58 protein-coding genes (2 of these 58 only partly in view) are annotated in these 57,671 nt (G+C 44.5%); 37 read left to right on the top strand and 21 right to left on the bottom strand.

All coding sequences use genetic code 11. The features are described from left to right. On the top strand, positions 1-129 hold the end of the coding sequence (gene psiE, locus SFC25_RS10425; protein ID WP_411215205.1) for a phosphate-starvation-inducible protein PsiE. Its footprint begins 309 nt before the window's first position; the window shows 129 of its 438 coding nt (coding positions 310-438); its start codon lies off the left edge, out of view; the stop codon is at positions 127-129. Positions 130-147: 18 nt separating this feature from the next. Here psiE and SFC25_RS10420 read toward each other — a convergent pair whose 3' ends face one another. Continuing rightward, positions 148-696, bottom strand: coding sequence for a hypothetical protein (locus SFC25_RS10420; RefSeq protein ID WP_411215204.1), 549 nt, complete (start codon positions 694-696; stop codon positions 148-150). Between the two features lie 113 nt (positions 697-809). Between SFC25_RS10420 and SFC25_RS10415 the strand changes: the two genes are divergently transcribed. Next, positions 810-1,412 (top strand): TetR/AcrR family transcriptional regulator, encoded by a 603-nt coding sequence (locus SFC25_RS10415; RefSeq protein ID WP_411215203.1) that lies wholly within the window; start codon positions 810-812, stop codon positions 1,410-1,412. A 268-nt stretch (positions 1,413-1,680) separates the two neighbouring features. Then, positions 1,681-3,126 carry an NADP-dependent glyceraldehyde-3-phosphate dehydrogenase gene (locus SFC25_RS10410; RefSeq protein ID WP_411215202.1) on the top strand — a complete coding sequence of 482 codons (1,446 nt, stop codon included), beginning with the start codon at positions 1,681-1,683 and terminating at the stop codon, positions 3,124-3,126. Positions 3,127-3,167: 41 nt separating this feature from the next. Here the strand turns inward: SFC25_RS10410 and ystJ are convergent, their stop codons facing one another. Beyond that, entirely contained in the window at positions 3,168-4,406 is a 1,239-nt protein-coding gene (gene ystJ / locus SFC25_RS10405; protein ID WP_411215201.1) for an NADP-dependent malic enzyme, read from the bottom strand. Positions 4,407-4,740: 334 nt separating this feature from the next. On the opposite strand from ystJ, the gene licT reads away from it, so the two are divergent. The 3 genes from licT to SFC25_RS10390 all read left to right on the top strand — a co-directional run bounded on the left by licT (position 4,741) and on the right by SFC25_RS10390 (position 9,172). Continuing rightward, complete coding sequence (gene licT, locus SFC25_RS10400) at positions 4,741-5,595, top strand: BglG family transcription antiterminator LicT (protein ID WP_411215200.1); 855 nt, start codon at positions 4,741-4,743, stop codon at positions 5,593-5,595. 186 nt (positions 5,596-5,781) lie between these two features. Next, positions 5,782-7,698 carry a beta-glucoside-specific PTS transporter subunit IIABC gene (locus SFC25_RS10395; RefSeq protein ID WP_411215199.1) on the top strand — a complete coding sequence of 639 codons (1,917 nt, stop codon included), beginning with the start codon at positions 5,782-5,784 and terminating at the stop codon, positions 7,696-7,698. A 43-nt stretch (positions 7,699-7,741) separates the two neighbouring features. Next, positions 7,742-9,172: a 6-phospho-beta-glucosidase gene (locus tag SFC25_RS10390; protein ID WP_411215198.1), complete on the top strand. Its 1,431-nt coding sequence runs from the start codon at positions 7,742-7,744 to the stop codon at positions 9,170-9,172. Positions 9,173-9,221: 49 nt separating this feature from the next. Here the strand turns inward: SFC25_RS10390 and SFC25_RS10385 are convergent, their stop codons facing one another. Further along, positions 9,222-9,965 (bottom strand): SDR family oxidoreductase, encoded by a 744-nt coding sequence (locus tag SFC25_RS10385; protein WP_411215197.1) that lies wholly within the window; start codon positions 9,963-9,965, stop codon positions 9,222-9,224. A 101-nt stretch (positions 9,966-10,066) separates the two neighbouring features. Then, entirely contained in the window at positions 10,067-10,615 is a 549-nt protein-coding gene (locus SFC25_RS10380; RefSeq protein WP_411215196.1) for a PepSY domain-containing protein, read from the bottom strand. 179 nt (positions 10,616-10,794) lie between these two features. Here SFC25_RS10380 and SFC25_RS10375 point away from each other — a divergent pair, with 179 nt between their 5' ends. Together SFC25_RS10375 and SFC25_RS10370 are read left to right on the top strand one after the other, a co-directional pair. After that, positions 10,795-12,252, top strand: coding sequence for an aldehyde dehydrogenase family protein (locus SFC25_RS10375; protein WP_411215195.1), 1,458 nt, complete (start codon positions 10,795-10,797; stop codon positions 12,250-12,252). Between the two features lie 20 nt (positions 12,253-12,272). Further along, entirely contained in the window at positions 12,273-12,917 is a 645-nt protein-coding gene (locus SFC25_RS10370; protein ID WP_411215194.1) for an SDR family oxidoreductase, read from the top strand. A 210-nt stretch (positions 12,918-13,127) separates the two neighbouring features. Here the strand turns inward: SFC25_RS10370 and SFC25_RS10365 are convergent, their stop codons facing one another. The 4 genes from SFC25_RS10365 to SFC25_RS10350 form a co-directional block, all read right to left on the bottom strand. Beyond that, complete coding sequence (locus tag SFC25_RS10365; RefSeq protein WP_411215193.1) at positions 13,128-14,111, bottom strand: LLM class flavin-dependent oxidoreductase; 984 nt, start codon at positions 14,109-14,111, stop codon at positions 13,128-13,130. 30 nt (positions 14,112-14,141) lie between these two features. Next, positions 14,142-14,888, bottom strand: coding sequence for an NADPH-dependent oxidoreductase (locus SFC25_RS10360; RefSeq protein ID WP_411215192.1), 747 nt, complete (start codon positions 14,886-14,888; stop codon positions 14,142-14,144). A 125-nt stretch (positions 14,889-15,013) separates the two neighbouring features. Then, positions 15,014-15,313, bottom strand: a complete 300-nt coding sequence (locus SFC25_RS10355) for a spore coat protein (RefSeq protein ID WP_411215191.1) — start codon at positions 15,311-15,313, stop codon at positions 15,014-15,016. Next, positions 15,306-15,509 carry a hypothetical protein gene (locus SFC25_RS10350; protein WP_095223869.1) on the bottom strand — a complete coding sequence of 68 codons (204 nt, stop codon included), beginning with the start codon at positions 15,507-15,509 and terminating at the stop codon, positions 15,306-15,308. The genes SFC25_RS10355 and SFC25_RS10350 overlap by 8 nt, the downstream gene beginning before the upstream one ends. 108 nt (positions 15,510-15,617) lie before the next feature. Between SFC25_RS10350 and SFC25_RS10345 the strand changes: the two genes are divergently transcribed. The 3 genes from SFC25_RS10345 to SFC25_RS10335 are packed head-to-tail and all read left to right on the top strand — an operon-like array spanning position 15,618 to position 17,357. Beyond that, the gene (locus SFC25_RS10345) at positions 15,618-15,848 is read left to right on the top strand and encodes a spore coat protein (protein ID WP_411215190.1); all 231 of its coding nucleotides are present in this window, start codon (positions 15,618-15,620) and stop codon (positions 15,846-15,848) included. Next, positions 15,841-16,224 (top strand): spore coat protein, encoded by a 384-nt coding sequence (locus tag SFC25_RS10340; protein ID WP_411215189.1) that lies wholly within the window; start codon positions 15,841-15,843, stop codon positions 16,222-16,224. Before SFC25_RS10345 ends, SFC25_RS10340 begins: the two co-directional genes overlap by 8 nt. Beyond that, positions 16,221-17,357, top strand: coding sequence for a zinc-dependent alcohol dehydrogenase (locus SFC25_RS10335; protein ID WP_411215188.1), 1,137 nt, complete (start codon positions 16,221-16,223; stop codon positions 17,355-17,357). Before SFC25_RS10340 ends, SFC25_RS10335 begins: the two co-directional genes overlap by 4 nt. Positions 17,358-17,381: 24 nt before the next feature. Here SFC25_RS10335 and SFC25_RS10330 read toward each other — a convergent pair whose 3' ends face one another. Further along, positions 17,382-19,109, bottom strand: coding sequence for an ABC transporter substrate-binding protein (locus SFC25_RS10330; RefSeq protein ID WP_411215187.1), 1,728 nt, complete (start codon positions 19,107-19,109; stop codon positions 17,382-17,384). Positions 19,110-19,209: 100 nt separating this feature from the next. On the opposite strand from SFC25_RS10330, the gene SFC25_RS10325 reads away from it, so the two are divergent. From SFC25_RS10325 to SFC25_RS10310, 4 genes are all read left to right on the top strand, one after another. Then, complete coding sequence (locus SFC25_RS10325) at positions 19,210-20,484, top strand: MDR family MFS transporter (protein WP_411215186.1); 1,275 nt, start codon at positions 19,210-19,212, stop codon at positions 20,482-20,484. 65 nt (positions 20,485-20,549) lie between these two features. Then, positions 20,550-21,056 (top strand): LURP-one-related/scramblase family protein, encoded by a 507-nt coding sequence (locus SFC25_RS10320; protein WP_411215185.1) that lies wholly within the window; start codon positions 20,550-20,552, stop codon positions 21,054-21,056. Between the two features lie 46 nt (positions 21,057-21,102). After that, entirely contained in the window at positions 21,103-22,017 is a 915-nt protein-coding gene (locus tag SFC25_RS10315) for a helix-turn-helix transcriptional regulator (RefSeq protein WP_411215184.1), read from the top strand. Between the two features lie 79 nt (positions 22,018-22,096). After that, the gene (locus SFC25_RS10310) at positions 22,097-22,618 is read left to right on the top strand and encodes a DinB family protein (RefSeq protein WP_411215183.1); all 522 of its coding nucleotides are present in this window, start codon (positions 22,097-22,099) and stop codon (positions 22,616-22,618) included. Positions 22,619-22,692: 74 nt separating this feature from the next. Here the strand turns inward: SFC25_RS10310 and SFC25_RS10305 are convergent, their stop codons facing one another. Both SFC25_RS10305 and SFC25_RS10300 read right to left on the bottom strand, forming a co-directional pair. Next, a complete protein-coding gene (locus SFC25_RS10305; RefSeq protein WP_411215182.1) occupies positions 22,693-24,147 on the bottom strand; it encodes an NAD(P)H-binding protein in 1,455 nt (484 codons plus the stop codon). 97 nt (positions 24,148-24,244) lie between these two features. Beyond that, a complete protein-coding gene (locus SFC25_RS10300; protein WP_411215181.1) occupies positions 24,245-26,131 on the bottom strand; it encodes an FUSC family protein in 1,887 nt (628 codons plus the stop codon). Positions 26,132-26,370: 239 nt separating this feature from the next. On the opposite strand from SFC25_RS10300, the gene SFC25_RS10295 reads away from it, so the two are divergent. Then, the gene (locus SFC25_RS10295) at positions 26,371-27,060 is read left to right on the top strand and encodes a DsbA family protein (protein ID WP_411215180.1); all 690 of its coding nucleotides are present in this window, start codon (positions 26,371-26,373) and stop codon (positions 27,058-27,060) included. After that, positions 27,060-27,464 carry a disulfide oxidoreductase gene (locus tag SFC25_RS10290; RefSeq protein WP_411215179.1) on the top strand — a complete coding sequence of 135 codons (405 nt, stop codon included), beginning with the start codon at positions 27,060-27,062 and terminating at the stop codon, positions 27,462-27,464. Before SFC25_RS10295 ends, SFC25_RS10290 begins: the two co-directional genes overlap by 1 nt. Before the next feature lie 34 nt (positions 27,465-27,498). Here SFC25_RS10290 and SFC25_RS10285 read toward each other — a convergent pair whose 3' ends face one another. From SFC25_RS10285 to SFC25_RS10275, 3 genes are all read right to left on the bottom strand, one after another. Then, positions 27,499-28,203: an LrgB family protein gene (locus SFC25_RS10285; RefSeq protein ID WP_411215178.1), complete on the bottom strand. Its 705-nt coding sequence runs from the start codon at positions 28,201-28,203 to the stop codon at positions 27,499-27,501. Beyond that, a complete protein-coding gene (locus tag SFC25_RS10280; protein ID WP_038557742.1) occupies positions 28,200-28,580 on the bottom strand; it encodes a CidA/LrgA family protein in 381 nt (126 codons plus the stop codon). The genes SFC25_RS10285 and SFC25_RS10280 overlap by 4 nt, the downstream gene beginning before the upstream one ends. Positions 28,581-28,701: 121 nt before the next feature. Next, positions 28,702-29,568, bottom strand: a complete 867-nt coding sequence (locus SFC25_RS10275; RefSeq protein ID WP_411215177.1) for a LysR family transcriptional regulator — start codon at positions 29,566-29,568, stop codon at positions 28,702-28,704. A gap of 96 nt (positions 29,569-29,664) precedes the next feature. Between SFC25_RS10275 and SFC25_RS10270 the strand changes: the two genes are divergently transcribed. Continuing rightward, on the top strand, positions 29,665-30,135 hold the full coding sequence (locus SFC25_RS10270; RefSeq protein WP_411215176.1) for a GNAT family N-acetyltransferase: 471 nt from the start codon (positions 29,665-29,667) through the stop codon (positions 30,133-30,135). Positions 30,136-30,148: 13 nt separating this feature from the next. Here the strand turns inward: SFC25_RS10270 and SFC25_RS10265 are convergent, their stop codons facing one another. Next, positions 30,149-31,258, bottom strand: coding sequence for an NAD(P)/FAD-dependent oxidoreductase (locus tag SFC25_RS10265; protein WP_411215175.1), 1,110 nt, complete (start codon positions 31,256-31,258; stop codon positions 30,149-30,151). A 131-nt stretch (positions 31,259-31,389) separates the two neighbouring features. Here SFC25_RS10265 and SFC25_RS10260 point away from each other — a divergent pair, with 131 nt between their 5' ends. The 3 genes from SFC25_RS10260 (at position 31,390) to SFC25_RS10250 (ending at position 34,505) form a co-directional block, all read left to right on the top strand. Next, the gene (locus tag SFC25_RS10260; RefSeq protein ID WP_411215174.1) at positions 31,390-32,745 is read left to right on the top strand and encodes a TrkH family potassium uptake protein; all 1,356 of its coding nucleotides are present in this window, start codon (positions 31,390-31,392) and stop codon (positions 32,743-32,745) included. Between the two features lie 90 nt (positions 32,746-32,835). Further along, positions 32,836-33,333, top strand: coding sequence for an Lrp/AsnC family transcriptional regulator (locus SFC25_RS10255; protein ID WP_411215173.1), 498 nt, complete (start codon positions 32,836-32,838; stop codon positions 33,331-33,333). Next, the gene (locus SFC25_RS10250) at positions 33,330-34,505 is read left to right on the top strand and encodes an aminotransferase (protein WP_411215172.1); all 1,176 of its coding nucleotides are present in this window, start codon (positions 33,330-33,332) and stop codon (positions 34,503-34,505) included. Before SFC25_RS10255 ends, SFC25_RS10250 begins: the two co-directional genes overlap by 4 nt. Positions 34,506-34,538: 33 nt before the next feature. Here SFC25_RS10250 and SFC25_RS10245 read toward each other — a convergent pair whose 3' ends face one another. Further along, the gene (locus SFC25_RS10245; protein ID WP_411215171.1) at positions 34,539-34,889 is read right to left on the bottom strand and encodes a DUF3846 domain-containing protein; all 351 of its coding nucleotides are present in this window, start codon (positions 34,887-34,889) and stop codon (positions 34,539-34,541) included. 60 nt (positions 34,890-34,949) lie between these two features. Beyond that, entirely contained in the window at positions 34,950-36,059 is a 1,110-nt protein-coding gene (locus tag SFC25_RS10240) for an NADH-dependent flavin oxidoreductase (RefSeq protein WP_411215170.1), read from the bottom strand. A gap of 164 nt (positions 36,060-36,223) precedes the next feature. On the opposite strand from SFC25_RS10240, the gene SFC25_RS10235 reads away from it, so the two are divergent. The 3 genes from SFC25_RS10235 (at position 36,224) to ptsG (ending at position 39,933) form a co-directional block, all read left to right on the top strand. Further along, positions 36,224-36,829, top strand: coding sequence for a hypothetical protein (locus SFC25_RS10235; protein ID WP_411215169.1), 606 nt, complete (start codon positions 36,224-36,226; stop codon positions 36,827-36,829). A 15-nt stretch (positions 36,830-36,844) separates the two neighbouring features. Continuing rightward, positions 36,845-37,687, top strand: a complete 843-nt coding sequence (glcT, locus tag SFC25_RS10230; protein WP_411215168.1) for a glucose PTS transporter transcription antiterminator GlcT — start codon at positions 36,845-36,847, stop codon at positions 37,685-37,687. 167 nt (positions 37,688-37,854) lie between these two features. Next, complete coding sequence (gene ptsG, locus SFC25_RS10225) at positions 37,855-39,933, top strand: glucose-specific PTS transporter subunit IIBC (protein ID WP_411215167.1); 2,079 nt, start codon at positions 37,855-37,857, stop codon at positions 39,931-39,933. 35 nt (positions 39,934-39,968) lie between these two features. Here ptsG and SFC25_RS10220 read toward each other — a convergent pair whose 3' ends face one another. Beyond that, positions 39,969-40,328 carry a winged helix-turn-helix transcriptional regulator gene (locus SFC25_RS10220; protein WP_095223894.1) on the bottom strand — a complete coding sequence of 120 codons (360 nt, stop codon included), beginning with the start codon at positions 40,326-40,328 and terminating at the stop codon, positions 39,969-39,971. 136 nt (positions 40,329-40,464) lie between these two features. Between SFC25_RS10220 and SFC25_RS10215 the strand changes: the two genes are divergently transcribed. Together SFC25_RS10215 and SFC25_RS10210 are read left to right on the top strand one after the other, a co-directional pair. Beyond that, entirely contained in the window at positions 40,465-41,664 is a 1,200-nt protein-coding gene (locus SFC25_RS10215; protein WP_411215166.1) for an MFS transporter, read from the top strand. Then, positions 41,642-42,469 (top strand): aldo/keto reductase, encoded by an 828-nt coding sequence (locus SFC25_RS10210; RefSeq protein ID WP_411215165.1) that lies wholly within the window; start codon positions 41,642-41,644, stop codon positions 42,467-42,469. Before SFC25_RS10215 ends, SFC25_RS10210 begins: the two co-directional genes overlap by 23 nt. Positions 42,470-42,513: 44 nt before the next feature. On the opposite strand, the gene SFC25_RS10205 is transcribed toward SFC25_RS10210, so the two are convergent. After that, a complete protein-coding gene (locus tag SFC25_RS10205; protein ID WP_411215164.1) occupies positions 42,514-45,945 on the bottom strand; it encodes a hypothetical protein in 3,432 nt (1,143 codons plus the stop codon). A gap of 156 nt (positions 45,946-46,101) precedes the next feature. Here SFC25_RS10205 and fabI point away from each other — a divergent pair, with 156 nt between their 5' ends. The 10 genes from fabI to SFC25_RS10155 all read left to right on the top strand — a co-directional run bounded on the left by fabI (position 46,102) and on the right by SFC25_RS10155 (position 55,335). Continuing rightward, a complete protein-coding gene (fabI, locus tag SFC25_RS10200) occupies positions 46,102-46,884 on the top strand; it encodes an enoyl-ACP reductase FabI (RefSeq protein ID WP_411215163.1) in 783 nt (260 codons plus the stop codon). A gap of 251 nt (positions 46,885-47,135) precedes the next feature. Next, positions 47,136-47,519 (top strand): GntR family transcriptional regulator, encoded by a 384-nt coding sequence (locus tag SFC25_RS10195; RefSeq protein WP_411215162.1) that lies wholly within the window; start codon positions 47,136-47,138, stop codon positions 47,517-47,519. Beyond that, on the top strand, positions 47,516-48,412 hold the full coding sequence (locus SFC25_RS10190; RefSeq protein WP_411215161.1) for an ABC transporter ATP-binding protein: 897 nt from the start codon (positions 47,516-47,518) through the stop codon (positions 48,410-48,412). Before SFC25_RS10195 ends, SFC25_RS10190 begins: the two co-directional genes overlap by 4 nt. Before the next feature lie 127 nt (positions 48,413-48,539). Continuing rightward, complete coding sequence (locus tag SFC25_RS10185; protein WP_411215160.1) at positions 48,540-50,327, top strand: hypothetical protein; 1,788 nt, start codon at positions 48,540-48,542, stop codon at positions 50,325-50,327. 3 nt (positions 50,328-50,330) lie between these two features. Then, positions 50,331-50,876, top strand: coding sequence for an RNA polymerase sigma factor (locus SFC25_RS10180; RefSeq protein WP_411215159.1), 546 nt, complete (start codon positions 50,331-50,333; stop codon positions 50,874-50,876). Positions 50,877-51,004: 128 nt separating this feature from the next. Next, positions 51,005-51,937 carry a nucleoside hydrolase gene (locus SFC25_RS10175; protein ID WP_411215158.1) on the top strand — a complete coding sequence of 311 codons (933 nt, stop codon included), beginning with the start codon at positions 51,005-51,007 and terminating at the stop codon, positions 51,935-51,937. A gap of 147 nt (positions 51,938-52,084) precedes the next feature. Beyond that, positions 52,085-52,930 carry an STAS domain-containing protein gene (locus tag SFC25_RS10170; protein WP_411215157.1) on the top strand — a complete coding sequence of 282 codons (846 nt, stop codon included), beginning with the start codon at positions 52,085-52,087 and terminating at the stop codon, positions 52,928-52,930. Positions 52,931-52,950: 20 nt separating this feature from the next. Beyond that, entirely contained in the window at positions 52,951-53,850 is a 900-nt protein-coding gene (locus SFC25_RS10165) for an alpha/beta fold hydrolase (RefSeq protein WP_411215156.1), read from the top strand. Next, the gene (locus SFC25_RS10160) at positions 53,847-54,656 is read left to right on the top strand and encodes a histidinol-phosphatase (RefSeq protein ID WP_411215155.1); all 810 of its coding nucleotides are present in this window, start codon (positions 53,847-53,849) and stop codon (positions 54,654-54,656) included. Before SFC25_RS10165 ends, SFC25_RS10160 begins: the two co-directional genes overlap by 4 nt. An 82-nt stretch (positions 54,657-54,738) precedes the next feature. Beyond that, positions 54,739-55,335: a hypothetical protein gene (locus SFC25_RS10155; protein ID WP_411215154.1), complete on the top strand. Its 597-nt coding sequence runs from the start codon at positions 54,739-54,741 to the stop codon at positions 55,333-55,335. Positions 55,336-55,366: 31 nt separating this feature from the next. Here the strand turns inward: SFC25_RS10155 and SFC25_RS10150 are convergent, their stop codons facing one another. Both SFC25_RS10150 and SFC25_RS10145 read right to left on the bottom strand, forming a co-directional pair. Beyond that, positions 55,367-56,194, bottom strand: a complete 828-nt coding sequence (locus tag SFC25_RS10150; RefSeq protein ID WP_411215153.1) for a methyl-accepting chemotaxis protein — start codon at positions 56,192-56,194, stop codon at positions 55,367-55,369. Positions 56,195-56,205: 11 nt separating this feature from the next. Then, positions 56,206-57,045 (bottom strand): methyl-accepting chemotaxis protein, encoded by an 840-nt coding sequence (locus tag SFC25_RS10145; protein WP_411215152.1) that lies wholly within the window; start codon positions 57,043-57,045, stop codon positions 56,206-56,208. A 167-nt stretch (positions 57,046-57,212) separates the two neighbouring features. Between SFC25_RS10145 and SFC25_RS10140 the strand changes: the two genes are divergently transcribed. Beyond that, positions 57,213-57,671 carry the 5' portion of an SDR family oxidoreductase gene (locus SFC25_RS10140; RefSeq protein ID WP_411215151.1) on the top strand. It continues 315 nt past the right edge of the window, so the window shows 459 of its 774 coding nt (coding positions 1-459); its start codon is at positions 57,213-57,215; its stop codon lies off the right edge, out of view.

Below are 57,671 nucleotides of genomic sequence, written 5' to 3'. Positions count from 1 at the left end.
CGTCTGATCGTCGTTTATCATGAGAGTGCGCTTTATACATTGTATTACTGTGGTGCGATACTGCTTCTTGTTATTTGTTATTTCATCATGAACAGAGCGAATGAAAGATCAAAGAAAGAAGACTTCTAAAAAGAGAAGCATGCCGCTTCAAGATCCGGCATGCTTCTCTTTTTTCGGGAATAGGGTATAGCTGAAGCTGATAAGAAAGTCGATGCCAAGTATGATTGACCAGATACGCAGAACATTAGCGAGTGCTTCTGTACGACCCGCATCATTGATCCAATAGATGACAGCCAGCAGCAGACCAGCGCCGATGATATAGGCAAGCAAGTGCTGCAGCCAGCCCTTTGCTTCCTTCCTGGCGTGCTCTCTTCCATAGAGTTTCTTCGGTTTTTCGCCTTGTTTTGCAATGTAATAGGCGAAGCGCTGATCAGCCCAGCGTATCATCGATTTGCCATACGCTAGACTAACACCGATATAGATGGCGGCAATGGCATGGGGAACAGTCGCTGTTGATCCGCGTGCAAGATCAAAGCCGGTAGCTATAAGTAGGATCAGGTCTATCAATGGGGTTGCTCCGAGCAGGGCCATACCGACTTTAGGGAGCTTAAGCACATAGCGGGATATCAGACCAGCAGCAATAAAAACCCAAAAACCGACTTCGCACAGAATGATTAAAACAATGATGCTGTTCATTTTTCATCTCCTTTTTATAGTACAGTTGTATTATTATGCTAGCACGGAAGTCTTTGTGATACAAGTGTATTATATAAATTGATTTCAAATGAGCTTTTTGCTACAGTAAAGCTATGCCAAAAAAAATAGATCATGAAGCAAGAAAGCAAGATATAGCCAAAGCAACGTGGAAGGTCATCATGGATGGCGGGATGGAGGCAGCCTCTGTCCGGAATATAGCCAAGGAAGCTAATCTGTCACTTGGTGCGTTGCGTCATTATTTCACGACACAGGAAGAACTGCTTCAATATGCGATGGAACTTGTGAAAACGCGCTGTGAAGCCAGGATCATGCAAGTGATTCAACAGATACTGCAGCCAAAAGAGCTTGTTACAAAAGTTTTGCTGGAGCTTATCCCAATCAATAAGGAAACAATGGCGGAGATGCAAGTGTGGTTTATGTTTACGCTGCATTTCAAATACAAGCAAGGGGACACTTTCCGTCAAACAGATGGTATCCGGGAGACTGTGCAGCGTGTGTTGATATACTTATTAGAAAGTGGATACATGAAAGAAGAGAAGGATTTGCGGAAGGAAACGGATAAATTATATGCTCTGATTGACGGATTGGCTTTTCACCGTTTTATTGATTCAGAGAATTTTTCAGGCGAGTATGCTGCAGAACTACTAACTGAATATATCGATGATCTATGCCGAGAAGAGAAGAGGAGCAATTAATGCACCTCTTTTTTTAATTAAAAAAGTGCGCATTTTTAACTAAAATTTATAGGTTTTATTTTGGCGTGGAAGTAATTTGGATAATAAAAATGACATACTAATCTCATATGTTATATACTTAGAAACCTTGATATTATGGAAAAAATTTAATTATTTTTTTTGAGCAAAATGATTCCATTATAAAAATGTTAGTAGTAGAATGAGTGTCAGAAACTTTTTTAAGTTTTTTAATTAAATAAACTAACTGTAACACGAGGAGGAAAAAGTAATGGAGTCAACATTAACAGCGCAACGTTATTACGTGAATGGCGAATGGAAAGAAAGCACCACCGGGAATGTAGTGGAAATCATGTCTCCGTACAAAGAGGGCGTCGTTGGTACTGTGCAGGCATTGTCTCAAGAAGAGGCAGCAGCAGCAATTCAATCTGCGAAGCAAGCACAAAAAGCTTGGGCAAAGGTTTCCTTGCAGGAGAAAGCGGATTTGCTCTACAAATGGGCTGATGAACTGCTTGCTATGCAGGATGAACTAGCGCAAACAATGATGCTTGAAGTCGGTAAGAGCCTGAAAGATGCTAAAAGCGAAGTGCAGCGGACATATGATTATATCCGTTATACTGCGCAAGAAGCATTGCATACCAATGGCGAAAGCATGAGAGGCGATCGTTTCCCGGGTGGTTCCAGCTCCAAGGTTGGTATCGTGGACAGGGTACCATTAGGTGTCGTTCTTGCAATTGCGCCTTTCAATTATCCAGTAAACCTATCAGCATCCAAACTGGCTCCAGCACTTATTTCCGGTAATACGGTCATCTTCAAGCCTGCAACGCAAGGCGCTTTGAGCGGTATCAAGATGATGGAGGCATTCGACCGAGCTGGCTTCCCAGCGGGCGTCGTCAATATTGTCACTGGCCGCGGTTCTGTCATCGGTGACTTCCTTGTGGAGCATAAAGATATTAGCATGGTTTCCTTCACTGGAGGAACGAAAACAGGTGAGAATCTGGCAAAAGTAGCTGGTATGAAGCCTGTCGTTCTTGAGCTTGGCGGTAAAGATCCTGGTATCGTCCGCGAAGATGCGGATCTTGATAAAGCTGTGAAGAATATCATCAGCGGAGCTTATTCTTATTCAGGCCAGCGCTGTACGGCAATCAAACGCGTACTTGTCCATGATAATGTGGCAAATGAATTGGTTGCGAAATTGCAGGCTGAAGTAGAGAAGCTGGCTGTTGGTTCTCCAGAAGACGGCAACACAGTTGTGCCATTGATTGATAGCAAATCAGCGGATGGCGTGCAAGCGCTGATCGATGATGCGTTGGAAAAAGGCGCTACACTTCTTGCAGGTAACAAACGTGAAGGCAACCTGATTCATCCGACATTGCTTGATCATGTAACCGAGGATATGGATGTTGCATGGGTAGAACCATTCGGTCCGGTATTGCCTGTCATCCGCGTTGGTTCCGATGAAGAAGCAATCGAGATTGCAAATAAATCCGAGTACGGCTTGCAGGCAAGCATCTTCACACGTGATGTGGATAAAGCCTTCTATATTGCAAACGAATTGGAAACAGGTGCTGTCCAGATCAACGGACGCACAGAGCGTGGTCCTGACCACTTCCCGTTCCTTGGAGTAAAAGGTTCAGGTATGGGAACACAAGGTATTGCAAACAGCATCCTCTCTATGACAAGAGAGAAACTGACTGTATTGAACTTGGATAAGTAAAATAAAAAAGAGGAATCCCATAGGATTCCTCTTTTTTGTGTTTAGTCTTCGTCGATGATTGTAAGCTGACGTGTTTTCTCAGCTATTTCTTCTGGATCAACAGTGATACGGTTGACGCCAGTATCCATCGCCGCTTTCGCTACTGCTTTGGCAACAGCTGGTGCAACGCGTGGATCGAATGGAGCCGGGATAACGTAGTCTTCGTTCAAGTCGCTTTCGTCGATCAATTCAGCGATCGCTCTAGCAGCTGCAATCTTCATTTCTTCGTTAATGCCAGTTGCGCGAACATCCAGGGCACCACGGAAGATACCAGGGAAAGCAAGGACGTTGTTCACCTGGTTCGGGAAGTCGGAGCGGCCTGTACCGATTACGCGGGCACCTGCTTCTTTTGCATCGTCAGGCAGGATTTCCGGATCAGGGTTTGCCATTGCGAAGATGATTGGATCCTTCGCCATTGTGCGTACATCATCTTTGGACAATAGGTTAGCCAAAGATACACCGATGAACACGTCAGCATCCTTGATCGCATCGGACAGGCTGCCTTCCTGACGGTCGCGGTTCGTGATTTTCGCTACACGGTCTTTCATTTTGTTCATGCCCTCTGGACGACCTTCGTAGATCATACCTTTGGAATCACACATGATAACGTTGTTTACGCCAAGGCTATGAAGCAATTCGATGATTGCGATACCAGCAGCGCCAGCGCCGTTCGCTACAACTTTGATGTTATCGAAGCTTTTGCCAACCAATTTCAATGCGTTCAGCAAACCAGCAACCGTTACGATTGCAGTACCGTGCTGATCATCGTGGAATACTGGAATGTCAGTTTCTGCTTTTAAACGCTCTTCGATTTCGAAGCAGCGAGGAGCGGAAATATCCTCCAAGTTCACACCGCCAAATGTTGGTGCCATTAACTTAACAGTGCGGACGATTTCGTCCACATCGTTTGTATCGAGTACGATAGGGAAGCTGTCCACACCTGCGAAGCTTTGGAATAGGACAGATTTTCCTTCCATTACCGGCAGAGATGCTTCCGGACCGATGTTTCCAAGGCCAAGTACGGCTGAGCCGTCACTGACAACCGCAACCATGTTGCCTTTCATCGTGTATTCGTAGACGTCATCCTTGTTTTGGTGGATCTCTTTACAAGGCTCCGCTACACCAGGAGAATAAGCAAGACTCAAATCCGTTGCATTACGGACAGGGATCTTCGACTTCATTGTCAATTTCCCTTTATTTTCACGGTGTATTTTCAGTGCATCTTCTCTTAGATTACTCATCCTCTTACATCCCTTCTGTATATGTAAATATCTAATAGTAGATTTCTATACCAGCTTCGATTATACCTGTCTGCTGAGGAGGAAAGCGATTAATTGGCTTGTAATTCCCATTTTATAATTAAAATAATTGATAGTTAAACTAAAGAAAGTGAAATGTGTGCTTTGCTAGTCAGATTGACAGCAAATATCCGTTATGATATTTTCTATATAAAGCGTTTACAAATGAACGAGGATTGTTACCGCATTGCGGGCAAAACCTGAATTTACACAAGCAGCCAGCTGCTATGTGTGAATTTGGGTTTTTTTGATTCTGTTAAGGAAGAGGGGGAAATCAATGAAGATAGAAAAGATCCTGAACAATAGTGTTGTGGTTACAAGGAATGATAAAAATCAGGAACTGGTCGTGATGGGAAAAGGCTTGGCTTTCAAGAAGAAGATTGGAGATCCGATAGATGTATCTCAAATTGAGAAGAAATTCATCTTGGAAAAATCAGGTGTGGCCGATAAACTTGAGACTCTTCTGCGGGATGTTTCTCCCTTTTATCTTTCTATCGCCGCCAAAATAGTGGAATATGCACGCGGTCATCTCCCGTATGACTTGGATGAATACCTTTATGTTGCATTGACTGATCATCTTAGTTTTGCCATCAGCAGAGAGAAACAAGGTATTACCCTGAAGAACCCGCTTGTTTGGGAAATACGAAAATATTATAAGCAAGAATTTAAGATTGCATGGAGAGCGCTGGACATTATCGAAGAGGATACAGGTTATCATTTAGGAGAAGATGAAGCTGCATCCATCGCGTTGCATTTGGTAAATAGTCAGCTGACAGGCGAGCACATGCTGACAGCTGTTCAAGTAACGGAAATAGTTAGCAACTTGCTGAATATTGTTACCTATCACTTGAAGGGAAATGTGGATGAGAACTCGATTAATTATGAGCGTTTCCTGACACACTTACGCTTCTTCGCTGTGCGGTTTCTGCGAAATGAAAGATTACCTGAACTGGCTGAATCATTCCTTTATGATCAAGTGCGTCTGAAGTACAAGCATGCATTTCAATGTACCGAGAGAATGGATGTTTATTTAAAAGAAAAGTATAATTCGGGGCTTACGCAGGATGAACAATTGTATCTGACTGTTCATATACACCGTCTGACAAAACAGTCATCAAAAATAAAAAGGTAAATAAATTGTAAATGTAAGCGTTGACATTTCAGGATTAAGATGATAAATTTTACTTATCAGCTGAATATCCTTCGAAGGAATGTTACCTTAATAGGGCATAACCTGATTAGCTTGGCTGCACGATTTCGTGCGCCAACCTGATCAGGTTTTTTATTTGCCAAATTCCAAATAAAAGGTGGGATTAAGATGAAGTATGAGCAACTGGCCAAAGACATCATCGAGCAAGTCGGCGGCCGCGAAAATGTCAACAGTGTTGTCCATTGTATTACTCGTTTGCGCTTCAAATTGAAGGATGAAAATAAAGCAAATACCGAAGCACTGAAGAGCATGGACGATGTCGTTACCGTTCTGAAGAGCGGCGGACAGTATCAAGTTGTCATCGGCAACCATGTACCGGATGTATATAAGGCGGTAGCGCATGTTGGTGGTTTTACTGGTAATGAGCAAGCGTCACAGGATGATAACAAGGACACGAATCCTTTCAATAAGTTTATCGATATTATTTCTAGTATATTCACGCCCGTACTCGGTGTATTAGCTGCGACGGGTATGATCAAAGGTTTCAATGCAATGTTTCTTGCCTTTGGATGGATTGAACAAGAGTCAGGAACCTATCAGATCCTTAATGCTATTGGCGATTCCTTGTTTTATTTCTTCCCGATATTCTTAGGCTATACCGCGATGAAAAAGTTCGGCGGCAGTCATTTTATCGGAATGGCTATCGGAGCAGCACTTGTTTATCCGACATTAGCAGGTCTTACAGCAGGTGATCCGTTGTACACATTATTCAGTGGTACCCTATTTGAATCACCTGTGCATATTACTTTCTTAGGGATACCGGTAATCTTGATGACGTATTCATCCTCTGTCATTCCGATTATATTGGCGACGTTCTTTGCAGCAAAAATTGAAAAAGGCTTCGCTAAGATTGTACCTGATGTCATTAAAACCTTTGTTGTACCATTTTTGACCCTGCTTGTAATTGTGCCGCTGACATTCTTGCTTATTGGTCCAATTGCCACATGGGCAGGACAGCTTATCGGTCAGGCGACACTCAGCATTTATGATCTGAGTCCAATTATTGCTGGTTTGTTCCTTGGTGCCTTCTGGCAAATCTTCGTCATCTTTGGATTGCATTGGGGACTAGTACCGATTTCAATCAATAACCTTTCTGTATACGGAGGAGACCCTGTGTTAGCACTTGTCTTTGCTGCTTCCTTCGCCCAGATTGGTGCAGTACTGGCTGTTTGGATCCGCATCAAGCAGAAAAAACTTAAAACATTAAGCATTCCTGCCTTTATCTCTGGAATTTTTGGTGTGACGGAGCCTGCGATTTACGGTATCACATTGCCGCTTAAACGCCCATTCATCATAAGCTGTATCGGTGGAGCTTTAGGCGGAGCGGTTTTAGGTATAACAAAAACAACTGGATATATGACAGGAGGACTTGGGATCTTCCAAATCCCTACATTCATCGGTCCAAATGGTTTTGATTTGGGATTCTGGGGATCATTCATCTCAATAGGAGTAGCGTTTGCGAGTGCATTCGTACTGACAATGCTATTCGGATTCACGAAGGAAAACAACAAACCTGATACAGTACAAGAGCCATCAACGCCAGTTCAAAAAGAAGAGAAACTAGCTATTGGGAATGACGTGATTGCAAGCCCATTCCAAGGTGCAATCGTTCCTTTATCTGAAATCAAGGATGAAGCATTTGCTACGGGTGCTCTCGGCAAGGGTGTGGCAATCATTCCATCTGAAGGAAAACTGTATGCCCCTGCATCTGGCGTTGTGTCGGTTTTATTCCCAACAAAACATGCCATCGGAATTACAACGGATAATGGGGCTGAAATTCTGGTCCACATCGGGATGGATACAGTTCAGTTGGACGGCCAGTTCTTTGAGGCCCAAGTAAAACAAGGAGATCGCGTAGAAAAAGGCCAGCTGCTCATAGAGTTTGATTTGGATAGTATCCAGAATGCCGGCTTTGATATTACGACACCAGTTGTTGTTACGGATGTAAAGGCATACAATTTAGTGGCAGCAACAGAGGAGAAGCAAGTGAAATGGGGAGAGCCGCTGCTTACCCTGAATATATAACATGCTTGATCAGTAGATAGAAAGAGAGAGGGGAGTAGAGTATATGAGTGTTTTTCCTAAAGGATTTTTATGGGGCGGCGCTGTCGCTGCCAATCAAGTGGAAGGTGCCTATCTAGAAGATGGTAAAGGGTTGACGACAGTCGATTTGCTGCCGATTGGAGCAGACAGATTTTCCATTATGCAAGGCAATATTGAAACACTCGAGCCGGTTGCAGGAGCGTATTATCCATCGCATGAAGCGATTGATTTCTATCATAGCTACAAAGAGGATATTGCGTTATTTGCAGAGATGGGATTCAAAGCATTACGAGTCTCGATTGCCTGGGCCCGCATTTTCCCGCAGGGGGATGAAGAACAAACAAATGAAGAAGGGCTGCAATTCTATGATAATTTGTTCGATGAATTGCGGAAGCATGGGATCGAGCCAGTTGTAACGATGGCGCATTTCGATGTGCCAGTATATCTTGTCCAAGAGTATGGCAGTTGGCGGAACCGTAAGCTTGTAACCTTCTTTGAAAAATACGCAAAAACAATATTTACAAGATACAAAGATAAAGTGAAGTATTGGATGACCTTCAACGAAATCAATATGCTTTTGCATCTGCCGTTTGTCGGAGCAGGTCTTGTCTTTTCAGAAGGGGATGACAGAAAGCAAATTCAATACCAAGCAGCACATCATCAGTTAGTGGCCAGTGCATTGGCCGTGAAGTTATGTCACGACATCATTCCAGATGCCAAAATCGGCTGTATGCTGGCAGCAGGTACGACTTATCCGTATTCGGCAAATCCAGCTGATTATCTGGATGCGATGGATCGAGACAGAGACTCCTTCTTCTTTATCGATGTCCAGGCTCGCGGAGCTTACCCTGGATATGCGAAGCGCTTTTTCAAGGACAATAATATCGATATCCAGATGGAACCAGAAGATGAGGAGATCCTTCGCAATACGGTCGATTATATCGGGTTCAGTTATTATGCCAGCCGTACGACGAGTACAGATCCGGAAGTACTCGGTAAAACGACAGCGGGGAATGTATTTGGTTCTGTAGAAAATCCGTATCTGCCAAAATCGGAGTGGGGATGGACAATTGATCCGACAGGCTTCCGCATTACAGCGAATCAGCTTTATGATCGATATCAGAAACCGTTGTTTGTTGTAGAGAATGGACTAGGCGCAGTCGATACAGTCAATGAAGAGGGTCAAGTAGAGGACTCGTACCGCATTGACTATCTGCAAAAGCACCTGGAACAAATGGGTGAAGCAATGGAAGACGGCGTCGAAATCCTTGGCTATACCAGCTGGGGTCCAATCGATCTTGTCAGCGCCAGTACAGGAGAAATGAAGAAACGATACGGCTATATCTACGTCGATAAAGATAACGATGGAAATGGCTCTCTTAAGCGAATAAGAAAGAGCAGCTTCTATTGGTACAAAAAAGTCATCGAAACGAATGGTGCTAATTTGAGCGATTAACAAAACAGCACCTCACCGGCTCATCCGGAGAGGTGCTGTTATTTTATTATCAGCCTTTTTGTTTCGTCGGACGAATCAGCAGTTCATTGACTGCGACATCATCCGGCTCACTCAAAGCATAACGGACTGCTCGGGCAATACTATCAGGTGTAACGGCTGCTCCTAATGTTTCGCCCATGCTTTCGCGGATTTCATCATCTGTGATACTATCCGGAAGCTCGGTTTTGATGGCCCCTGGAGAGATGATGGTTGTGCGGATATTGTTTTCCGCTTCTTCCTGACGCAAGCCTTCTGTAATAGCGCGTACAGCGAATTTTGTTCCAGAGTAAACAGCAGTTCCCGGACCGGATTTATGCCCCGCAACAGAGGATGTATTGATGATATGGCCCTGCTTGCGCTCACGCATATGCGGCAGCACAGCGGCAATGCCGTATAAGACACCTTTGATATTAACGTCTACCATTGTATCCCATTCGGAAATTTGCCTTTTATGCAAGAAGGATAGCGGCATCAAACCGGCATTGTTGAAGATGGCATCGATTTGACCGTACGTTTCCAGAGCCAGCTGGGCTAGCTGTTCAACCTCTTCCTGCTTCGTCACATCAGTTACTTGATAAATAGCTTCTCCGCCATCCTGCTTGATGGATTCTGCCAACTCTTGCAAACGTTCTTCCCGTCGGGCAGCAAGGACAACCTTAGCACCATGCTGCGCCAATTCTTTAGCTGTTGCTTCTCCAATACCGCTGGATGCACCTGTAATAATGACAACTTTATCTTGAATATTTTCGCTCATGAGTTGATTGCTCCTTTCGGATAACTATTCTCCTAATTAATAACCCGTTTGGAAAATCTGAAACATAAAAAAGAGTCTCCAGTAGGAGACTCGATTCAATCTTAGTCATCATCACCATCATCATCGATGGATTCTTTTTCTGTATATGTTACTTCGCCGGATTCTGCATCAACAGTCACTTCGATTTCATCCTTGTCGGTACGAAGCTCCACATCATATTCCAGTCTGCCGTCATCTTCATCCAAGGAGATATCAGTCAGTACAGCACCTTTTTCTTGTGCCATTGCTGTTTCAGCCGCAGTTTTGATGTCCACTTTAGGCTGGGATACTTGGTTATCATCATCATCGTCGTCGTTATCTTTTCTTGTTTCGACAGTTCCGTCATCGGCATTCACGCGAACATCGTATTCTGCCTTATCGTCGTTTACATCCACTTCGTAATAAGCCTGCCCATTCCGCGCGGTATCAAGCTCTACACTAGTCACTGTTCCCGCTTGTTCTTTGCTTGCATTGTCAATCGCTTGGTTCAAATTCACTTTCGTCTCAGCAGGTACCTTGTCGTCGTCCGCACTTACATGCTGGAAACCGAAGCCGAGTCCCGCTGCCAATGTAATCGCCAAACCGCTTGCTAGTAAATTTTTTCTTTTCATAATATCCATCTCCTTGTTCGTTGTTATGGTACTACTATATCCAACTCATCTTAGAGCAACATGAAGTGAAAATTAGAAAACGCTGAGAAAAGGAGAAGACGTTTCACAGACAGTTTGTTTAATCTCATTCAAAGGGGGAATTGTCTCTAAGTCGAGACAAATCCTAAGGAGGCGTTATCTTGCAAAAGCAGTTTGATTTACTTTATATAAATGGAGAATGGCGAAAAGGAAATAGTGAAGAAACATTCGAAAATACCAATCCGTATACGGGGGAAACACTGCTTACGATCCAAGGGGCGAACGAAGAAGATGTGGATGAAGCCTACAAAGCAGCGGCGCGAGCGCAGAAGGAATGGGCTAATCAGCCTCCCCAAGTGAAGCGGGAGCTGATCGAGAAGGCAATCCAGATCATTGAACAAGAGAAAGAACTATTTATCGAATGGCTGATCAAAGAAGCTGGCAGTACGTACCGAAAAGCTGTCGGTGAGATTACAACTGCAGTTAATTTCATGAAGGAAGCTGCTTCTTATCCAAATCGGATGAAGGGGGAAGTGTTTCTTTCTCATGTACCCGGCAAGGTGAATAAAGTTTATCAGGAACCGCTTGGCGTTGTGGGGGTTATCAGTCCATGGAACTTCCCGCTGCATTTGACGATGCGTTCTGTTGCCGCGGCACTGGCAACAGGCAACGGGGTCGTGATCAAACCCTCCAAGGATACGACTGTGACAGCAGGTTCGCTTGTGGCGGCATTATTCGAAGAAGCGGGCGCGCCAAAAGGTCTGATCAACCTTGTCAGCGGTAAGAGTTCCGAAATTGGCGATCCTTTTGTGAAGCATCCAATTCCGCGACTGATTTCCTTTACAGGATCTACTGGAGTCGGTAAGCATATCGCTTCCCTTGCTGCAGGAGAATTAAAAAGCACAGCATTGGAACTTGGCGGTAACAACGTACTGATCGTAATGGACGATGCTAATATCGATGCGGCAGTGGAATCTGCTGTTTATGGTAAGTTCTATCACCAAGGACAGGTTTGCATCGCGCTGAACCGCATACTTGTCCAGTCATCTGTAGCAGAGGAATTCACAAGCAAGTTCGTTGAAAAAGTCAAAGAACTGCGTTATGGTGACCCTGCAGATAAAAACACACAGGTAGGTCCGATTATAAATGAGCAGCAAGTGGACAGCATAAAAGAGCAGCTGCAGCGCGCAATCGACGCTGGTGCAAATGTTCTTACAGGCGGCAGCTTCCATGACAATGTGTTAGAGCCTACAGTCGTCAATCAAGTAGATAACCAGTCACCGCTCGCAGCCGAAGAGATATTCGGACCAATCGCACCAATCATTACATTCGAAACGGAAGACGAAGCAGTAGGTATGGCCAATGAACATCCATATGGTCTTTCCGGTGCAGTGCATTCTACAGTCGGACATGGTGAATTAATTGCAAAACGAATTGAAACAGGCATGATTCATGTCAACGATCAAAGCATCAATGATGAACCGCAAGCGCCATTCGGTGGTGTGAAGCAATCCGGTCTAGGCCGTTTCAACGGTAAGTGGGCATTGGAAGAATTCACGGAAACAAAATGGATTGGTGTCCAAAATGAACGTACGGATTACGATAGCTTTTTAAAATAAGTAGAAATGAGGGGATTAACATGAGCAAAGTATTCATTATTGGAGCAAACGGTAAAGTAGGGAAAAACCTAGTCAACGTCCTGAACGAGAAGAAGGAGCATGAAGTATCCGTCGGTTTGCGAAAGGAAGAGCAATTCGGGTATTTTGAAGAGAAAGGTGTAAAACCGGTCTTCTTGAACTTGGAAGATAATGTAGACGTGATCACAGACGCTATACAAGGATCAGATATTGTCGTATTCACAGCAGGTTCTGGCGGCAGCACGGGAGCGGATAAGACGTTAGCTATCGATTTAGACGGAGCTGCTAAATCAGTGAAAGCCGCTGAAGCAATTGGAGCGAAGCAATTCATTATGGTGAGTGCCATTCACGCTGATTCTCCGGAAGAGTGGAGCGAAAGCATGAAGCCGTATTACATCGCGAAGCATTATGCGGATCAAATCGTTCAAGGCAGCGAGCTGAACTATACGATTCTGCGTCCAGGTGGATTGTCCGATGAAGCAGGAACTGGCAAAGTTACCACAGACCCATCCGAATTTAAAACAACGCAGATTCCTCGAGAAGATGTGGCGCGTGCAATTGTCGCAGCAATCGGCAATGAGAAAGCAAAAGGAAAGATTGTATCCTTGCTTGCTGGAGAAACGCCAGTTGAAGAAGTTTATAACTAAAAAACCTTAAGGGAGGCCGCTGATTCAGCGGTCTCTTTTATTGTGCAATAGGAAGTAAGGCGAATCCTATATGCAGCTTTCCTATGACAATATTGCTGATCTCCTATACTTGAAACGGCAAAAAAACGCTGAAGCAAGCCAGCATTAAGCGAGATATCAATCGGTTTCTACATAAAAAAAGAACCTCTGTGTGAGGTTCTTTTTTCACGGTCACTTCCAAAGCTCGGAAAGCAATGTATAGCTGTTTCTGCGTTTTTCTTGGTCATAAATGTCTGCAGAAACAATGAGTTCATCAAACTGCGTTTTCGCATGGAAGGCTTCCAATTCACTGGCTACTTTTTCTTTATCTCCGACGAAGGAGTAAGTCAATGTGTTTGTGACATGCAGTTTTTCGTGCTCATTCCAGATATGATCCATGCTCTCGACTGGGGCAGTGGAGGATCCGGAGCGGCCACGGATGATGCTTAGGAATTTAAGCTTCAATGTCGTGGAGAGGAATTCTGCTTCTTCATTTGTATCCGCAACGATACCATTCACCGTGACCATTGCATACGGTTTGTCCAGATAAACAGAAGGCTGGAATCGTTCACGGTATAAACGCAATGCATTGTGCAGCTCTCCCGGTGCGAAGTGGCTGGCGAACGCAAATGGCAAACCAAGCATCGCAGCAAGCTGTGCGCTGAATGTGCTGGAACCTAGCAAATAAACCGGTACGTGCGTTCCATGACCTGGGTGTGCTTTGATTGGCAAGTTGTCATCACCAAGATATTGCAGCAATTCCTGAACATCATCTGGGAATCTTTCCGCGGCTGTGTGGGCATCACGGCGCAGAGCACGGCTTGTCATATAGTCTGTACCAGGTGCACGTCCTAATCCAAGATCGATTCGGTCTGGATACATTGTTGCCAATGTACCGAATTGCTCTGCTACAACTAGCGGAGAGTGATTCGGCAGCATCACGCCGCCGGAGCCGACACGGATAGTAGAGCTATGGCCAGCTAGATAACCGATCAATACAGAAGTTGCAGAGCTGGCGATGCTCGGCATATTGTGATGCTCCGCAACCCAGTAACGGTTATAGCCTAATTTTTCTGTGTGCTGAATCAGCTGTTTGCTGTTCTCGAAAGCTTCTTTTGGTGTTTTATTGTCTGGTACAGGTGATAAATCCAAAACCGATAAAGGTGTTCTGGTCATCCATCATACTTCCTTTCTGCTTGCTTCTTATTATTTATAATCGAATCCATTCTTTTTCAGAACGTCTGTCACTTTTCCGTATTCTTTATACCGTTCGAAATAGAAAGCTGCAATTCTTTCCGACCAAGGGTGAGCTTTTGTTTCGCCTGTTTGGGCTTTGATGGCGTCTTGCTGTCTTTTGTCCATTTCTTCGACAGCTTCCTGCTGGTTTTGTACATATGTTTCTTTATGATAGAAAGCTTCCATTGGAATCCGCGGGCTTTGTGCTGGCAGCGGATCAGCTGGATAGCCGATGGCTAAACCAGAAATTGGGAATGCAAGCTCTGGCAGTTCAAGCAGCTCTGAGATTTCTGCTGGGCTTCTGCGGACGCCGCCAATCGGTACGGTGCCAATTCCCATGGATTCTGCTGCAGCAACAGCAGTACCAAGTGCAATGCCGACATCAGTAGAGCCTACTAGTACGGCCTCGATATCGCTCACAACTTCCAGTTTCTTATCATGTAAGTCCGTTATATGCTTGGCACGGCTGTAATCCATGCAGAAAACAAGAAAAGCAGCTGCGTCATCAATATGTTTCTGATTACCGGAAAGCTCCGCTAACTGGCGTTTTCTTTCTTTGTCAGTAACAACGACAACAGAAACCTGCTGGCCGTTGATCCAGTTCGGAGCTTGGATAGCAGCGCCCATGATGGCATCAAGCTGCTCTTGTGTCAGTTGTTTATCAGTGAATGTCCGTACGGAACGGTGATTGTGCAATTGATTGATGAAGTCGTTCATAATAGCCTCCTAGTTCGTCATGCGACTTACATGCTCTACGGATTATTATACGTAGGTGAAAGAATAGAAAGCAAAAGAACAGCTTACAAAGCAGAAAGCACGAGCGTGGGGCCCGTGCTTTCTGTTTAGTCCTTATTCAGTGTCAGCACTGTTTCAGCAGTTTCATTCAATACATGAAGCTGCTGTTCAGGTGTTTGCGGGAAGTAATAGCCATGCTCCATCATATAGCTGAAGATCCGTTCATGCTGTTCGATGTGTTCATGCAGCTTGGACTTCAGATCAGTGCGCAGCTGTTCATTGCCCGTTTCAATTATAGCCTTCGCGGTGTTGATAATGCCGGTTTTAACAGTGACCAGTAAATCTGTAACAATGACTTGATCTGTTATTTCCCGGGCTGATCCTAAAATTTCAATAAGCTTATCCATGCTGTTCCTCCTGGTTCAGAAAGCGCTGCAGCATATGGATATGACGTTTGTCTGCATCCGCTTGGGCTGTCAGCAGCGTTTTGAGTCCATCGTCCTTAGCCAAGAATCGCATACCTGAAGACTTTGTCAGCGAAAGACAAGCTGTATTCAAAAGCTCCATTGCTTCCATTGTTTCGTGGATACCGGATTGATGCATACGGATGTGCCTCCTCTTTTAACACTATCTTGTGAGAAACTGGCTGCTTTATACATACATAAAATTGTGTCCCGGGGACAAGCTGAAACAAGATAAGGAGGATGGACGATGAATGATAATCAACAATTGGCCCCGCATGAAACGATGGAAGTTCATGAGTTGCTGAACTTCAAGACTACGTCAGTTATGAAAGCGAAGTTCCTGCAAGGTGTTGTGTTTGATCAGAAAATCAAGCAGCTGATGGAGAAAGATGTGGAAACCTCTGTACGCCAAATCCGGGAACTGGAGGAGCTGTACAGCAAATCCCAGCTTGTGGAAGAAGGTGAAGCAAATGCGTGACTACCTAGATCCAGAAAACGCCAAAGGCATGCCTGATCTGATGGATTCCGCCATTTGTACAGAGATGCTTATTACTGCAAAATCAGCAGTGAACAACTATGCAATTGCCATAACGGAAGCAGTAAATCCAGAGCTCCGACAAACCTTGGTTCGCCATTTGGATGAGGCAATTGACATGCAGGGTGCCATTTCTGCCTTGATGGCACAGCACAACTGGCTGTTCCCGGCTGACCCCAAATCCCAGTATCCATTCGACCGGAAGGCTGCAAATACAGCTATTGATGTGGTCAGTATGGACTTATTCCAATATGACACCGACCGTCTCGGTATGTTTGCGACGCCGACCAATACCGAATCGAAGGAGAATCAGCTATGAAGGCAGTGACGTATCAAGGGATAAAAGGTGTTCGTGTAAAAGAAGTGAAGGCACCCTCGATCAAGAAACCGGATGATATCATCGTCAAGCTGACTGCTACAGCGATTTGCGGCTCTGATCTGCATTTGATACACGGGATGATTCCGAATATGCCGGAGAACTATATTATCGGTCACGAGCCGATGGGAATCGTTGAGGAAGTCGGTCCCGACGTAACTAAGGTGAAGAAAGGCGACCGCGTGGTCATCCCGTTCAATGTGAGCTGCGGGGAGTGCTTCTTCTGTCAGCATGATCTGGAAAGCCAATGTGACAACAGCAATAAAAATGGTCAGATGGGTGCCTATTTCGGATACTCAGATAATAATGGCGGCTATCCGGGCGGACAAGCGGAATACATGCGGGTACCTTATGGGAACTTTGTACCTTTCAAGATTCCGGAGAATTCCGAGGTTGCGGATGAACAGCTGATTATGCTGGCAGATGCAGGGTCGACAGCTTTCTGGTCAGTTGACAATGGAGGCGTGAAGCCTGGCGATACAGTCATCATTTTCGGATGTGGTCCAGTCGGGTTACTCGCACAAAAATTTGCTTGGCTGAAAGGTGCGAAACGCGTCATTGCTGTCGATTACATCGATTACCGTCTTGAGCATGCGAAGCGTACCAATAATGTAGAGACAGTAAATTTCGAGCAGCATGGGAATACAGGCGAATACCTCAAAGAAATAACAAAAGGCGGAGCTGACGTGGTCATCGACGCAGTCGGCATGGATGGGAAAATGACACCAATGGAATTCATCGGCAGCGGGCTGAAGCTCCAGGGCGGTGCATTAGGTGCCTTTGTCATGGCGGCACAATGTGTCCGCAAGGGTGGCAATATCCAAGTGACAGGAGCATACGGGGGTCGTTATAATGCGTTTCCTTTCGGCGATATTTTCCAGCGCAATGTTACAATCAAAAGCGGACAAGCTCCAGTCATCCACACTATGCCGTATTTACATGGCCTGCTTCAGGATAGGAAGGTAGACTTGGCCGATATCATCACACATATCCTTCCGCTCGATCAAGCGAAAGAAGGCTACGAAAAATTCGATACAAAAACAGATGGCTGTATCAAGGTCATATTGAAACCGTAAAAAGCACCCCATCGGGTGCTTTTTTTATGCCAATTTATCAATCCACAGCTTGCGGAAATTCGGATGGCCGAAGCCTGTCAGCTCAAAATCCTGCAAGAAAGCAGTATGAGTTCGTTCTTTCGTTGGGTGGTTCTGGAAAATGATCAGTCGTTCCTGGTGAAGATAGGATTCGATTTTGTCGGCAATCTTATATCTTTCCAGCTTTGTTTTGCCGTTTTTGAAAGCTTCTAAATACGTATCTATTTTTTCGAGGTGAAGTGGTCCAAAGTAAGTTCGGAATAGCAATGCTTCATTTTTGAATGCGCCAATAAAGGAAAGCTCCCGATCGATATTGGCAACTTCGCCCATGAAGGCCATGTCGAATGCAAGCATCTCGTTTTTGTTATAAATACTGTCCAGTTCATATTCACATAATTCAAGGGAAATGCAATACTTCGCCGCTTCTTGTACCAGCCATTCTGCCTGGATTCCGGCAGATTTATGACGCAGAACCCCAACTTTCAATGACTCACCCTGGTAAGCTGATTTTCTCAGCGCATCCAGCAGTTTTTGTTCACTTTTCACAGGTGCAACCGACTTCTCAAGAAAGAAGCTGCTCGCATGTTTCAGTTTACCAAACAGCTGCTCGAGATTCAGTTCCGTAAAAATTCTTTCTGTATCTACTAAGTGATACATAGCTTCACGGAAATATCTGTCCTGGATGATAGAATCACGATGAAAGTTGAATGCAAGAAATCGGAAACCTTGCTCGACTTCATAATGAGATTGCGTCGGCCCCTGCTGGTCGGGCAGACTGTAATTCACTTTCTTTTCACCAGGCTTGATTCGCCACATCTCGACCCTATCCAGGAAAGGCCGCATATGAAAGTAGGAAGGGAAAACCTCGAGTACAAGTTTTTGCTCTGTTCTCTCCTTCAATTGATAAGGTCCGGTTGCAACCCATTCATACTCATCGAACGGTACGTCCCGGGGGAGGATGGCCATGCTTACATTAGCCGCGTAACGAAGGAAAAAAGGATTTGGCCGGGCTAGACGGAACCGGATGATATAACGATCGATCACCTCTGTCTGCTCTATATCGCTAACTAGCCAATAATAAGGTGAATCCGCTTTGAAACGGCTGATTGTGTATGCTATATCCTCTGAGGTCATCTCCCGCATATGATGAAAAAGGACTCCTTTTCGTAAGTAGAAAACCCATTCCGTACAGTCTTCATTCGTTTTCCAATGATGGGCAAGGTGGGGGTGCGTGCTGTCTGTTTCCTGATCATAGATTACGAGTGTGTCGCTAAGCTGCTCAATCAGGTGGCTTTCAAAGGTAATGGAGCTTGCACAGGGATCCAGTGTCGTAATTGGCCGGTTGAAAACGGTACGAAGTGTATCTTGCCCTTCCTGCTGCTGGTAGCCGAAAAGCTGCTCCAGCTCCGTTATATGGGCATACCAGTGGCGGGGAATCGGCAGCTGTAAGAGCTGGAAGAGTATAGTAGGCTTGTCTTCCTGAATACAGAATCTGAGAAATCCCTCGACATCTTCACGGAAATCGCTTGAAAAAGAAAGTGTGGACGTTTTGCCTCTGCCTCGTCCAGGTTGATAACGGAGCTGTCCGAGCTCCTCCAGCCTCTTCAGCTTGCGAATGACATGCCTTCTTGTACATTGCCAGATAGCTTCGATTTCCTGCAGCGTACACGATACTTGACCGTCCTTTTCTTTCTCGTATAAATGGGCTCGTATTAGGTAGTAGCTAATATCCAACGTGCTCCCCTCCTAAAAGGTGACATCTTTAATGGAATTATACACTTTTTACCTCTTTTTAACTTCTACATAATGGAAAAAAGAGAGAGGGGGAGCAGAAATGTTCAGAAGTCTGCATCCGAATATAAGAATACGAATTTACACCTCATTTATGAGCCGCATGATTGGCAGCATGATCTTCCCATTTATGGCGGTCTATTTTGTACAAGAAATGAATGCGGCGATTGCAGGGGTACTCATGATGATAAACGTCATTATTCAGTTCCTGGCAAGTCTTTATGGCGGGCACTTAGCCGATCGAATCGGAAGGAAGCGGATGATGGTGCTTGGAGAGGCGGCAAAAGCAGCAGCATTCATCGGGATGGTATTGGCTAATACACCGAATTTTACTTCCGCTTCCATAACCTTTGCCATGCTGATGGTGATCAGTATTGCCAGCGGGATGATCATGCCAGCACAGGAGGCGATGCTTATTGATGTGAGTACGCAGGAGACACGTGCTTATATGTACGCCATCAACTACTGGGCGAATAATCTGGCTATGATGATCGGTCTGACGATTGGCGGCTGGCTGTTCCAGGACTATATGTTCCAGTTGCTTCTCGGTTTAGTCGTTATGTCTGTCATCACTATGGCTATTACAATTATATTCATTCAAGAAACGTACACAGTGCGTGCTGCTGTTGGAGAGAAGAGGGACCTCGGATTAAGATCTTTGTTCCAAAGTTATCGAAGTGTTGGCAAGGATAGAGCCTTTTTGCTGTTTGTACTAAGCGGCATCGCCATCTTATCTCTTGAATTCCAGCGAAGCAATTATTTGACGGTTCGCATGGAGAAGGATATTGCAGAGATGAGCATGTCTATTTTTGGATTCGGTTTATCCGTAGATGGGCTGCGGCTGGTCAGTCTCTTGACTGTGGAAAATACACTGCTGATTGTACTATTCACCGGACTAGTCACAAAGTTGATCAAAGGTCATAATGAACGTCTGGTTATGTACACAGGCTTTATTCTTTTCGGTGCAGGATTCGCCATCATGGCTGTCAGCAACAGTCCGTTCCTATTGGCAGTGGCAGTGCTGATACTATCCTTCGGGGAGCTGATGTATGTTCCTACCAGGCAAAGCATGCTGGCGGATATGGTTGACGATACGAAACGCGGGACGTACATGGCATTCCATGGCTTTGTGTTCCAATTCGGAAAGCTGATTGGTGCAGGAGGCATCATCATGGGGGAATCGGTCGGCAAGTATGGTATGGGATTCAGCTATATTGTTCTGACGCTGCTTGGTATCTCGTTCTGTGAAATGGCACTGCGCCGGCGGTATGCGAGTGTAGCGCATGTCGCGCCAAAAGAAAAAACCGAACTTATTTAGAAAGTGGAACAAAAGACTCTGCATCTTCGTATGAAGGGAATAAAAGAATTTGCGGAGGTGCGGCTATGGGGACGTATTATATCAAACAGAAAGTATTCAGCTTCAAGGATAGCTTCTCGGTATTCGATGCAGAACAGCAGGAGGTCTACCGTGTCAGAAGCAAACTTTTCTCATTGCAGGACCGGCTGACGATCACCGATCTGAATGATCAGCCGCTTGTTGAAATCAAGCAGCAGCTGGCCTTTTTGAAGCCAAGGTATATCATCGAAGAAAATGGTGAACAGGTGGCCGAAGTGACGAAGAACTTCACTTTCTTCAAAGCTAATTTTTCCTTGAAACCACAAAACTGGAGTCTGGATGGCGACGTTTGGTCGCACCAGTACACGCTGACAGATAAGAACGGTGCGCTGATGCACGTGACGAAAAAGTGGTTTTCCTGGGGCGACACATATGAGCTACAGATAGAAGATGAAACGCATCTGCTTACTTATATCGCAGTCATGATAGTGCTGGACATGGTCCTGCACAATAATAATGGTACGTTCTCGATGGACGGGGGAAGCGGCGAATAAGGGAAACCCCGTAAGAAGTTGAACTAGGATAAAGGGTGACAATCTTATGAAATTGGAGCGTTTGATTTCTATAATCTACAAACTTTTGAACCACGAGGTCCTGTCTGCTTCTGTTCTTGCTAAGGAGTTCCAAGTTTCTCCAAGAACAATCTATCGTGATATAGATGTGATTTGTGCTGCAGGTATACCTGTCATATCGTATCAGGGACATAATGGTGGCTATGGCATAATCGACGGGTACAAGATGGACAGAACCTTGCTTGGATCATACGATGTTGATTATTTGATCACAGTGCTTCGCAGCCTTGCCTCTTTGTTTGAAGATGAGCGTGCGCAGAGCACCATCGAACGCCTGCAATCAATTGGGGCAGACCATAAAAACCCGGATATATCGATAGACTTTCAAAGCTATCGGACGGAGCCGGAAACACTTCGTCAATTGCGATCTGGCATCACGGAACAAAGGGTTATTCGCTTTAGTTATATTAATGCAGAGAATAAACGTTCCACACGTGAGGTGGAACCATTACAGCTTCATTATAAATATGGCAATTGGTATCTAAATGGATTTTGCCGAAAACGACATGGGTATAGGGAGTTTCGATTGTCCCGAGTCTTGAACTTGTCTTTGACACTGGAAACATTTCTCCCGCATGACGAAATTAAGGAAAAGGATTCTTCTGATAGTGTGTGGAGAGATAAGATTTCTGATGTGGTAATAAATGTTAGACAGGAGGCATTGGCGGAAGCGCTGGATCACTTTCATCAGGTTGATAAACAATTTCATGATGATGGCAGCATGACGATGCGGATCCCTGTTCATGAACCTCTGAAAGCGCGATGGTTATGGTCAATTCTGCTGAGCTTCAGCAGCGGTGCTGAGGTGCTGGAGCCATTAGACTTACGGGTTATTTTAAAAGAGAAATTGCAAAATACAATTAAACTTTATGAAGAAGTATGACAGACTGCTGTCATACTTCTTTTTTTATAATGTGGTCAGAAACAACCTAAATCTGTTATTACAAAAGGAGTCGATACGAATGAATCATCCTGAACAAATGTATATCTACCATTCTTGGGCCAATCAAACCCTCTTTAATCGGATCAAGGAGCTCCCGGCAACGGTTCTGCGAGAAGAAGTGAACACCTCGTTTCCGACTATCGCCCAAGCGTTTGGTCATATCTATGCAGTAGAAAGTGTCTGGTATAAGGTTTTAACTGGTGTCCATATGCAGGATGCTGTGGAAATGTGCATGCCTCTAGAAAAGGAGACTCTCCTGTATTCTGCAGAGAATTTCGCAAACAGCTTTGCACAGTTATCAGAGAAATACAAAGTATGGTTACAAGGCCAGGACGATTTGGATCGAAATATTCTGCTTGAGAACCCATATGTTGGAACGCGAAATATTCAGTTATCGAAAATTGTACTGCATGTAGTCAATCACGGTACCTATCACCGGGGCAATGTTTCTGCAATGCTGCGCCAGTTGGGGCACGCCTCTACTATGAACGACTATTCACTGTTCTGGTATCAGGATGCAGGGGACTCTGATGATCACTGAAATGGATTTTTCATGTTGATACGCCGGTAATCAGCTTTTCAATGATTTTTGGCAGCGCATTAGGCGCTGCCTTTTTAATGCTGTTTCACAAGCTGTGGAATCTGGATGCCAGGACTTTTATTACGGATCAGCCGCTCGAGGTGCTTCCGGTACAAGAACATCACAAGCATATGAATAGGCGCTTGGGTATATTTATAGACAAACCAAGGCAGGGACGGCAAGTATTCGTGAATGGCCACAACCATTTCCTGTTTTCCTGGAATTTGCCGAAACTCAATGCGGCCCCGCTGGCTTTCCTTTACATTCGCGAACAAGCCGCCTGTAATGTAATACAATGCGCGATGGGCTGTACTTCTTTCTTTGGCGTAAGAAAGTATCAGCAATGGCTGCTTGGTGAATGTCAGGTAGATTTTACAATTAAGCTGATCATCAACCTCTGTCCGAACGAAAGGCCGCAGGGACTCGGATACCCAGCTCATGTAATGCTTTGCTGCCCAGCCAGCGTCCCTTCCTGATGGCAGCGGCATGCGCTGCACAGAACGCACGTCCTGACGAGGCGGAGGGGAAGGGAGCGTCGGCTTTTTGCTATTCTTGGAATCCTTGCTTTGCTGCTCTTCCTCCATTGCTGTTCTGGCCGCTTCGTCAAAAGTGATCTGGCCATTACTGATGCCTTCTATATAGTGAGAAGGCTGTGCAACCATTGGATGTGACAGGCTCTCGATCAGTGGGTAGACTGTTTCTTTCGGCATACCGCTGATAAGTTTTACCCATAGACGGGAGAGCATGACGGTCGGGAATGGCACATTGAAGCTGCGGAGCTTCTTACCCATCACGCCGGCAAGGTGTTCCAGCATTTCTTTATAAGTCATGACTTCTGGACCGCCGACGTCAATGGCCATATCAGCAACATCTTTATTTCCAACACTTTTTTGTAAGGCAGTCAGTACATCGGCAAGTGCTATTGGGTGTGTTTTTGTCCTTGTCCAGCTTGGCAAGACCATGACTGGCAGACGCTTGACTAATTTTTCAGCAATCGGGAAAGACGAACCCTTTGGACCGACGATCAATCCTGCTCGGACTGTCGTAACTGGGACGCCGTAAGATCCAAGGATTTTTTCTACTTCCAATCGGCTGTGAAGATGGCGGGATAATTTCTCCTCGGGCGGGATGATACCGCTTAAATAAACAATTTGCTTCACACCGTTTTTTTTCGCGGATTGAGCAAAATTATCGGCCAGAATGACATCCATGTCTTCAAATCTCGCCTGCGTGAGTTTGGCAGAAGGGCTCATCGAGTGAACGAGATAGACGGCAATATCGGCTCCCTGCAGACCTTTTTCGGTATCAATCTGGGAAAATAAATCGCAAGACCGCCATGTAACCTGTTCTGTATTTTCCCGTTTGTCACCGCTTCGTGATAGGGCGATAATGTCAAAGCGCTCTTTCAATTTATCCAATAAATGACTGCCTATGTAGCCGCTTGCTCCTGTTAAAGCGACAACCGGCCGTTTTTTCTCTTCTGTCCGCATGTTCATACAGCTCCTGTCTGCTGATTTCTTTGTGTTTAATCGTACCCTTCTTTCTCGTCTGTGTAACACAAAAAACCTTCTCTGTAGTAAGAGAAGGTCAATTCGGTGCAAGTTTAACTATGTCATTTGATTTATAGAGCTGTTGGAGAGCAGAGTGGAGCTGGTTCAGCTCCTGCTGTAAATCGAGCTCATCATAATTTTTAAAGGATACTGGCTGTCGTGTAGTAAGACTGGTCAATATGCCGCCAAGCTGGTTTTGGATCGCATCATATTGTGTTTCCGATAACTTATCTTTGTTCTTTCGGAAGGACAATAGAAGGTAGCCTGCATGCTGAGTGTGCATGATAGCTGGCCATAAAACCTCTGCCTGCTGCTGGGAAGACGAGAAATCGCCAAGGCTTCGATCATATGCAGCCCGTAATTCAATCAAGCTGTTCATCAATTTCTTTATATGTTTATTTTCGTGATCATTTGAATGAATTGCACGGAGCAGCTCCTGCATATTAACGACCGTTTCTTTCAATATGATCGGGAGGAACCGCGTATGGATACCTCGCCATAGAAGTAAGACAGCCAAAATGGCGATCAAGCTTCCGACAACGGTATCGACAACCCTTGCTGTTACGAAATAGCTGACAGTATTGCCTGGGTTCATTGTCTCTACTAGGACAAGGACGAGGGGAGCAATGAACATATTAGCAAAAACGTAATTTCGTACAATCACCAGTTCCACGCAGAGCTGCAGCAGACCGACAACAAGGATCAAGTAAAAGCCGGACGGTTCCAGTGACAAAATCAGTCCGCCTATTACGGTACCGACAATGGTGCCGAGTGAGCGTTGGATTGCCCGATGGATAGTGAGCGTCGTGTTGGCGCCGATTAGTACAGCTGCACAAGCTACAGGCACCCAGTATGGCCGGTTGAATCCCAAAGTATGCGCCAAAAGCGAAGCAATCATAATAAACAGTCCGTAGAATAAGGCGTGCCGGACAGTGATATTTTTACGTGAAATACCATTCCGAAGCACAGTCCATGCGGATTCTGTCTCAACCCGGATTGATTCCTCCGCAGTTGCTTTTGAAGCAAGGTCATATGCCTGTTCCAATTCAAGCTGGAGGTTATGGACTACTGTCTGTTCCGACTTTGTATATGCAGGCCAGTTGCCTTTTGCGTCTTCGAGTGCATCAATTACCGCATTCAGCTGCTTCTCTAGGGAATTTCGCAAATCTGTGCTGAGGCTTTCATTATTGAGCTGTGTCAATGTATAGAAAATATCTGCTGCCAGCTCGTGTGAACGCAGCATCGATGGCTGCCTTTTAGACGCATAGATGATACGATCGGCTTGTCTTAACGTCAGGACAGTAAGATGCTGCATCTGGTAGAAAGCTGGTGTTCCAATAGATTGCATCATTGCCATAAGCTGTCTGTAAGATTTGATAAGAACTTGTTTTTCATGGTTCTTTTTGGTCCAGAGCCAGCTTGCCATGGCAAGCAGCCAGGAGAGTGCTCCTCCGAGCAGGACGTATAATCCTCGTTCCCACGCACTCTGCGGATCTAGGGGCAGCCCTGTTGCCATGCAGAATATCAAAACGAAGAACATCGGACCCGGTATGAGAAGCTGCAAGGTGTTCAGGACGTAAAAAGCAAGTAAACCGATGATACCAGCGACTATAGAGAGTATGAGTGTATAAGGAGCAAGCAATGTACCAAGCACCATGGCAGCAGTAAGCGAGATAGCAACCGCAGCAAGCTTCTTGGCTCGTTGTTTATACGTTTCTGCTCCTATATATAAGAATGTGAAAGCACCGAGCGCGGCTGAAAATCCATGGATGATGTCACCCAGCAGAAAACCAATCAATATCGGCAGACATGTGGCAAGACCCGATCCGATTGCCCGATTCCAAGGATAGGCAGCGGATCTGATACGTAATGCATCACGCAGACTAAGCCGTGCAGGTGCTTGTGGTAAATGATAATCCTTCAAGTAAATCCCTTCTTTTCTTTCCATGATACCCATAAAAAAAGGTCATAATCAGAACTATTATATTGTAATGCAATTCACAAACTAATTCAAACGGGTGAAGTATTTAACCGGCAGCTTGTACATAAAATACCTGTAATCAAATTTGTTGCAAGGCATCCATTTTTACTATTTAATGTTATGATGTTATGTGATAGAAGAAATCTATCATCTTATTTCGGTAATAAAGGAGCGATAGTGAGATGGCAAAAAAGAAAAAATCCTCAGGCAATACATCAGGAGCTGCTTCTAAAGCATCCAAGGTCATTGTTTGGGTTGTCTTGGCGATTGTCCTTTTAGTAGTAGCACTGGTCCTCATTAATAATTATACAGGGTCGTCCAGTGATGAGGCGCAAGACATCGACTACAGCAGTCAGCCTTTCCTCGGTGATGAAAATGCCCCGGTTAAAATAGTTGAATTTGGCGATTACAAATGTATCCACTGCCAAGAGTTCCATCATAATAATTTCCCGGTAATTGATCAGGAATTGATCGAAACTGGCAAGGCTAGCTTCTATTTCATGAATATGCCAATCATCAATGCAGATTCTGAGAAGGGTGCAGAATTCAGTGAGGCAGTTTACCAAGTGCTTGGAGATGATGGATTCTGGAAATTCCATGACGTTCTCTTTGCAGAAGATTTGAATACTAGCTTTACTGATGATTTCCTGATGGACAAGCTTCGTGAAGTAGTCAGCGATGAAGAAGCGGAAGAAGTACTGCAAGTGTACAACAATGGAACCGATGATGCTGTTTCGACAGATACGGAACTTGCAGATGAGCTTGGTGTGCAAGGTACACCTACTATCTTCGTCAATGGAAAACTATTCGAAGGTCAAGATATGAACGACTTGATCGATATGGTGGATGAGGAAACGCAGGAGGCGAACTAATGAATAAGAGTCTGTTATTTGCCTGGATAACTGCAGTCATCGCAATGCTGGGCAGTCTCTATTTCAGTGAAATCATGAAATTCGTACCTTGTACACTATGCTGGTACCAGCGCATTCTTATGTATCCGCTGGCCATCATACTGGGAATAGCATTTTATAAGAATGATGTTCGAATCTATAAGTATGTACTGCCGCTTAGTATTCTCGGAATAGTAATCTCTGGCTATCATTACTTGCATCAGAAGGTGCCTGCTTTAGAAGGGGCAAGCCTTTGTTCCAGCGGTGTGCCGTGCTCAGGCCACTATATCAACTGGCTCGGATTCATCACGATTCCGCTGCTGGCTTTCACCGCTTTCGTCATTATCACAGTTTGCATGTTCGTTCTTCGTAAAAAACATGCATAAGAAAAGCATTTGCCATTTCTGGCAAATGCTTTTTTCATAGGATGGTGATGTTCAATAAGGAAGGAATAAGCAAGCCTCCCCAAATCAATGTCATACCGGCAGCCATGATCATACCGATAGTCGAGAATGTACCTTCTTGTTCCCCATATTCCATGGCTTTATTGGTACCAACACCGTGAGCTCCCATTCCAAGTGCCAAGCCGCGGGCAACAGGCGATTTTAATGCCATAAGCCGAATAACATAAGGGCCGATGATACCGCCTGTAACACCAGTCACGATAACGAAGACAGTCGTCAGGGTCGGCAGACCGCCAATTGTTTTCGAAACTTCAATGGCAATTGGTGTTGTGATGGACCGTGGCAGGATACTGATCAGCAAATCACCATTGAATCGCATGACAAGACTCAAAAGCAGGGAAGAACCGATTGCTACCAATGTGCCGGCTGCGATGCTCGTCAGAATGATCATGATATTCTTCCGCAACAGGGGAGCATGCTTATAGATTGGAATAGCAAAGGCAACAGTGGCTGGTCCGAGCATATGTGTCCAAAGACTGGAAGATAACGCGTATTCACTTGGCTCTAAATGAGCCAGCTGGATAATACCGATTAGAATCAAAGGACACAGCAGCAGCGGGTGGAAGAATGGCATGGACCATTTCTTATACACAACTTTTGAGGCGCGGTAGATGACGTAGGTTACAATGGTGCCGATTAAAATAATAAGTGCGGTAGTCATTGTGTGTGTCCTCCTTTTCTTTTTCTTCTATACAGCTTCTCAGCAGTGAATCCAGTAGCGGCCATCACGATGAAAGTGCTGATGAGTATAAGCAGCACAGTCTCCAAACCTTGCCAGTTCAATATCTCTTTATAATTCAGGATACCGACAGCAGATGGGACAAAGAAAAGCAGAAGTTCAGCCAACAGCCAGCCCCCTGCTTTCTCGATCCATTCCAGTTTGACAATGCCTGCAAATAAGCTTAGTAATAACAAGACCAGACCTACGATGGAGCCTGGTACCGGAAGAGATAATATATGTGCTAAGCCGACACCGGCAAAATAAAATACGTGAATGATCGCTAGCTGAGAAAGCATGGTAATCGTTTTTCGTACCATGATTCTTCCTCCTAACAGAAAGTTATCCATAACTATTATTGATAACTCCATCATACTGCGGTCTCACGTATTCGTAAAATACATATATATTATATTGTGTATAACTTAAAGTTATATTGAATCAAAGGAAGAACTCAATGAAACGTCTTCCAGCGTAGGAGATATATTTGTCTTTTTTTGTAATGATAGCCAGGTTCCATGGAATGGAAGGTGTTAAATCAATAATGCGGATATCAGCATTATAGGTACGGTTACAAATGGATTCAGGAAGCAGGCTGACGCCTAGGTTAGCAGCGACCATTTCACTGATGAAATCCCACTGTGCGCTCTTGAAGAGGATATTTGGCTCGAAGCCTTCCTCGATGCAGCGTTTTCGCATAATATCATGTAAAGCAAATTCCTCATTATAGAAAATGAAATCTTCATCCTTCAATTCCTTCAGTTCAACTAATTCCCGGTCAGCAAGGGGATGATCGCGATGCACCATCAGCTTCATGTCCTCCTCCACAATCGGGTAATAATTGAACTCTGTTTCGTCAAGGGGCAAAACAGCAACGCCTAGTTCAAATTCCCCTTCATCTACTGCCTTTACGACACGGGCAGCCCCGTATTCGGTAATATTGATTGTGACATTCGGATAGGTCTGGTGGAAGCGAGCCATTACCTTCGGAAAGAAGAGACTCCCGATAATCGGCGGAATCCCGATCGTGACAGCCCCTTGCCTCAAATCGGTAAGATCTTGGAGTGTCGTTTGCATTTCGTCCAATTGCGCAAGCACTTGCTGCCCATAGGTATAAACCACTCTTCCGGCATCGGTCAAAGTGGTGGATTTGTTTGTGCGTTTAAATAAAGTAATCCCGAGTTCTTCTTCCAAACTCTTGATCGTTTTACTGAGAGCAGGCTGAGATACATGCAGGCTTTCTGCTGCTTTTGTCAGCCTTTTCTGTTTCACTATTTCGATCAGATAGCGTAGCTGTCGCAATTCCATAATGATACCTTCCTTTCTTAAGTTCAAGTATACCCATTTCTCTCTAGATGGAAAATGCTATAATACAAGCAACAAATGATAGAAGGAGTCCTTTTGATGGGATATGAGATAAAATCATTAACAGCAGATGATGCGTATGCAGTATTGCATTGGCGCTATTCCCCGCCTTACGACCTCTATAACCTCACCTATACGGAAGGCGCAGTCATGATGCTTATGGTTGGCGACTATTATGGAGTCTACGAAAATGGGAGTCTGCTTGGCTATTTCTGTGTTGGAGATGATGCACGGGTACTTGGCGGTGACTATAGTGACCATTCCTATTTGGATATCGGAGTCGGAATGGCACCTGAAATGACCGGACAAGGGCGAGGTTCGCAGTTTTTCAGTGAAATTTTGGAGTGGACCAAGAAGAATATCCAGCAGAATCAATACCGGCTTACGGTAGCTGCCTTCAATGAACGTGCTGTCCACCTTTATGAAAAGGCCGGCTTCCGGGAAATCAATCGATTTAATCGGGAGTCTGATGGCTTGCTGTTCCTGATTATGACAAAGAGCCCATGCTGACCATGGGCTTACTTTATAATAGCGCACCTAGCGGATTATAAGCAGAAATGTCGATATCGGTTTCTTGTCCTAGTATCAACTTCGTGAGCTGAGAGGCGACAAATGGCCCCATTGTAAGACCTGATGCGCCCAGTCCATTCATTACATAAAGATTTTGATGCTTTGAAAGGCGGCCGAATACCGGCAAAAAGCCGGGAGTGAATGGCCGGAATCCAACCCGGGTCTCAGCCAATACAGCATCAGCTAATGCAGGTGCAAGCTGCAGGGCCTTGCTTAGTACCTCATGCACGCCGCCAGCGGTGATTGATGTATCCATCTCTGCATCATTCTCGTGTGTTGCGCCAGCTACCATCCTGCCGTCTGGAAAAGCAAGCAGGTATTGATCAGCAGGCGGTATAATGACTGGCCATTCCTCGGTTTGAGCAGCATCCAGCTTTAAATGACAAATTTGTGCTTTTTGGAAGCTGACTTGCAGTGAATAGCCTAACGGTTCCAACAGTTCCTTAGCCCATGCTCCAGCGGTGACTACAACCTGATCAGGTGTCCATTCTTCATCGCCGGCTGTGACGGCGATTTGCCCTTCTTTCATCAAAAGGCGAGCTTCGCCTGAAACAAAACGTGCATTGTATTTTTTGGCAGCCCGATGCAAGCTATCGCGTAATGCTCTTCCGTCAACACGAGCAGCTCCGCTGACGTGCACGGCTCCAAACCCTGGTGCGATCAGGGGGAAGAGCTGGCGGACATTGTTTTCCTCCAACAGGCTGATAGTGCCCATTTCCGGGGCATCGTCCCTGCGTTTTTCTGCCCGCTTCTGCATTGCTTCTAATTTCTTGTGATCCTGGTGCAAGCTCAAGGCGCCTACACGGGCATAGCCTGTTTCCTCTTCACCATCAAGCCGAAGTTCTTCAATAATTTCCGGGTAATAGCGAGCACCGCCTTTGGCCAGCTGATACCAATCTTTGTTGCGCCGCTGGGAGAGCCACGGACAGACGATTCCTGCTGCTGCATCCGTTGCTTGTCCTTTATCAAAACGATCGATCACGGTTACCTGTATGCCGGCTTTGGCAAGTTTATAAGCGGTAACAGATCCTGCTATTCCTGCACCTATAATTGCTATATGCATGTCGAACATCCTTTTCTTTATTTAGCTACAATATACCATAGCATATTCACCCTTTTTTCAGTATTATAATCGAATGATAGATAGTAGAAGTGAGATGTAACATAAAATACCATTAAAGGACTTGTATAGACATGGCGACTAGAAGCAGAAAGCTGTATCACCGTATAAAAATCAATCCGCCGCAATTCTTTGCGCTGGGATTTCTCGCATTAATCGCATTGGGGACGTTTCTTCTGATGCTTCCGATGGCGACAGCGGATCGGCACCATCTTTCTTTTATTGATGCGTTATTCGAAGCAACTTCAGCTGTTTGTGTAACAGGGCTGGTAGTAGTTGATACACAGACCACCTTTACTTTATTTGGCCAAATTGTACTGTTATGTCTTATCCAGATAGGCGGATTAGGATTCATGACGCTCACAGTATTCATCGCAATGCTGCTCCGCCGCAATATAAGCTTTGAGGAGCGGCATTTAGTCAAAGAATCACTCAATCAGAGTTCGTACGAAGGTATTGTCCGGATGGTACGGTTTGTTCTCTTATTCACTGTCATTTGTGAGGTGATTGGAACGCTTATCCTCGGGCTTCACTGGGGAAGTGAATTTGGATATCCGAGATCTTTTTATTACGGACTTTTTCATTCAATATCTGCATTTAATAATGCCGGATTTGATATAATGGGGGATTTCAGCAGCATGACTGCCTATGTTGGTGATCCAATAGTCAATCTTACGTTGACAATTCTTCTGATATTAGGTGGAATCGGCTTCATCGTCGTAGCTGATGTCATCCAGAAGAAAAAAGGGAAACGGCTGACACTTCATACTAAAGTTGTTCTTTGGATGTCTGCTGTACTTGTCGCAGGCGGGACGCTATTAATTTTTCTATTGGAGTATGGTAATCCAGCCACTATCGGACATCTGGCATGGAATGATAAACTACTGGCTTCCTATTTCCATGGTGTAGTTCCGAGGACTGCTGGTTTCAACTCGCTGAATACAGCTGATCTGACATTGGGGTCACAGCTGGTTACAATGGCGCTTATGTTTATCGGCGGCGGAACTGGAGGAACTGCAGGGGGCATAAAAGTCACTACATTTGCCATATTGCTGTTTGCGGTATGGGCACTGATAAAAGGGAAGCAGGAAGTGAATATCAGAAATCGGCGGATACCTGGGGACTTAGTGTTCCGGGCATTTTCGATCACGACATATTCTGTCCTTCTCGTATCGCTATTCGTGTTTTTGCTTTCTATCACGGAAAAAAGCGCTGCACTCAATTATATTGCATTCGAAGTGATTTCAGCTTTTGGGACGGTTGGGATGACACTTGGACTGACGCCGGACCTTTCAGAACCAGGTAAGATGCTTCTTTCCCTTCTCATGTTCATGGGTCGTGTTGGGCCGATTACTATCGCATTCGCGCTAGCTTTCCGAATCAGGAAGACTGCCGTTCGGAATCCGGAGGAACGAATCATCATCGGTTAATATAGCTGTTGTATCCGTTTTCGGTTTCTCAATTCTTTGTTTTCAGATAAAATAGAACTACATCATTAAGGTGTTAGAGGAGTGACAGACTTGAATAAGAAAGAGATAGAAATATTAGAGCTATTAGAAAAAAACGGAAGAATGGATGTACATATGATAGCGCGGATGGTAGAGCTGTCCGTTGATGAAGTAGAAGCAGCTATTCGTAAATTCGAGGAAATGCAGATTGTTCATGGTTATTCAACTTTGATCGACTGGACAGAAGTGCGTGGTTACGAAGGTGTCACTGCCATGATTGATGTAAAGGTAACACCTGTACGCGGTAAAGGTTTCGACGATGTAGCAGAGCGTATTTATCGTTTCCCAGAAGTGAAAGCCGTTTATTTGATGTCAGGTGCATACGATTTGTCTGTGTCAGTGGAAGGAAAGACGATGTCACAGGTGGCGCGCTTTGTATCAGAAAAACTATCTACTTTAGATACAGTTATTTCAACGACTACGCACTTCATCCTCAAAAAGTATAAGCATGATGGCATCATCTTCGGTGAGGATGACGATAATGATCGCAGAATGCCGGTGAGTCCATGAGTCTGGATACAAGCCGTTTCATTGCGGAGCACGTCGATGCTTTAAAACCATCTGGTATCCGCCGTTTCTTTGACTTAGCTTCTACCATGGAGAATGTCATCTCCTTGGGAGTTGGGGAACCAGACTTCGTTACACCATGGAATGTAATTGAAGCAAGCTATCACTCGCTAGAGCAAGGGTATACAGCTTACACCGCAAATGCTGGACTGATGGAGCTGCGTGAACTGATTTCGGATTATCTGAAATCAACATACGCAGTGACTTACCGTCCTGCGGATCAAGTAATTGTTACGGTTGGAGCCAGCCAGGCGATCGATATTGCGCTGCGGGCTATCCTTAACCCGGGTGATGAGGTTATCATTGTCGAGCCATGTTTTGTTGCTTATGCTTCAGCTGTTTCATTGGCAGGGGGAGTACCAGTCTCTGTCGGGACGAAAGCAGAGAATGGCTTTAAGCTGCAGCCGGAAGAATTAGGGAGTGCTGTTACACCAAAAACTAAGGCAATCATCCTATGTAATCCGAATAACCCGACTGGGACGATGCTGAACAGGGAGGAGCTGCTGCCGATTGCAGAGCTTATAGAAGCACATGACCTGCTCGTCCTATCTGATGAAATATATGCAGAGCTAAGCTATGAAGCTGATTACGTGAGTTTCTCCAGCTTACCGAATATGCAGGATCGCACTATCCTCATTTCTGGATTTTCTAAGTCATTTGCGATGACAGGCTGGCGTCTCGGTTACGCTGCAGGGCCTGCGGAACTGATCCAGGCAATGACAAAGATTCATCAGTATACCATTATGTGTGCACCGACGATGGCCCAATATGGTGCGGTCGAAGCGCTGCGCAGCGGATCTGCCAGTGTAGAACATATGAAAAAAAGCTATCGCCAGCGCCGGAACTTTGTTACGTCAGCTTTCGAGGAAATGGGCTTGATGACGAACAAACCAGGCGGAGCTTTCTATATCTTCCCATCCATCAAAGAAACGGGAATGAGTTCCGAAGCCTTTGCTGAAGCCTTGCTGATTGAAGAAAAGGTTGCTGTCGTACCTGGAAGTGTATTCGGGGACAGCGGAGAAGGCTATATTCGCTGTTCTTATGCAACATCGATGAAGCAGCTGACAGAAGCGATGAAACGGATCAAACGTTTTGTTGAAAAACAGCAAGCATAAAAAAGACCCTCTCGTATGAGAGGGTCTTTTCGTTTATTCGTTCAATAGAAGTCTATCCCGGCCAAACTGGAACCAGTCTTTAACAACTTGTTTTTGGTCCTTGTCGAGGCTAGTCAATCCTTTATCAGATTCTGCTGCAAATACAGCATCGCCATATAGTTTGCCTAGTTCATGAACATGGTCATTGTGACGCTGGAAAATAGTAAAGTTCAAAGGATCTTTTTCCGTAGCACTTTCGTTGCTGACGACGACAATACCGTCAACCAATCGTGTCATGATAGGGGAACCGCCGACAAACTTCTGAATGCCTTGCGGGTCTGATGGTACGGACTTCACTGCAAAGTCTCTTTCTGGTTTTAGTACTAATGCTGATATTTTTGCCATGTGGGCTCTCTCCTTCGAACGCTTTTATTCCATTAAAGCATAATAGGATGCGCTTCGCTATTACTCTGCTTTTGTCGGAACCCAGCCTTTTGTTTGCAGGATGATATTCCAAAGCGGATCTGGAATGCCATGGTGGTCTTCGCGGGCAGGGTCGATCAAACGGATGATTTCGTCTTCGCGTCCTTCTTTAAGCTTCGTTGCGAATTCCGGATCGATCAGCAATTCACGGCCCAATGCAATCAATGGAACACCAGTTGCCTTCGCTGCAGCTACGTCTTCGGCGGAGTACAAGGATCCAACACCAATCAATGGAATTCTGTCATTGATTCGCTCTTTGATCAAATCGATGCGTTTCGCATTTGTATCTGCTCCGCGTCGTGCTGTGGAGTGGAAGTCCATCAAAGATACATGCAGATAATCCAAAGGTTTTTCTACAAGTGCATCAATTAATTCGAATGTTTCTTTCATTGTCAATCCAGGTGTTTCCGGTTCTTCTGGAGAGAAGCGGTAGCCAATGATAAAGTCTTTGGAACCATGTTTTTCTACAGTTTCCTTCACTTTATCGATAACAGCTAATGGGAAGCGCAAACGCTCGCCCCATTCATCATCACGGCGATTGGAGAATGGAGAGAAGAACTGCTGAATGATATAGCCATTTGCACCATGGATCTCTACACCATCAAAGCCCGCTTCGATAGCGCGGCGGGCAGCTTCACCGAAATCTTCTATGATTTGCTGTACCTCAGCCGTTTCCAATGCGCGCGGAGTAGCTGCACCTTCTTTTTCAACAGCGCTAGGAGCAACAACGTCTCCATTAGGCACAAGATCACCAACTGCTTCACGTCCGCCGTGGTGGATCTGAATGATAGCTTTGGCTCCTTCTGCCTTGATTGTGTCTGCCTGCTTTTTCAAGCCAGGAATGTCTGTATCGTGGGCAACAGAAGGCTGTCCTGGGAATGCTTTCCCGCTGTCAGATACATTGGATGCAGCAGTGATGACCAAGCCGATATCCTTGGAACGCTGCGCGATATATGGAAGTTCCTGATCAGAAATCGTACCATCAGGATTGGAAGAGTAATGTGTCATTGGAGCAAGTACGAAACGGTTTTTTAACGTAACACCATTTGGTAAAGTTAAACTCTCAAAAAGAGAAGCGTATTTTTCATTCATGGGAATTATTCCTCCTTTGTATGGACTTTATTCTAGAGACTTGTGAAAAAGGTAGCAAACAAAATGCTCATTCGTAAGCGGGTTATTATTTGTAACAGCTATCTGCAAAAGTAACGCAGGCCATGCTATACTGTTGGAACAACAAAGACGGGAGCAACGATGGTATGTTGAACAAATATGATTACTATTATGGTGCCTTCCTTTCCAAGCTGGTATCCATGCAGATTGTACCTGCACTTATTGAAGAAAGTAAGGAAAGACGGGTTTATCAGCTGGAAACAGGATCGAATCGGATGAAAGTGTACTCCAAATACGCAACAAGCTCCACTAATACGTGGAATTTTCGCTTTTCGAATGAGGAACGCGAGCGTCTGCTGCAATGGACTGAGGAAGAGCGGCACCAGCTTTTTGTACTGATTTGCAGTAAAAAAGATCTTCTCGGAGGGGAAATCGCAATTCTGACATTCGACCAGCTGCTTGCATGTATGGATGTGCGGGAGAAATACAAAGAAGCGAGCTGCCGGGTTGCAATCAGGAAAAAGAAGCATAGTCCTTTCCTTTATGCATATGGTACTTCCCGCAGCTTGGACGATGCTTTGCCGCTAACGCGTAAATTTTGCGGATTTATTATTGCATACTTCCGTTCCAGAGCCAGTATAAAGAAGTGTATAGCAGAAAATAGCTATACGCTTTTTCTATGTAGGAAAGAAAGCGGATTCAAAAAAGTTACACAAAGGACTAATTATCTATTACAATGGCGGTATGAATAAAAAAGGAGATAGTCTATGGGGAAATCCTTTTCTGTCCAAAAAATATTGAATAATAATGTACTGATAGCCGAAAATGAGGAAGCAAAAGAAGTCGTCCTGATCGGTAAAGGCGTCGGTTTTGGCAAGAAATCAGGAAGTAAGCTGGAGGAAGGCGAATTCGAGAAGCTGTTTGTACTTCAAGATGAAAAGGAACAAGACAGCTATAAACAGATGCTGGATCATATTGACGAAGAACTGGTTGCAGTTATGAATGACGTGATTTATCTAATTGAAGAGCGAATGAGACAGCCGATGAATGAACATATTCATATTGGATTGACAGATCATTTATCTTTCGCAATGAAACGCCTGGAGCAAGGCTTGGATATCAAAAACCCCTTTGCCGTGGAAACGAAATTCATCTATCCGAAGGAATACAGCGTGGCCAGTGAAGCTGTATCACTCTTGAATGAACGTCTCGGCATCCAGCTTCCGGAAGGCGAAATTGGTTTTATTACATTGCACATCCACAGTGCCTGCATCAATCAGCCAGTAGGGGAACTCAGTCAATATACTAGACTGATCGCGCAAATGTTTCAGGTGATCGAGGCGAGTTTAGCAATAACAGTCGATCGGGAAAGTATCAATTATATACGGCTTGTCCGTCATTTCCGTTTTGCAATTGACCGGATAAAACGGGGTGAGGAAGTTCGGGAACCCGAGAAGATCATGAATCTATTGAAAACCGAATATCCGCTGTGCTATAATACTGCTTGGAAGCTAGTCAAAATATTACAGCAAACGTTAAAACGTCCTGTACAGGAAGCAGAGGCAGTCTATCTCACTTTGCATCTGTATCGTTTGACCAATAAATTATAATGTGCATTGCATTTATGCGTGTAACTGAACTGATCAGGCATGAGGATAAAAGGATGCGCAAGAAGAACTCGATTCTTTTTGTGTGACTTTCTTTATCGCTCATGTCTTTTTTATTGATATTTTATGCAAGCGTTATCAGGGTGTGGAGGAATTGGAGTGTATACTAGATGAAAAATGCTTTTGGTGTCCTGCAGAAAATCGGCCGGGCGCTTATGCTGCCTGTCGCAATACTACCTGCTGCCGGCATTTTGCTGGCGTTGGGTGATGCATTGCAAAACCCTGATCTGATTGGGAATATCGGCATTTTGAACAGTGCTTGGGTACAGCTCATTGCTTCTGTCATGCAAAGTGCCGGATACATTGTGTTTGATAATTTGCCGCTGCTATTTGCGGTGGGCGTTGCCATTGGACTTGCGAATGGGGATGGTGTGGCAGGTATTGCTGCCATCATTGGTTATCTGACCATGAACGCGACGATGAGTGCGGTGCTCATTGCTAATGGCAGTATCCCGAAAAGTGCTGTGGAGCAAGCAGAATTCTTTGCTGGAAATAATCCAGCTTATACGACAAGTCTTGGAATCCCGACCTTGGCTACAGGAGTATTCGGCGGAATCATTGTCGGTGTGCTGGCAGCCATTATGTTCAATAGATTTTATAAGATTGAATTGCCGCAATATCTGGGATTCTTCGCCGGAAAGCGTTTTGTTCCAATTGTGACATCTATTGCTGCATTGGCGCTTGGTTTGTTAATGCTTGTTATCTGGCCGCCTATCCAGCATGCGTTTAATAGCTTCTCAAATGGTTTGCTTTCATCCAATATGACGCTGACGGCTTTTATATTCGGTGTCATTGAGAGGGCTTTGATTCCTTTCGGTCTGCATCATATTTTTTATTCACCATTCTGGTATGAATTCTTCAGCTATACGAATACGGCGGGTGAATTAATCCGCGGTGACCAGCGTATTTTCATGGCACAAATCAGAGACGGGGCAGAGCTGACAGCAGGTACGTTCATGACTGGCAGATATCCATTCATGATGTTCGGCTTACCGGCGGCAGCATTGGCTATTTATCACGAAGCAAGCCCTAAAAGGAAGAAAGTTGTTGCTGGGCTGATGGGTTCAGCCGCACTGACTAGCTTCTTGACAGGAATCACGGAACCACTTGATTTCTCTTTCTTGTTTGTAGCGCCATTATTATACGCTGTACACTGTGTGTTTGCCGGACTCTCCTATATGACGATGTACATGCTGGATGTCAAAGTTGGTATGACATTCTCTGGAGGATTCATTGATTTCTTCTTGTACGGCATCCTGCCAAACAGAACGGACTGGTGGCTGGTTATTCCAGTTGGATTGGCTTTTGCAATAATCTATTATTCCGGATTCCGATTTGCAATCCGTAAATTCAATCTCATGACGCCAGGTCGTGAAAGGGAAGTGGAAGAAGAAACAAATGCGAGAAATGCGCGGACAGGAGGGTTGGCATATCACGTGCTTGAAGCGATGGGTAATAAAGAAAATATTAAGTATTTGGATGCATGCCTGACACGTCTTCGAGTCACAGTGAATGACAAAAGCAAAGTCGATAAAAATGAACTGAAGAAACTAGGAGCAGCGGGTGTACTGGAAGTCGGCAACAACATGCAAGCCATCTTTGGCCCAAAATCGGAAGGGCTGAAAGAGCAGATACAGGATATCATACTTGGCAAAACTTCGAGTCCGCAGATGGACGCAGCGCCTGCTGCAGAAGGTATCCTGTCAAACACGCTTCAAGATGATCCCAAAATGAATGCTTTTGTCATACCAATGTCTGGAACGCTGCGTTATTTGGAGGACGTACCGGACCTGGTCTTCTCTGAAAAATTGATGGGGGATGGCTTTGCCATCGAACCTGTCAATGGGACTGTTGTGTCACCGGTTAATGGAAAAGTCATCAACATTTTCCCTACAAAGCACGCCATTGGTTTAGAGGCGGACAATGGTCGCGAGGTGCTGATCCATATAGGATTGGAAACAGTGAATTTGAAGGGGGAAGGCTTCGAGGTCTTTGTGAAAGAAGGGGACCGGGTCACTGCGGGTCAGAAACTAGTGGAAGCTGATCTTGCAGCTATCGGATCGCTTGTTCCGTCCTTGCTGACCCCGGTTGTGTTCACGAATCTTGGATCTGCTGAAAAAGTTGTCTTCCAAGAGGGAAAGAAAGTAAAAGCGGAGCAGAAAAACAAAGTGAAAATCGAAAAATTATAGAAAAAACAGCTATAGCGACAGTGCTATAGCTGTTTTCATTCGTTTAAATAAGTCTTTTCCAGATAGTCCTCTTTATTACCATATACCTTGACGATATGCGATTCACCCCAGCTGCATAAGGAATCAAGTATTCCTTGTAAACTCCAGCCATACTCGCTCAGTTCGTATTCGACACGCGGCGGCAGCTCGTGGTATTGAATCCGGTTGATGATGCCATCAGCTTCCAACTCCCGAAGCTGCTGGGTGAGCATTTTTTGGGAGATATTCGGCATAAGCCGCTTTAGTTCACTTGTCCGTTTCTTTCCGTGTGTCAGGTGGCAAAGAATAACGGTTTTCCACTTTCCGCCTATTACCTCAAGTGTTGCTTCTACACTAATATTATATTTCTTTTGCATCTTCTTCTCTCCTTATAGGTACTAAAAGGTGCCTATAGCACAAAAAAGTACGTACTGTTCAATAGGAATCCCATACGACATAATAACATTACTCCGGCTGATGCGGGAGATAAAAGAATTGGAAAGGAAATGTAATATGAAAGGAAACCAAACTTTTGCCCTGATCGCTTTGGCAATCACAGCTTTTGCGATCGGCACAACAGAATTCATCAGTGTGGGTCTGTTGCCGCTGATAGCGGATGACTTTCAATCATCAGTGCAGGCGGCAGGACTTACAGTATCCCTATATGCAATCGGGGTTGTTGTCGGTGCTCCGATCCTGACACCGATGCTTTCCAGCATACCAAAAAAGAAGCAGCTCCTATTGGTTATGCTCGTATTTTTGATAGGTAATAGTATAGCCGCTGCTGCTCCTAATATGACTGTTTTACTTATAGCACGATTCATCTCAGCTCTTGCGCATGGTGTATTCATGTCAATAGGATCCACGATTGCTGCGAGCTTGGTTCCGCCTGATAAGCGTGCTGGAGCAATCAGCATCATGTTCACAGGGCTTACTGTTGCAACTATCACAGGAGTTCCATTCGGCACCTTCATTGGTCAGCAGCTGGATTGGCGAATTGCATTCATCTTTATTGTAGTGATTGGTCTTATCGCTGGTTTGGCTAATCTTGCATTGCTTCCAAATACATTACCTAAAGGCGTGAAAGTACGTCTCAAAGATCAAACCAGTCTGTTGCGGTCAGTACCTATTTTACTTGTCCTTCTTATTACAGCGCTTGGCTATGGCGGTACATTCGTCGTCTTTACGTATTTATCACCGCTTCTGCAGCAAATTAGCGGATTTCAGCCAGGAACTGTGACGTGGCTGCTGCTCGTATATGGTGTGGCGGTAGCAATCGGCAATATCGCTGGCGGCAAGCTGGCAAATAGACGGCCTGTTCACGCTTTATTTTATATGTTTGCTATACAGGCTATCGTACTAGCAGTCTTGTATATCACGTTGCCTGTGAAAGAACTTGGTTTGGTTTTTATTCTGCTCATGGGGCTGTTTGCGTTCATGAATGTTCCGGGCCTGCAGTCGTATATCGTTGTGCTTGCTGAACGGCTTGTACCGCAGGCGGTGGATATTGCTTCTGCATGGAATATTGCAGCTTTCAATGCCGGGATTGCGCTCGGTTCCTATCTGGGAGGCGTCATCACAGAGCAGCTAGGTCTGCTTCATACAAGCTGGGTAGCGGCCATCATGGTTGCAGCAGCAGTTGGTTTGACAGCTATATCAAGAAAATTAGAAAACAAGGGAGAAATATCTCATGAAATCAGTAAAGCTCAATAATGGCAATCTTATGCCGATGCTAGGTTACGGCGTTTTCCGTGTCGAAGATGGAAAGGAACTCGCTGACAAAGTTTACTTTGCAGTCGAACATGGCTATCGCAGCATTGATACAGCTGCTATTTACGGAAATGAAGCAAGCGTCGGCCAAGGAATTAACCGGGCAATCGAAGCAGGGTTAGTAAAAAGAGAAGAGCTATTCATTACTTCTAAAGTGTGGAATGCTGGGCTGACATTTGATCAAACAAAAGCAGCCTATAAAGAGTCCTTGAAAAAAATGCAGCTGGATTTTCTTGATCTTTATTTGATCCATTGGCCAGGGAAAGATAAATTCTCAGAAGCCTATCGAGCATTGGAAGAGCTATATCAAGAGAAGAAAGTAAAAGCGATTGGAGTAAGCAACTTCCAAGTACATCATTTGGAAACATTATTAAGTACCGCATCTGTCGTGCCGGCGGTCAATCAAGTAGAATTCCACCCTCGCTTGATTCAAAAAGAACTGCGTGCATACACGAAGACAAAGGGTGTTCATTTGGAAGCATGGTCCCCGCTTATGAACGGAGACTTGCTGGCAGAGCCTTTACTGCAGGAGCTTTCTAATAAATATGGAAAGTCTCCGGCTCAGATTGTGCTTCGCTGGGATATACAGCATGATGTCATCACGATACCAAAATCCATGACAGACAAACGTATTATGGAAAACAAGGATGTATTTGATTTTGAATTACAACCAGAAGATATGGAACGCTTGGACCAATTGGATGATGGTACCCGCAGCGGACCACATCCGGATGAATTCGATTTTTAAGATAAAAGAAAGGCAGCTGTCTTAAGCAGACAGCTGCCTCTCTTTTATCTGTATTGCTTGAACCATTTGATCCACTTGGATTTGCTGGCCTGCAGCAGTGATTCGGTCGTTCTGTCATGCTTTTGTTTCTGGTACTCGATAAAGCTGGCAGAGCCAATCAGCAGGAGGCCTGCTCCAATAAGATATAACCACCATGGTGCACTGCCCCAGAGGGTGCGCGTGTTGAAGAATAAGTTAAATACAACAGTGATCGTACCCGTCAGGAAATACGCACGATATTTCCGTAAGAAACCAATGACAGCGGCCAGTAAAGAAAGACTGCCAAGGGATAGAGCGTCATAAATCGTCATCGTTGACAGTCCATCGAGCACCAAGATACCAAATCCAATTGTAAGTAAAACTAACTCGACATGCGGTGTCACATCCGGATCATAGAAAAACAGCCGCAGGATGATAAGAACTAATAATGCAATCGGCACGACATAGAGCTCTGTTGTCAAGTATGGGCTTATGTCTGCAACTTGCAGTACGAGTATATAAGGGTATAAGCAGGACATGATGGCTGCCAGCCGTACATATCTTTTTTCGGCCGCTGGTGCTGTATATATACTGATCGCGAATAACAATGCTGGGACTGTCAATCCGAACAGCGTATCAGCAATGCCTGAACCGTAAGCTGCGATACCTGCCAGACTGCCAACGACAGTATAAACAATAGCGGCAATCCGATATACATCCATCCTATTCAATGCAGAATTATTATCTGCTTCGGCAACAACAGATTGATAGTTGCTGAAGCTGGTTATAGCTAATCCTATCGCACCAGCAAGCAGTAAATAAGCGGTTCGAATTTCTTGGCCGATGCTTCCGTAAAGGAGCAAAATAGCCAGAAGTAACAGCAATGTACAAACGGAAACGATGCTTAACCGCAATTGATGCTGTTGATAGATTGCAATTATCCCGACAAGGATGGCAAGCAGGATGATTTGCCAGGAGAAAAGAACCGTAAGCTCTGCTAATGCGAACAGCAGAATCGTGTTATAGGCAGTTATCAAGCTGATCCGCAGTAAGGGACGCCAGTTAGGAAGCAGCACATATACCAAGGCAATGCAGCATGTTGTAAAAGCTGCGGCCAATGTAAATTGATGGTTCCAATTTGTGTACTGATCCAGATGGGTAATCGAGATAAGGAAGACGACTAAGATACTGGCATTTGCAAATATATACTTTTCGGGCAATCTCGCGGCAATTTGAGCAGACAACGCAAATTGGGCGAGCGGAATAAGAAGCCAAACAGGCGGAACAAGATCCAACAGCTGCGCAAGCAATACCCATAACATGCCGAAAATGATCAAAGCATGGCTGCACCAGAAGAAGTAGACCGAACCGATTGGAGCTTTCTTCTTGATGTAAAGGCTGGCTGCAAAGAAGAGCACACCGCATAACAGCATATAAGCGGTTAGTATATTTGGGTCTTCCATTCCGAATAAGTCTTGCAATGATGCATACGTGACGATGATGGAACCGAGTATCGCCACCCATAATGGATGCCTCCGAAAGACCTTAAGAGCCATTAATTGAATACCGACATTGATTAGGGAAACAATCGTAACGGTGACTGCTGGCTGATTCCACGAAAAGATGGCGAGCAGGACAGCATAGCTCTGCAAGATTTGACCGGTAAGGAAAAACGATAGAAACAATGGCTGGTAACGATACTTTCGACAAAGGAATGCGATTGCGATAGCAACCAATGCAATCAAAGTTGCATGTCCTGAGATACCAACTTGTTCATGGTAGAATTCATTTTCGGTATACAGACGGTAACCTCCGAGCAGTAATGCTGCAATCAAGCTGATCGGAGTAATAATCTTACTGATGAGCACAACTTCCGCACTTTCTTTTCCGTAACAGAAGAACCCTGCTGCAGCCACTAATAGCAGCAAATAGCTGTTTGCCTCATAATAGCTATAGCTATGATTCACCAGGAAAATAGGGATGACTGATCCCACAGCTGTCCAGTTGATCGTGCCTTGGAATGGTTTCAAGAATGGTATCTTTTTCGGCCAAATATAACTGTATGCTAGCCCAATGAAACATAATGTCGAAAGCGCACTTGTGCGGATCCAGATTGGAGCACCCACCATGTAAAGCAGCCAATAGACGACAAGCAGGAACAGTCCGACGCTTGGATAGCTGTAATGGATATTGCGTGATGCAGCGGTCCAAATCGTATACTGGACCAGTAAGAATAAAATCCCGATCAAGTACGCCCAATTGAATTCGAAATAATAAAGAAGACTTGTGAAAAAGATTAATAGAAAGCCATTTATTGCATGGATGAATGATTCATAGACTACTTGCAGCCAGCGAGGCAGATTCCATGTCAAAAGAACGAGAATGAAGCCTAAGCTGATGAATTGCCCTAGGAACATGTTGAAATATGAATCGATTTCCAAAAGCAGCAAAATGCTGCCAATCAAGGTGAAAGCGAGAAAGCCAAGATGATAGAGTCGGCTGAAGTTTTTGGCGGCAAGGATCAATGCGTTTATGCCAATCACCAGTAAAGTAAGATCATACGTAATGGCGCCGCTTATCAAAATAATAGTGATAATGGCTTCTGTTCCAAGCTTCATCTGCAGATAATATGGCCAGTAACGCTGCAGTGTCTGAAGTTTGAATGAATCCCGGAGTGTTCGCTCGAACAGAAGAAGCAGCAAATTGGCTAATTGTAAACAGAATAGAAATGCGCTATATGTAGTCGTTACATACAGCAGTGCTGAGATCAACGTTGATGATATGCCGACATAGGTAACCCAGATGAATGCTTTGGATCCTGTACGTGCTGCCACCGTATAGTACAACGCTGTACAGCTTAATGCCGCTATGGTCCCAATCAAGGCTGCCCCATCACCCCCGAAGGACAAATAGCTGCCAAACAGCTGATAATAAGATGCCGAGAATATGACAATCGGTACAAACAGGGCCGCGAGCATTAAGAAAGCAAAGGCTGTCTGCGGAATCCGGACTTTATAGCTTATATAGCTCAAGCCTGCGAATAGGAAAGGAATCAAGCTGATTAATAGCACTTTTCCGAAAGAAGAGAAATTTCCCCAGTTGGAAGTGCCGAGATATAACCCGCCAAAGAAAAGCATGATGATACCGAGGACAAGAATGATAGTGAGATTGCGTTCCCGGATTTGCTCGGGAGTCTTTTGTTTTTTTAAGGTCGGATTTGCATATACAGCTTGTTTTGGTACAGTTTGCGTTTGCACTGCAGCAGCCGTTTGCTGCATAGGCAATGCTTCTTTTTGCGTCTGTGCTTCTTTGCGTTTTGAAGCATCATCAAGCCGCTTTCTTCGATTACCGTTCAGAGCACTTATGAATACTGCTTCAGATATGTAGCCTTGCTCATATAAATCCTGAAGTCTTTTATCAAAGCTGTCTCCGGATTTATTTGGAGGCGTAGTATCCATCTTTTCACCTCGCATTATTTGGTTGTTATTTCCAAACCTTATTATATAGAAGTGTAACTTGTCTGAACAGGCGTGTCGTTTCTTTCATTACTGTTTTCTGTTATGATAAGCGGTAGAAAACGTGAACGATATTGTTCATTTAGAAGGAGAATGAAAATGAAGGATTTTCTACAATTACAGGATAAGCACATCGTCATCATGGGTGTAGCGAATGATCGCAGTATCGCATGGGGCGTTGCGCAATCTCTATACGCTGCTGGTGCAAAGCTGATCTTTACATATCGCCAGGAACGTTCTGCTAAAAAGCTGAACAAACTGTTGGAGAAGAATGAAATGGAAGCAGCTGTCATTCAATGTGACGTAAATGATGATGACAGCATCGCGTCTGCGTTTGCAGAAATCAAAGACAAGTTCACAACTGTCCATGGTCTTGTACATTCCGTAGCCCATGCACATCAAGAAGATTTGAGAGGTGATTTCATCGACACTTCCCGTGACGGTTATGCATTTGCACAGGATACAAGTGCGTATTCATTAGTAGCTGTAGCAAAAGCTGTCCGCCCGCTAATGTCAGAAGGCGGATCCATCGTGACTATGAGCTACCTTGGTGCTGACCGTGTGCTGCAGGGGTACAACGTCATGGGTGTTGCAAAAGCAGCGCTGGAAGCAAGCGTACGCTACTTGGCAAATGATCTTGGTCCGGATAACATCCGTATTAACGCTATTTCTGCAGGTCCTATCCGTACATTGGCTGCAAAAGGCGTGCCTTCTTTCAATGACATCCTTTCAAAAGTGGAACATACTGCACCGCTTCGCCGTAATGTTTCTGCTGAGGAAGTCGGCGATATGACAGTTGGTTTGCTTGGTGCCCTTTCCCGTGGTGTAACTGGTGAGATTGTATATGTGGATGCTGGCTTCAATATCATCGGTATTGGTTAATCTGATCCTTAAAACCCGTTCTAATTTTGATTAGGACGGGTTTTTCTATATTGAATGACGGGCGAACGAAAAGTGGAATTCATGCTACTGATTCATAATGATTTATAGGAAAAGCTAGATCTTATGATCTGGCTTTTTTATTTTTGGAAAAAAGTGCTTTTCAAATGGAAAACGCTGGTGTATACTTTGGTGTATCAAGTGTACTACTATAACTAATACAGTTAATACACAAGCCTGAATGAGGTGAATACATGTTTGAACTTGACTTGCGAAGCGGCAAGCCGATTTATGAACAAATCGTCGATAAGTTCAAGGAACTGATCATCAATCAAGTGCTGGAAACAGACGAGAAGCTTCCCTCGGTACGGGAGCTTGCCCAGCAGCTGACGATCAATCCGAATACAATTCAGAAAGCATACCGAGAGCTTGAGAATCAAGAATTGATTTATTCCGTGAAGGGACGGGGAAGTTTCGTGAACGCGATTAGTACACAGATCGATCCGCAAAAGGTGAAGCACATGCAGGAGGAATTGAGAAAACTGCTGACAGAGGCACTGTATATAGGCATGACAGCTGATGAAATTCGAAATGTAGTGGAGCAGCAGCTGCGTAATGGGGGAGGAAGCGATACATGATCAAAGCTGTAGAAATAAGTAAGAAATTTGACCGTAAGCAAGTATTGGATCAAGTTAGTTTCCAGGTAAGGAAAGGCACAATATATGGGCTGCTTGGCTCGAATGGAGCTGGGAAAACGACGATCATGCGTATTCTTGCCGGTATCCTGAAGCAAGACAAAGGGTGTGTCCTGGTTGACGGCAAGACGGTATTTGAAAATGTAGCGTTAAAGCAGCGCATCATCTTCATGCCGGATATCCTTTATTTTCTTCCGCAATATACGGTGAAGCAAATGGGACAATATTACGCTGATATGTATGCAAATTGGGACCAGCAGCGATATGACCAGCTGATCAGCCAATTCAAACTGGAGAACAAGAAAGTCTCTACCTTTTCAAAAGGGATGCAGCGCCAAGTGGCCTTCTGTCTGGCATTGGCAGCGAAGCCTGATTATTTGATAATGGACGAACCATTGGATGGATTGGATGCTGTTGTGCGGCAGCGCATCAAAGGTCTGCTCATCAACGACGTGGCGGAGAGAGAAATGACTGTTCTTATTTCTTCTCACAACCTGCGGGAAATGGAAAACCTCTGTGACGACGTCGGAATTGTGCATAAAGGAAAAATGATCCTTGAACGGAATCTGGATGATATGAAAACAGAGGTTCAAAAGGTTCAGTTCGCCTTGCGTAAAGGGCAGGATATGAGTTTCTTAGAAAAATTGAATATCCTTCACCAGGAAAAGCGAGGAAGTATTCATTTGCTGATCGTCAAAGCAGACCACCAGGAATTAGAAGAAATACTCGCAGCACAAAATCCAGTCGTACTGGATATGCTGCCGCTATCCCTGGAAGAAATCTTTATCTATGAAATGGGAGGTGCTGGCTATGCCATCGAAAACATCCTTGATTAAGAAACAAATCATCCGTTATGATGTCAGGCTGACGGGCTGGCTGAGTGTACTGTATTTCCTGGCTTTGTTTGTTATATTACCGCTGCAAATCATATTCGAGTATACAAACCTTGAAACAAGGAGGTATATGGAGAAAGGAAGTCTATTTCTTTATCTGCCTGAATTTCAATGGATTCTGTCTATTACTGTGCCAGTATTTTTTGGAATACTGTTATTCCGTTATTTGCATAAAAAGCAGACGTCTGATTTCGTTCATAGTATGCCAATCAAAAGATCTGCATTAATGCATCACCATGCAGCTACTGGATTGATTTTGCTGACATTACCTATATTCATGAATGGAATTATCTTATATGCTATGCAAGCATTTACGGGCATGGGTAGTTATTATAATGGAATGAATGTCTTGTATTGGTTATGTGTATTGCTATTTCTGAATGTGCTCATTTACACTGCGGCAAACTTTATTGGTATGGTTACAGGCTTATTATCTATGCATGTTGTCTTGACCTATATTTTTGTTTTGTTTCCGGCTGGAATCATGGTATTGATATTTTATAATTTGAGAACTTTATTAACTGGTTTCCCTCTAGATTACTATTTGGATGCCGCAGTGGTAAAATTCTCACCTATCAGTTATTTTATGGGGATCATTCTTTCTGAGCATAGAATCTCTTGGTTAATGATTAGTATTTTTGCTGCTGCCGGTATTCTCCTATATCTAGGTGCTTATTGGCTTTACGTGCATCGCAGATTGGAGTATACCTCTCAGGCTATTGTTTACCCATTTATGCAACCTGTCTTTCGATTTGGTTTGACCTTCTGTTTCATGATGACAGGAGGTTTATATTTCCACCAAATGACTGGATCCATGAGCTGGACTGTGATTGGCTACCTAGCGGGCTCTTTGCTTGGATTCATCGTAGCCGAAGCTATTTTGAAAAAAACATGGAGGATTTATAGCAACTATAAATCGTATTTGTTTCTTGCTGGCTTTCTAGTCGCCGTATTTCTAGTTGTCTTTTTAATTAAAGAAAGCTATGAAAATAATATTCCAGAGGTCAGTGAAGTAGAGAGAGTCTATTTTGGTGATGAGTTTATTTATAGCAGAGACGAAAATTATATCCAACCAGGAATAGAACCGCTTTATTTTACAGAAGAAGATGATATTGAAATGGTACAGCGATTACAGAAAGAAGTTATCCAAACTTCTAACAGTCAATTCGCTGAGTCTTATGATGATACTCGCTATACATTCATTGTGTATGAATTGAAAAATGGCGGAAAAATAGCTAGATCCTATGCGTATTCTTTGGAAGCAAACTCGGAACTGAAAGATTTACAGTACGAGATTGAAAGTACCAGCCAATACAAGCATGCGAATAATCAAGTGTTCAATGTTGATAGAGAGGCTATCTACGCACTAAATTTGCAATCGAATTTAATTCCTTCCGATGGTCCAACCATCTCTGATCAAAGCACAATTGATGCACTTTTAGAAGCTCTTAAGAAGGACATTGACAGTGAGCATACACAAATAAATCCAGACAAGATGCAAACATATACACTTGATTTCCTAACAAAAGACCCAGATATATATTATTATGCGTCATTTGATGACAGTTATAAAAATACGGTTAAGGTTTTGAAAGATGCAGGACTATATGAGGATATCCGTATTGTGCCGGAAGATATCGATTTTCTGCAATTGGACGATTATGACTATGAAAATACATTGAAAGTAGAGGACGAAAAAGACATTAAGTATATATTTGACCATCTTATCGAGTATAGCGGAAAACAAGACTCATACTACGTGGGAATCAAACTTAATGGTGAATCAGATATTTCTGCTGAATACTCAATCGAATACAATGATCTCCCCGAATCAATCAAAAACCAACTGGAGGAATAAAGCGTGGCTAGCGAGTGTGTATATGTGACGGAGTCGGTGTTTCAGCATATCTATTCGCTCTACCATCAGCGGGTATATCGCGCAGCACAGAAGGTGCTGCGCGATCCACAGCTGGCGGAGGATGCGGCGCAGGAGACGTTTATCAAGGCCTATCGGAATCTGGATAAGCTGGAGGATTTGGCGAAGGCTGGTGCATGGCTGGCAACGATTGCTTCTCGCACGGCCATTGACATGCTTCGAAAAGAAGGTAAACGCAAGTTCATTAGTATCGAGCTGGCTAGCTGGGAAATGGAGCAGCATTATCTCGAGCACATCGTGATCGAGGAGATTGAGCTGCGGGAGACGAAACGGGAGCTGGAACAGGATATTCAAAAGCTGAAGCCAAAACTCCAGGAAGTGCTGACGCTGCGTTATATAAAAGAGATGAAAGAAGCTGAAATTGCGGATTCGTTAGCTTTGCCAAAAGCAACGGTAAAGACGAGGTTATACCGTGCCAAGTCTGCGATCAAACAGGCAAAACAGCAGCGGGAACAAATAGAATATGCCTAAAAGGTACAAATCCATGTGAGATTTGTACCTTTTTTACGAACTTTATCTTTTTCGTAGGTGTAATCAAGTGTATAATTTGGGTGAAAGTAGTCATGTTGACTAAATAATGTTCGTATTTGAGGTGTTTTATGAAGAAAAAGCTGATTTTAGATGTGGATACAGGCATAGATGATGCAATCGCCATTCTATTAGCTGTACAGAGTGAAGAGTTGGAGCTTATCGGCATTACTACAGGATGTGGAAATGTATCATTGGATGCTGCTACTATGAACACCTGCAAAGTACTGGACTTGATTGAGGCACCACCAATTCCTGTAGTACAAGGCAGCAGTTCTCCTTTGAAGCGCAAGCCGCATTTTGAGCACAAAGTACACGGAACAGATGGTATTGGAGGTGCATTACAGGATGTTGTGTCAAACAGGGAGATAGCAGAAGGTAATGCAGCTGTATTCATGATTGAAAAAATCATGGAGAATCCTGGTGAGGTAACACTTGTGTGCACAGGGCCACTCACTAACTTAGCTTTGGCAATCAAGCAAAACCCTGCCATTGTCGACCATGTGAAGGAAGTAATCTACATGGGTGGGGCTATCAATGGCATTGGTAATGTCACGCCAGTAGCAGAATTCAATATGTTTGCTGATCCAGAAGCAGCCAGCATTGTACTGGAAGCCGGTATACCGAAACTGACTCAAGTGGGACTGGATGTCACGAAGAAAGCCTTGCTCAGGGAAGAGCATATTAAAGCTATCCAAAATCCGACGGTACACGATTTTGTATCAACCAGTACAGCAACTTACAGGAAAGCTTTCTACGAGCAGAATGGTATATGGGCTTGTGCCATGCATGACCCGCTTGCAGTAGGCGTACTGATAGATCCAACCTTGGTTAAAAGGAGGGCATGCGTGGTCTCTGTTGAAACAACAAGCACTTACTGTGATGGGCTGACTGTTTGGGATCGCCAAGGTAAATGGGGTAAATCGGAGAATGTTCATGTCTGTATGGAAGTTGATGCAGATCGTTTTCTCAATTTACTGGTTGACATACTGAACCGCGCCTGAAATGTTACATGGGGGTATCCTTTTACGTGCGGATATATACATATGCAGGGAGTCTGCTTCGGCAGACTCTTTTTATATGCTCAAGATAGAAGCGCTTCGGCGGTTCCGTTATAATAAAAGCAAATGAAGAAGATGAGGGTGAATCGCATGCCAGGTATGAACGAGGCACTATATAACTACATCATGGATAACGCTCCTCATATAACAGATCGATGGGCCGGTTTATTATACGACTACAAAAACTCGATCTATGCAGATGATGCTGGGAAAGAGATGCGTGCGAAATTAAGAAAACAGCACCGGATGACAATCGTCACAGTTGCCAGTGCAATTTTAGAGGATGAAGAGCAATATAGCCAAAATCTCAAAACATGGGTGGAAAAAGTTGCGAATAGCCGCGTTAAGACTAATACACCTATTCATGAAGTGCTGCAGGCGGTCGGGAAATCAGGAACGGTTATTTGGGATTTCATTGAATCATTCACGGAAGAGCATAAACAGGATATCACACCTGCTATGGTCATTCGATGGTCGAAGAATCTCCACCGTGCATTAGATGAGGTTATCAATAATTTTACAAAATCTTATTATGAGCTGATAGACAGGAAAATCAAAAGCCAGCGCGAAGTAATCCATAAGACTAGTTCACCTGTTATTCCACTTATGAAAGGCATCGGTGTATTTCCGTTGGTTGGAGAAATAAGCGTGCAGCGTGCGGAGCTGATCGTCGAACATATGCCGCAAGCCTGTAAGGAAAAAGGAGTCGAAACGCTTTTCATTGATATGTCCGGAGCGAGTTTTACAGAAGCACTTGTACGGGAAAAGCTCAGACAAATGGTGCAGATCCTGCAAATGCTCGGAATTAACTGTGCAGTTTCCGGTGTACGTCCTGATTTGGCGCAGACTCTAGGAGGAGATAGACAAGTGGAGGATATTTCTTTCTATAATTCCTTGCAGCAGGCATTGGCGCATTATGGATTGACCCGCAGTTAATATAGACGAGGAGGATTCTGATGAGAGTTGAGCAGTTGACGGTAAAAGCGAATGGAATGAACCTGCATATGGCTGCAGCTGGACCGAATGATGGGAAATTGGTGATACTTCTGCATGGGTTCCCTGAGTTCTGGTATGGGTGGAAGGAACAGATCGTCCCGCTTGCAGAGCTAGGTTTCCGGGTGCTAGCTTTGGATCAGCGAGGCTATAATTTAAGCGATAAACCAGAAGGTACTGCAAATTATGTACTGGACGAGCTCCGTGATGATGTGGTAGCAGTGATCCGCCTTTTCCAGAGAGAAAAAGCGATTATCATTGGCCACGACTGGGGCGGGGCTGTCGGCTGGCATTTGGCGGTCACAAGGCCAGAATATGTAGAGAAATTCATTGCCATCAATATGCCGCATCCTGCAGCAATGCCGAAAATACTCGCAACCAATCCGCTGCAGTGGTTCAAGAGCTCTTATATGGCCTTTTTCCAGATGCAGGACGTACCAGAAAAATCATTGGCAGCCAATGACTATCACGGTCTCGCAATGGCGCTGACAAAGTTCAGCCAAGAAGGAACGTTTTCTCAGATGGATGTGGATAATTACAAAGAAGCATGGTTCAAGCCAGGTGCGCTGACAGGCATGCTGAACTGGTACCGAGCTTTGACAGAAAAGGACAACATCAGCTTGTACGGCAAGAAGGATTCCGTCATGGTGCATGTTCCTACGAAGATTATCTGGGGTATCAAGGATCAATTCCTTCTAAAGAAACTGGCGCAGGAATCAGTCAAGTACTGCCAAGATTACGAGCTGGTATATATCGATGATGCGACGCACTGGGTACACCATGAGCAGCCGGAAATCGTCAATATGCTGATAAAAGAATTCCTGGAAGAAAATACTCGAGTAGCCGAAGGAGCAGGTGTATGACATTCGATTTGCACACGCATCATTACAGATGTGGACATGCTGAAGGACAAATAGAGGATTATATCAAGGCGGCGATTGAAAAAGGGTTGCATTATATCGGGATAGCAGATCATTCTCCTTATTTCTACAGCGAGGAAGATCAGCTGTATCCGGGTATTGCTATGCCAATCAGCGGATTTGAAGCGTATGTTCAGGAAGTGCTTCATCTGAAAGAGAAATATAAGGACCAGATTCACGTCCTCTTAGGTGTGGAGAGTGATTTCTTCCCGCAGCATGCTGATTTATATGCAAGCTATTACAATAAGTACCCCTTCGATTATATTATTGGTTCTGTTCATTACGTGGATAAAGTGAACATCTTCAAACAAGGCAGATGGGATGGTTTATCAGAAGCAGATCACATCCGGGTGAAAGAAACCTATTATGATATGATCCAGCAATCGGCTAAAAGCGGCATCTTCCAAGTGCTCGGCCACATCGATGCAATGAAGGGTTTTTATCCTGCGTTTTCTGATATACCTGCTGATCATGCAATCGAACAGACGTTGAAAGTGATCGGGGAAGCTGGAGTCAGTATCGAAGTGAACACTTCCGGCGGTACGAAAGCGGTGGGTGGATGGTATCCATCTGATCTGATTTTGGAACGGGCACTGCATTATGGTGTGGACATTTCCTTCGGCTCTGATGCCCATATACCATCCCGGATCGGCGAGGATTTTGACAAAGTAAAAGAGCGGTTGAAGGAAATAGGATTCAAGGAAATGGTCTATTTCGTGCAGAAACAAAAAAGGGCGCTGCCATTGTAATTACAGTTTTATTGTTTACTTTCGTTGGGACGGGGTATTTATACACCAATACGGTAAACAAAAAAGCTAAGGAGTGTTCATAATGGTACAAGCACAAACAGTAGACAAGCAAGAAGTGAAAGAACAGGCAAAAGCAGGTTCCAAACTATTGACTGGCGCAGTCGCTGGAGCAGTTACCGGCGCGGCAATCGTTTTACTTAACAAGCAGACACGTCAAAAGGTATTCCAAAATGTCGGCGTAGCAAAAGATACAGTTGTCAGCTTTGTAAAAGAAGCGAAACAGGATCCGCAAGGCACGAAGGAACAGGTAATGTCCAAAGTGCAGGACGCAACGGAGCTTGCGAAAGATGCAGCTAACGATGTTAAGAATGTATATGATAAAGCACAAAACGAGATCATGTCTTCCGTGAACGATGTCCAAGAAGATTCTAAATCTGCCCTTGGCACTGTGAAAGAAGTGAAAGAGGATCTGAAAAATGCAGGCAGCAAAGCGAAGGAAGCTTCTAATAAGCTAATGGAAACAAAACCGGACAGCGCACCAAGCAATCCGATGACAAAACCGAAAAATGAAGGCAGCAGCAGTTCTGATGATCAGAAGAGCACGCCTGTCAACAAGACAACTACAACACCTACTACTAAAACAACACCAGCTACTCCTAACAACAAACAATCTATCTAAAAGAAAAAAGCCTCCCTTACGGAGGCTTTTTTTAGTACGTAATTTCCTTGATATATTGTCCAATATCATTACTTTGGCTATCCAGGTTTTGAATATCCTCCATGAACTCCACCATCACACGTGATTGCTCTTCTGACGCAGTGGAAACCTCACCGATGCTGAGTGTCAGATTCTCCATATTCGACCGGATTTCCTGAAGGGAATCGCCAATAGCTCCGACAGCTTCTTTCGTTCCGACAGAAAGCTTGCGAATCTCATCTGCCACGACTCCAAACCCTCTGCCTGCATCACCGGATCGTGCTGCTTCAATTGCAGCATTTAATCCGAGCAAGTTCGTTTGGGTGGAAATATCCTCAATCAGCTGAACCACCGTACTGATTTCCTGGGAATTCTCACTCGCGTGAGCTGCCTGACCGTTAATATCCGTGCTTGTTGCAGACAGTTCCTCTGCTTGGGCAGCTACATGCTGTACTTTGGCTTGCAAACTGCTTACAATTGCACGCAGTTCATCCAGCTGTTCATCCAGTAGTTCTTCATCTTTTAGTGTCTTGGTAATCTGGAAGACTCCAACAATCTCTCCGTTTTCATCACGAATTGGAGTCGCTGAATTCTGTAAGCCGATTCCGTAAGCTTCTTTTGGAACATGTGCATGTACATGTTCCCCGCTAAGAGCCTGGCGAAGAAGATCAGCTCCTTCTCCAAAAGCATAATCTCCTGGTTTAATACCAATATCCAAGTCCTTGGAAGGAGAAAAGTAAACGTAATTCTCTGTATCTGTAACAATAACAACATTGTTTTCTCCAATATTTTTCTTGATTTCTGGGGCTAGGTGGACCATTGCTTGAACTGTAGGGTGCATGTTGAGACTCCTTATCCTTGGTTTGTAACTTTCTTCATTGTCTCGATAATCTGTTTGCTTTTTTCATCTAAGGCTTGGATATCATCCATGAATTCGACCATGATGACAGACTGTTCTTCAGAGGAGGCAGAAACTTCACTGATGCTTTGTGACAGATTTTCCCCGCTAGTAGTGATTTCTATTAAGGATTTGCTGATTGTCTGCACAGCTTGCTTTGTGTTATCGGATAGCTTGCGGATCTCGTCAGCAACAACACCAAAGCCTTTGCCGGCGTCACCGGAACGAGCCGCTTCAATTGCTGCATTCAAACCAAGCAAATTTGTCTGTGTGGAAATCTGTTCGATCAGCTGTACAACTTCACCAATCTTGCTTGAACTTTGGCTTGCATTGGCTGCTTGTTCTTTGATATCACTGCTTGTTGCAGACAGTTCTTCAGCTTGAGCCGCAACATGCTGCACTTTACCTTGCAACGCATCTATCACTTGGTTCAATTTGCTAAGTTCTTGGTCTAGCTTCTCTTGATGCTCCAATGTACGTGAGAGTGATAACAGGCCGACAATTTCATTCGTTTCCATATCTCGGATAGGGGTAATGGAAGTTACAACGGGTGCTCCAAGTGCTTCGTAATCTTCTGTAATAGCGAAGACAATATGCTCCCCTTTAATTGCGCGCATATAGACCTCATGTTCATCCAATCTGGTCCTGCCGACTTCAATGCCTAGTGATAAGAGTGTAGAAGGGGCAAAGTAAATAAACTTTTCCGTGTCCAGCACACCCATCGCAGCTGTCGGTCCTAGAGTATCTTTTATAATTGGGGCAATATTGACTACTGCCTGTAACGTAGAATTCATAAACGAGCTCCTCTGCACATGGTTTTCCTTTATATCGGTAAGAAGTACCAGAAAGTGAAGCGCTTCACTATAAAAAGTCCTATTTTGTCATATTTTGTAGAAAAGTTTCCAGTGAATGGATTGGGGGAAAAGCAGAGAAGAACATAAATCCGAGAGGGGAAATCTACATGTATGATGATTTGAGAGGAAAGACGGCTATCGTGACAGGTTCTTCCAAGGGAATAGGGAGAGCAGTTGCAGAACGATTTGGGCAAGAGGGCATGAATGTGGTTGTCAATTATCATGGAGATGAGGATGGAGCAAATCAAGCTGCTGAAAATATCCGGGAAGCTGGCGGGAAAGCAATCGTCATTCAAGCAGATGTTTCTAAAAAAGAAGAGGTTCAAAAACTGCTTGATGCAGCCTTGGACGAATACGGCGGATTGGATGTTATGGTGAATAATTCCGGCTTTAGCAAACCACAGCCGTATCATGAAATGGATGAAGACACGTGGAGAAGTGTCATTGATGTAAACCTGACCGGAACTTTCTTAGGCGGCCAGGTAGCTTTGCGTCATATGCTGGAAAACAATATAAAAGGCAGTATTATCAATATGTCTAGTGTGCACCAGCAAATCCCGAAGCCT

It is taken from the genome of Terribacillus saccharophilus, from assembly GCF_046592595.1.
Lineage (GTDB): Bacteria > Bacillota > Bacilli > Bacillales > Amphibacillaceae > Terribacillus > Terribacillus saccharophilus_C.
The sequence above is the reverse complement of the archived record's forward strand: the minus strand, read 5'-3'. Positions and strand labels throughout refer to the sequence as shown.

Coding starts and splice junctions, on each gene's coding strand:
- SFC25_RS10420 (WP_411215204.1), bottom strand. CDS start 696: ATGAACAGCATCATTGTTTTAATCATTCTGTGCGAAGTCGGTTTTTGG.
- SFC25_RS10415 (WP_411215203.1), top strand. CDS start 810: ATGCCAAAAAAAATAGATCATGAAGCAAGAAAGCAAGATATAGCCAAA.
- SFC25_RS10410 (WP_411215202.1), top strand. CDS start 1,681: ATGGAGTCAACATTAACAGCGCAACGTTATTACGTGAATGGCGAATGG.
- ystJ (WP_411215201.1), bottom strand. CDS start 4,406: ATGAGTAATCTAAGAGAAGATGCACTGAAAATACACCGTGAAAATAAA.
- licT (WP_411215200.1), top strand. CDS start 4,741: ATGAAGATAGAAAAGATCCTGAACAATAGTGTTGTGGTTACAAGGAAT.
- SFC25_RS10395 (WP_411215199.1), top strand. CDS start 5,782: ATGAAGTATGAGCAACTGGCCAAAGACATCATCGAGCAAGTCGGCGGC.
- SFC25_RS10390 (WP_411215198.1), top strand. CDS start 7,742: ATGAGTGTTTTTCCTAAAGGATTTTTATGGGGCGGCGCTGTCGCTGCC.
- SFC25_RS10385 (WP_411215197.1), bottom strand. CDS start 9,965: ATGAGCGAAAATATTCAAGATAAAGTTGTCATTATTACAGGTGCATCC.
- SFC25_RS10380 (WP_411215196.1), bottom strand. CDS start 10,615: ATGAAAAGAAAAAATTTACTAGCAAGCGGTTTGGCGATTACATTGGCA.
- SFC25_RS10370 (WP_411215194.1), top strand. CDS start 12,273: ATGAGCAAAGTATTCATTATTGGAGCAAACGGTAAAGTAGGGAAAAAC.
- SFC25_RS10365 (WP_411215193.1), bottom strand. CDS start 14,111: ATGACCAGAACACCTTTATCGGTTTTGGATTTATCACCTGTACCAGAC.
- SFC25_RS10360 (WP_411215192.1), bottom strand. CDS start 14,888: ATGAACGACTTCATCAATCAATTGCACAATCACCGTTCCGTACGGACA.
- SFC25_RS10355 (WP_411215191.1), bottom strand. CDS start 15,313: ATGGATAAGCTTATTGAAATTTTAGGATCAGCCCGGGAAATAACAGAT.
- SFC25_RS10350 (WP_095223869.1), bottom strand. CDS start 15,509: ATGCATCAATCCGGTATCCACGAAACAATGGAAGCAATGGAGCTTTTG.
- SFC25_RS10345 (WP_411215190.1), top strand. CDS start 15,618: ATGAATGATAATCAACAATTGGCCCCGCATGAAACGATGGAAGTTCAT.
- SFC25_RS10340 (WP_411215189.1), top strand. CDS start 15,841: ATGCGTGACTACCTAGATCCAGAAAACGCCAAAGGCATGCCTGATCTG.
- SFC25_RS10335 (WP_411215188.1), top strand. CDS start 16,221: ATGAAGGCAGTGACGTATCAAGGGATAAAAGGTGTTCGTGTAAAAGAA.
- SFC25_RS10325 (WP_411215186.1), top strand. CDS start 19,210: ATGTTCAGAAGTCTGCATCCGAATATAAGAATACGAATTTACACCTCA.
- SFC25_RS10320 (WP_411215185.1), top strand. CDS start 20,550: ATGGGGACGTATTATATCAAACAGAAAGTATTCAGCTTCAAGGATAGC.
- SFC25_RS10315 (WP_411215184.1), top strand. CDS start 21,103: ATGAAATTGGAGCGTTTGATTTCTATAATCTACAAACTTTTGAACCAC.
- SFC25_RS10310 (WP_411215183.1), top strand. CDS start 22,097: ATGAATCATCCTGAACAAATGTATATCTACCATTCTTGGGCCAATCAA.
- SFC25_RS10305 (WP_411215182.1), bottom strand. CDS start 24,147: ATGCGGACAGAAGAGAAAAAACGGCCGGTTGTCGCTTTAACAGGAGCA.
- SFC25_RS10295 (WP_411215180.1), top strand. CDS start 26,371: ATGGCAAAAAAGAAAAAATCCTCAGGCAATACATCAGGAGCTGCTTCT.
- SFC25_RS10290 (WP_411215179.1), top strand. CDS start 27,060: ATGAATAAGAGTCTGTTATTTGCCTGGATAACTGCAGTCATCGCAATG.
- SFC25_RS10285 (WP_411215178.1), bottom strand. CDS start 28,203: ATGACTACCGCACTTATTATTTTAATCGGCACCATTGTAACCTACGTC.
- SFC25_RS10280 (WP_038557742.1), bottom strand. CDS start 28,580: ATGGTACGAAAAACGATTACCATGCTTTCTCAGCTAGCGATCATTCAC.
- SFC25_RS10275 (WP_411215177.1), bottom strand. CDS start 29,568: ATGGAATTGCGACAGCTACGCTATCTGATCGAAATAGTGAAACAGAAA.
- SFC25_RS10270 (WP_411215176.1), top strand. CDS start 29,665: ATGGGATATGAGATAAAATCATTAACAGCAGATGATGCGTATGCAGTA.
- SFC25_RS10265 (WP_411215175.1), bottom strand. CDS start 31,258: ATGCATATAGCAATTATAGGTGCAGGAATAGCAGGATCTGTTACCGCT.
- SFC25_RS10260 (WP_411215174.1), top strand. CDS start 31,390: ATGGCGACTAGAAGCAGAAAGCTGTATCACCGTATAAAAATCAATCCG.
- SFC25_RS10250 (WP_411215172.1), top strand. CDS start 33,330: ATGAGTCTGGATACAAGCCGTTTCATTGCGGAGCACGTCGATGCTTTA.
- SFC25_RS10245 (WP_411215171.1), bottom strand. CDS start 34,889: ATGGCAAAAATATCAGCATTAGTACTAAAACCAGAAAGAGACTTTGCA.
- SFC25_RS10240 (WP_411215170.1), bottom strand. CDS start 36,059: ATGAATGAAAAATACGCTTCTCTTTTTGAGAGTTTAACTTTACCAAAT.
- SFC25_RS10235 (WP_411215169.1), top strand. CDS start 36,224: ATGTTGAACAAATATGATTACTATTATGGTGCCTTCCTTTCCAAGCTG.
- glcT (WP_411215168.1), top strand. CDS start 36,845: ATGGGGAAATCCTTTTCTGTCCAAAAAATATTGAATAATAATGTACTG.
- ptsG (WP_411215167.1), top strand. CDS start 37,855: ATGAAAAATGCTTTTGGTGTCCTGCAGAAAATCGGCCGGGCGCTTATG.
- SFC25_RS10220 (WP_095223894.1), bottom strand. CDS start 40,328: ATGCAAAAGAAATATAATATTAGTGTAGAAGCAACACTTGAGGTAATA.
- SFC25_RS10215 (WP_411215166.1), top strand. CDS start 40,465: ATGAAAGGAAACCAAACTTTTGCCCTGATCGCTTTGGCAATCACAGCT.
- SFC25_RS10210 (WP_411215165.1), top strand. CDS start 41,642: ATGAAATCAGTAAAGCTCAATAATGGCAATCTTATGCCGATGCTAGGT.
- SFC25_RS10205 (WP_411215164.1), bottom strand. CDS start 45,945: ATGGATACTACGCCTCCAAATAAATCCGGAGACAGCTTTGATAAAAGA.
- fabI (WP_411215163.1), top strand. CDS start 46,102: ATGAAGGATTTTCTACAATTACAGGATAAGCACATCGTCATCATGGGT.
- SFC25_RS10195 (WP_411215162.1), top strand. CDS start 47,136: ATGTTTGAACTTGACTTGCGAAGCGGCAAGCCGATTTATGAACAAATC.
- SFC25_RS10190 (WP_411215161.1), top strand. CDS start 47,516: ATGATCAAAGCTGTAGAAATAAGTAAGAAATTTGACCGTAAGCAAGTA.
- SFC25_RS10185 (WP_411215160.1), top strand. CDS start 48,540: ATGGAGAAAGGAAGTCTATTTCTTTATCTGCCTGAATTTCAATGGATT.
- SFC25_RS10175 (WP_411215158.1), top strand. CDS start 51,005: ATGAAGAAAAAGCTGATTTTAGATGTGGATACAGGCATAGATGATGCA.
- SFC25_RS10170 (WP_411215157.1), top strand. CDS start 52,085: ATGCCAGGTATGAACGAGGCACTATATAACTACATCATGGATAACGCT.
- SFC25_RS10165 (WP_411215156.1), top strand. CDS start 52,951: ATGAGAGTTGAGCAGTTGACGGTAAAAGCGAATGGAATGAACCTGCAT.
- SFC25_RS10160 (WP_411215155.1), top strand. CDS start 53,847: ATGACATTCGATTTGCACACGCATCATTACAGATGTGGACATGCTGAA.
- SFC25_RS10155 (WP_411215154.1), top strand. CDS start 54,739: ATGGTACAAGCACAAACAGTAGACAAGCAAGAAGTGAAAGAACAGGCA.
- SFC25_RS10150 (WP_411215153.1), bottom strand. CDS start 56,194: ATGCACCCTACAGTTCAAGCAATGGTCCACCTAGCCCCAGAAATCAAG.
- SFC25_RS10145 (WP_411215152.1), bottom strand. CDS start 57,045: ATGAATTCTACGTTACAGGCAGTAGTCAATATTGCCCCAATTATAAAA.